Raw genomic sequence first — 54,612 nt, 5'->3', positions numbered from 1 at the left:
CGGGGTGGGCGTGAGGTAGTCCGCGTTCCAGTGACGGCCCAGCGCGGCCCGGACGAGCAGCGCGGTGACCGGGTCGCCGGCCTGACGCGCGCGGTAGGCGGGCAGGTGGAGGTCGAGCCAGGCGCGCTCGCCCGGGTGTGCGGCCGTGCCCCGCTCCAGGGTCTTCAGGCTCGCGACCGTCTCGGCGAGGGCGGAGACGACGAAGCGGCTGTCCGCGAGGGTGTCCGCGCTGATCTGCCACCAGCCCATGTTTCGCCTCCCCGCGAAAGAGTAACGGCCCGGCCGCGGGCCGCTCGACACTCCGGTTCATGCGTACCTACCGCGAGCTGTTCCGCACCCAGGAGTTCACCCCGCTCTTCCTCATGTCCGCCGGGCAGGTGGGCGCCCAGACCGTGAGCGGACTGGCCCTGGGGACCCTGATCTACTCGGCGACCGGTTCACCGCTGCTCGCCGCCCTCGCCATGTTCGGGCCCTCGCTCGCCCAGGTGCTCGGCGCGACCACCCTGCTCTCGGCGGCCGACCGGCTGCCGCCGCGCGCCACGCTGGCCGGTACGTCGCTGCTGTTCGGCGTCGGCACCGCCGCCCTGGCCATGCCCGGGCTGCCGGTGTGGGCCTCGTTCGCGGTGCTGTTCCTCCTCGGTACGGTCGCCTCGCCGGTCGGCGGGGTGCGGTACGGGCTGCTCAACGAGATCCTTGAGCGGGACGGCTATCTGCTGGGGCGTTCCGTGCTCAACATGTGCGCGGGCACCGCGCAGATCGGCGGATACGCGGTCGGCGGTGTGCTGGTGACCACCCTGTCGCCGCGCGGCACCCTGCTCGCGGGCGCTGCCCTCCATCTCGCGACGGCGGTGGTCGCCCGCCTCGGTCTCAGCGGCCGGCCGCCGCGGGCCACCGGGCGCCCCTCGGCCGCCGCGACCTGGCGGACCAACGCCCTGCTGTGGTCCTCGCGTTCGCGCCGCTCCGTCTTTCTCGCGCTCTGGGTCCCCAACGGGCTGATCGTGGGCTGTGAATCGCTGTTCGTCGCCTACGCTCCCCGGTACGCGGGGCTCCTCTTCGCCTGCGCGGCCTGCGGCATGCTCGCCGGGGATGTCGTGGTGGGCCGGTTCGTGCCGAAGCGGTGGCGGGGGCGGCTCGGGGTTCCGCTGCTCCTGCTGCTGGCCCTGCCGTATCCGCTGCTCGCCCTGCGTCCGGCGCTTCCGCTGGTGATGGCGGCCGTGGCGGTGGCCTCGGTGGGGTTCGCCGCGAGCCTGGTCCTCCAGGAGCGGCTGATGTCCCTGACCCCGGGTGAACTGAGCGGCCACGCCCTCGGGTTGCACACCTCGGGGATGCTCACGATGCAGGGGGTGGGCGCGGCTCTGGCGGGCGGCGTCGCCCAGCTCACCTCGGTGTCGGCGGCGCCGGCCGTCATGGCGCTGCTCTCCGTCACCGTCACACTGACCCTGTCGCGGCTCACTCCGCCGCGAGGCGCTGCCGCACGGCGGACCCGTGCCGTTCCTTGACGATCTCCAGTTGGGTCGGGATACGGCGGCGCAGGTCCGCGACATGGCTGACAATGCCGACGCTGCGGTCCCTTTCCCGCAGGGAGTCCAGTACGTCGAGAACCTCGTCCAGGGTCTGGTCGTCCAGGCTGCCGAAGCCCTCGTCGATGAAGAGGGTGTCCAGCCGTACACCGCCCGCCTCGTCCGTGACGACGTCAGCGAGGCCCAGCGCGAGGGCCAGGGAGGCGAAGAACGTCTCGCCGCCGGAGAGCGTCGCGGTGTCACGGGCACTGCCGGTCCAGGCGTCGACGACCTGGAGCCCGAGCCCGGACCGGCGCTGTCCGCCCGCGCGGGCGTCGGTGTGGGAGAGGGCGTAACGGCCGGAGGACATCCGCTGGAGGCGTACGGTGGCGGCCGCCGCGACCTGTTCGAGACGGGCTGCCAGGACGTACGACTCCAGGCGCATCCGGCGTTCGTTGTCGGCGGAGGTGCCCGCGGCGAGCCCGGCGAGACGGGCCACCCGGTCGTACTCCTCGCGTACGGGGCCGAGTTCGCGCACCTCGGCCTCGGCCCGCCGGGAGAGCCCGGCGAGCTGGTCCCGGCTCTCCCGTGCGGCGGCGTGCCGGGCCGAGGCGGCGCGCAGTGCGCGTTCCGCGGTGTCGTGGGCGGACTGCGCGGCGCCGGGGTCGGCGGGCGGGAGCGCGGCGGCGTCCCGGGGCGCCGGTTCCGCGAGCCGGTCGGCGACCGCGGCGGCCTCGGCCTGCCACGCGTCGATACGGTGCTGGAAAGCGCGCCGGTCGGCCGTGCCGAGCAGGGCCTCGGCGGCGGCGCCCGGGGTGTCGAACCCGGCCCGGAAGGCGGCGCCGGCGAGGTGCCCGTCGGCCTCCTTGAGGCGCAGCGCGGTGGCGTCGGCGACACGTGCGGTCTCCGCCGCCTCGGCGAACGACCGGGCGCGTCCCGACAGTTCGGCCACCCGGTCGGCGACGCTCGCGGCCTCTCCCCTGGCGCGGTTCAACTCCGCTCGCAGCCCGCTCTGTTCGCGCTCCAGCGCCTCGCGCTGCGAGGTTCGGGCGGCGGCGCGGCGTTCGGCCTGACGCTGCGCGGCGACCCGGCCCTCGTACTCGCGCTCGGCGCGGGCCAGGGCCTCGCGCGCCGCGTGCGCACCGGCCGCGACCCGGCGAGCCGCGGCGTGTTCGCGCTCCAACCGCTCGGTGAGCGCGGCGAGTTCGGCGACGGTGGGATCTGTGGCGGCGAAGTCGTGGTTGGGGTCCCCGGCTTCGGGGTCACTGTCCCGGGGCGGCTCGGCCGCCTGGGTGCGGGCCGTCGCGTACTGCTCCAGGAGCGTGGCGTGCGCACCCTCGGCCTCCGCCTGGCCGTCCTCGTACCGCTGATACTCCGTCAGTGCGGCCTCCTCGGCCGCCGGATCGACCTGGTCGTCCGTGGGGCGCGCGGGTGCGGGGTGGTCGGCGGAGCCGCAGACCTCGCAGGGGGCGCCCTCGGCGAGCCGGGCGGCGAGTTCGGCGGCGATGCCCTTCAGCCGGCGCTCCCGCAGGTCGAGCCAGTGCGCGCGGGCGGAGTTGACCCGAGCACCCGCCGTCACGAGCCGCCGTTCGGCCTCCCGTACCGTCCCTTCGAGCGTGTCGCGCCGCCGGGCCGCGGCCAGCCGTCGCACGGCCGGTTCGAGCTGTCCCGCGTACTGCTCGGCGCGGGTGGCCGCCTCCAGGGCCTCTTCCACCCGGCCGAGCAGGGCGCGGCGTTCGGGCTCCCAGCCCGCCAGCCAGCCGGCCGTCTCCTGGAGGATGTCGTCGTCGGCGCGCGCCTGCCGGTCCAGTGCGGCGCGTTCGGCGGTGATCTCGGCGCTGCGGCTCTCCGCTCGGCGGGCCGCGTCGAGTGCGCCGAGTTCCTGGCGTACGGAGCCTTCCAGTGCGGCGAGTTGTTCGGCGCCGGCGTCCGCGAGTCCGGGGGGAAGCGCCCTCCGGGTGCGCTCGTGTGCGGCGCAGGCGGCGCGGTGGGCGTCGTCCGCCTCGTCGCGCAGGGCGAGCGCCGGGGCGACCAGCTCCGCCTTGCGGTCGCGTTCCAGCAGCGTACGGGTCCGTTCGTACGCGGGGCGGCACGCTTCGAGTTCGGTGTCGCGCCGCCGGGCGTCCGCGAACCGCTCCTGGAGCCGGGCGAGTTCGCGTGCGGCTTCCCGTACGCTCCGGGCCTCCGCCAACCGGTCCTCGGCCGACGCGAGGGCCGACGCGGCGATGTCGGTCCGCTCGTGGGCGTCGCAGCGTACGAGCGCCGCCCAGGCGAGTACGGCGGGGGCGAGGCCCGCGTCACCGGGCTGCCGGTCGGGCGGCCCCGGCGTCCCCGTACCGCCTGTCGCGGGCGAACTCCCCTCCGCCGCCTGGGCGATGCGCTGTGCGATCCCGAGGAGCCGGTCGTCACCGGCGCGCACCCGGTGCTCCGCGGCGCGCCGCAGCTCGGCCAGGCGTTCCTCGACCGCGGCGAACCTGCGGGTGTCGAAGAGCGTGCCGAGGAGTCTGCCGCGCGCCTCTGCGTCGGCGCGCAGGAAGCGGGCGAAGTCGCCCTGGGGCAGGAGCACGACCTGGCAGAACTGTTCGCGGCTCATGCCGAGGAGCTGGCTGATCTCCTCCCCGATCTCCTGGTGGGAACGGCTCAGCGCCCGCCATTCGCCGCCGCCGGAACCACCGGAACCACCGTCGGGGGCGTACTCCCGCAGCCAGCTCTGCGCCTTCTCGGTGGTGAAGCCCTTGACGCGCTTCTTGGGGCGGAGCTGGGCGGGCCGCCGCGTGACCTCCAACCGGCGCCCGCCGACGGTCAGTTCGAGGACGACCTCGGTGACGGTCCCGGCGGGCGCGTGATCGCTGCGCAGCGTGGTGCCGGGGCTCTGCCGGGCGCCCGGTACGGCCCCGTACAGCGCGTAGCAGACCGCGTCCAGCACGGAGGTCTTGCCCGCGCCGGTCGGGCCGTGGAGCAGGAAGAGCCCGGCGCCGGAGAGGGCGTCGAAGTCGACCTCCTGGGTGGTGGCGAAGGGACCGAAGGCGGTGAGGGTCAGCCGGTGCAGTCTCACGGGGTCACCTCGCGCACCGTCGCGTCGACCCGTACATCGTCGAACGCGCCGCGCAGCACGGTGCGTTCGGGCCCGTCCGGCCCGGAACCACCCCGTACATGGGCCACGAAGTCCTCGGCGATCTGCTGGTCGGTACGGCCCGCTAGGCGTCTGCCGTAGGAGGCGAGCGGGTCGCCGGGCGGCCGCTCGGGGTCGAAGACGAGGCTGAGGGTGTACGGGAAACGGGCGGCCAGCCGCGCCATCGGTTCGGCCGGGCGCACCGCATCGGTGAGGGTCGCCTCCACCCAGGACTCCTCGTGCCGGTCGAAGGCGGGATCCCCGAGCAGTTCGTCGAGCGTCCCTCGGATCCGGGCGAGGGCGCGCGGCACCGGGCAGTCGATCCGACGCGCGTCGATCTCGCCCGCGGGCCCGAGGTCCACCAGCCACATCGTCTTGCGGTGCATGGCCTCGGAGAAGGAGTAGGCGAGGGGGGAGCCCGCGTAACGGACGCGTTCGGTGAGGGTCTGGGAGCCGTGGAGGTGCCCCAGCGCGACATAGTCGGCGCCGTCGAAGACTCCGGCGGGGACGGCGGCCACCCCGCCGACGGTGATGTCCCGCTCGCTGTCGCTGGGCGCGCCGCCGACGACGAAGGCGTGCGCGAGGACGACGGAGCGGGTGTCGGACGGGCGGCCGGCGAGGTCGGCCCGTACGCGCTCCATCGCTGCGCCGAGCACCGCCTCGTGTCCGGCCTTCTCCGTCTTGAACTCCGCGCGCACCAGGGCCGGTTCGAGGTACGGCAGCCCGTAGAAGGCCACCTCGCCGTGGGCGTCCGTGAGCAGGACGGGGGTGGCGCAGCCCGCCGGGTCGGTCCGCAGATGGATACCGGCGCGCTCGATGAGTCCGGCGCCGACACCGAGTCTGCGGGCCGAGTCGTGGTTGCCGGAGATCATGACGGTCGGTACCCCGGCGTCGGCGAGGCGGTGCAGCGCGCGGTCGAACAGCTCGACGGCGGCGAGCGGCGGTACGGCCCGGTCGTAGACGTCGCCGGCGACGAGGACCGCGTCGACGTCATGAGTACGGACCGTCGTCACGAGGTGGTCGAGGAACGCGGCCTGGGCGTCAAGCAGGCTGACGCGGTGGAAGGACCGTCCGAGATGCCAGTCCGACGTGTGCAGAATCCTCAAGAGAGGCTTTCCTCCCGTTCAGGCGTTTCACGCCGTTCGCGCCGTTCGTGGCGTTCGCGCCGTTCGTGGCGTTCGCGCCGTTCGTGGCGTTCGCGCAACGCGCCCGGCGCGCCCGGTTCATGGCGTGCGCGGGCTTCGTGCGGAGCGCGGCGCTCACTCCGGAGGGCCATCGCCGTACGCCTCCCCGCCCAGCTCCAGGGCGGCCGTGCCCGCCGTCGTGTCCGCGAGCCAGCCACGGAACGCGTCGACCTCCGCGTCCGGCAGCCCCAGCTCGATCGTCACCGCCTCCGCGTACCGCACCTCGCGCACCGCGTGTCCCGTGGCGCGCAGATCGTTCTCCAGCCGGCCCGCGCGCTGGTGGTCGACGGTGACGGTGACCTGCCGGAAGCGCCGTCTGGTCCGGGTACCGAGGGCGTCCAGCGCCTCGCCCACCGCTCCCCCGTACGCCCTGATCAGACCGCCGGCGCCGAGCTTGACGCCCCCGTAGTAGCGGGTGACGACCGCCACCGTGTAGCGCACCTCACGGCGCATCAGCATCTGGAGCATCGGCGCCCCGGCGGTACCGCCCGGCTCGCCGTCGTCGCTCGCCCGCTGCACGGAGGCGTCGGCGCCGATCACGTACGCGAAGCAGTGGTGCGTGGCCGTCGGGTGCTCCCTGCGGACGCCCGCGACGAACTCCTGCGCCTCCTCCTCGGTCGCCGCCGGTGCCAGCGCGCAGAGGAAGCGCGACCGGTTGGCCTCGGTCTCGTGGACGCCCGCGCGGGCGACGGTCCGGTACTGCTCCTGCATGCCCCCACCCTATGCGGGGCCCGGTCGCCGCCCGGACCTCAGCCGGATCCCACGGTGAGGTGCACGGCCGTCGCGGCCAGTGCCAGCACCAGTACCGCGCCCGAGCCGATCAGGAACCGGGGGTGGGCGAGATTGACCGTCCACCCCCGGCCCCACCCGTCTGGGCACGAGGACCGCGGGGTCACCGGCGTTCACGTACACCGTTCCCGCCGCGCGCCAGTGACGGTCGTCGTCTCGCGCCACCAGGCCGCTGTCCTTCTCCGCCGTCTCGGCCCCCGCCGCGCCGTCCGACCGGGCTGCGCGCAGGACGGCGCTGCTGCTGCGGCTGGCCGTCGCGATGGCGGTCCAGACGCTGCTGGGGGTGGCGATGGGCGCCCTGATCCGCCATCAGATCGCCGCGCTCTCGGTGGTGATCGGCTATCTCTACGTGGGTGAGCTGATCCTGATGATGATCCCGGGCGTCAATCCGCTCCACCCGCTGCTGCCGGGCGGCGCCACGGCCGCGCTGACCGGCTTCACCCAGGTCTCGGACGCCCTCGCGGACGAGCTGTCCACCCGTCCGGTCGCGCTGCTTCCCCCGGTCGGCGGCGGGCTGCTGCTGATGGGGTACGCGTGTGTCGCGGCGGCCGTGGCCGTGTTGGTGCCGATGCGCAGGGACCTGCTCTGACCTGCGGGAACGGCGGTCCCAGAGGGCACTTCGGGACCGCCGCGTCGCCCACCGCGCCGAGGCGTCAGGCGGTGATCCAGCCGTGCGTGCGGGCCAGTTCGACCACGCGCGCCCTGATCCGCTTGATCTGGTCGGCCGTCAGGGTGCCGTCCGCCTCCAGCAGCGCCTCGGTGAGTTCGCCGCGCAGAGCGGCCGCGGTCGGCTCGCCGTCCTCCGCCGTCCGGTACGTCACCGGGTCCGGCGCGAGGTCATGCCCGGGGCGGCGCTGCGCGGCCGGGTGGACGAGCCGGATCTCGGACGCCTTCGGCCCCTTGTCGCCCATCTCGACGAAGAACTCGACCTCGCGGCCCGCCTGGTAGAGGTACTTCTCGTCCAGCAGATCGTTCGCGTGCATGAACACGTCGTCACCTCCCTCGTTCGGGATGATGAACCCGTATCCGCGTGTCTCGTCGAACCGCTGGATCTTTCCCGTCCTCAGCACAACCCCACCCTCCGCCCGAACCAGGACCTCGTCATACCCCCGACAGGATGGCACGCCGTGCCGTCCGCGGTGAACCGGACCGATGGCGTGCGGAATGAGCTACGCGGTGGATCCGTTGCCCTGACATGGACGCAGAGAGAGCACAGGCGGAGCGAACACGGACCGGGCACGGCGATCCGGCGGTGATCCGGGAGATCCTTCAGCACAGTGGCGACACCTGGGCCGTCGTGGGCCTGTCCGGGAACACCTCCCGGGCGGCGTACGGCGTCGCCGCGGTCCTCCAGCGCTACGGCAAGCGTGTCGTACCGGTGCATCCCAAGGCCGAGACGGTGCACGGCGAGCGCGGGTACGCCTCGCTCGCCGACATCCCCTTCCCGGTGGACGTGGTGGACGTCTTCGTCAACAGCGAACTGGCCGGGGCGGTCGCGGACGAGGCGGTCGCCGTCGGCGCGCGGGCCGTCTGGTTCCAGCTCGGGGTGATCGACGAACAGGCGTACGAGCGGACGCGGGCGGCCGGGCTCGCGATGGTGATGGACCGCTGCCCCGCGATCGAGATCCCCCTGCTCGACCGGTAGCACGCCCGGCCGGCCTCCGCGCCGACGGCCTCGCAGACCGACCGGCTTCCGCGCCCGGCCCGCTTCCGCGACCGCGCCGCGCGGGCTGCCGCTCAGCGCATGTCCTGCGCGACCCCATCGCGCACCGGCGGGACCGAGATCGACATGATCATTTCGACTGTCTCCGCACCGTCGTTGCGGTAGGTGTGCTCCACGCCCGCCTCAAAGGTCGCCGACGCGCCCGCCGGTACGGCGTGCGGCTCACCGTCGACGAGGAGCGTCAGCTCACCGGCGGTCACATGGATCAGTTCGGTGGTGCCCGGCGGATGCGGATCGGAGGCGCTGGCGTCGCCGGGCATCAGCGTCCACGACCACAGCTCCAGCGGGCCGCGCGCCTCCGCGCCGACGAGAAGGGTGCTGCGGCTGCCCGCCGGGGTGGACCACAGCCGTACGGCCTTGCTCGCGGGGACGATCCTGACGTGGGCGCCCTGTTCGTAGTCGAGCAGGGTGGTGATGGGGACGCCGAGGGCGTCGGCGATCTTGACGGTGGTGCCGACGCTCGGATTGGTACGGGCCTGCTCGATCTGGATGATCATTCCGCGACTGACGCCCGCACGGGCCGCGAGGGCGTCGAGCGTGAAGCCCCGCTCGCCGCGCCAGCGCTTGAGATTGCGGGCGAGCGACTGGGTGAGCTGGTCGAGGTCCGACACATTCCGTCCCATGTGTTCAAAGGAGAGGTTCAGCAGATTGCACTACTTTGCGGTGCACCCGGGCATGCACCGCACTGTACTGCGAGGCCCGTCCCTCCGGCCCCACCCGGCACCGGGCCACCAGGCGCGACACGGACAGTTGGCTGAAAGTCGCCCGTCGCACAGGCGAGATGACGCCAGATGAGAAAACGTATCCGCAGCCGGAACAGGCCTACGAGGACCGCTCCGACGCAGCGCAACCGCATATGACACGGCTCGCGATGTCGGACTCCCTCTATCACGTCACCTCTGTGTGACGGGCGACTTCGGGACGAAGTCGCCCGTTCTGTGTGCTCGGGGGGCCCTGAGTGCTTCCGTACCGCGTCCCGTGGTTAGCATGAGCGCCACATGTGGTGCGGAAGATCGCCGTCCCCATCGGTGTCAGATCCCGCCCGTGCGGCCGAAGCCCGCAGGTCGGCCGGTCTGTTCCCCCCGCACTCAAGTACCGAGGGACCGCGGAATGTCAGTGCCTGTCGCCCCCAGCCCGCACCGCATACCCATGACGCGGTCGTTGTCGCTCACCGTCCCGCTGACCCTGCTGGTGGTGGCCGGCGCCGCCGGAGGGGGGGTGGTCGCGGCGGCGCCGGGACCGGCCCGTGGCTGGCTCGCCGCCACCGTCGCCGTCACCTGGGTCTGTCTGGCCACGACCGTCATCACCGCCGCGCTGCTGCTGCGCAGAGCGCGGCGCGCCGCCGGAGCCGCGCAGAGCGAGAGCGCCACCGCGCAGACCCGGCTCGCCCAGAACGGCGCGGACTCCGCCCATCTGCTGAACGTCACGCTGCCCGCGGTCGTCAAGAAGCTCCACGAGGGGCTGAGCGCCCAGGAGACCTTCGCGACCACCCCGCCGCCGTCCGACCCGCAACTCCGCCGGGTCCTGGAGACGTTCACCGGCGAGATCGCCGCCGCCGAGGCGCGCGCGGCCCGGTCGCTCGCCGACAGCGAGACCGCCGTCGCCCGGCTGGCCAAGGCCGCCGACGACCTGGACCTGCTCACCGGCAAGACACTCCCCGACGCGCTCGCCGGACTGCGCGCCGGCGGCTCCGCCGACACCGTGCTCTCCACCGTCGTACCGCCCGAAGACCCCCGGCTGCGGGTCCTGGTGGACGTGGTGGTCCGGGAGTTCGCCGTCAGCGAGCGGCGCGCGGCGGCGGCGCAGGCGGCGAGCGCCAAGGCGCTGAGCCGGGTGCAGGCCAAGGCCGTCTCCATGCTGGCCGACCTGCGCGACATGCAGGAACGATACGGCGAGGAGGTCTTCGGCGACCTCCTCAAGCTCGACCACAACACCTCGCAGCTCGGGCTCCTCACCGACCGGCTGGCCCTGCTCATGGGCGGGCGCGCGAGCCGCGCCTGGAACAAGCCGATCGGGATGGAGTCCATCCTGCGCGGCGCGGTCGGCCGTATCGCCGCCTACCAGCGGGTCAGGCTGCACTGCTCCAGCAAGGCCGCCATCGCCGGGTTCGCCGCCGAGCCCGTGATGCACCTGCTCGCCGAACTGATGGACAACGCGGCGAACTTCTCCCCGCCGATCGACGAGGTCCATGTCTACGTCGAGGAGCGCACCGCCGGCATCGTGGTGACCATCGAGGACAGCGGCCTGAAGATGGCCGCCGCCGCGATGCGCCGCGCCGAGGACTCCGTCTCGGGGCGGGTCACCGACCTCGCGACGCTCCAGGGCACCCGGCTCGGTCTGGCCGTGGTGGGCCGACTGGCCGCCAAATACCACATCAGCGTCAACTACCGGCCCTCGTCGCGCGGTGGCACGGGCGTCGTCGTCCTCTTCCCGCCGCAGCTCATGGCCCAGCAGCGCGGTATGGCGCCCGAGCAGTCGCTGCGCCGCCCGGCGCCCGAGACGACCGTGCCCCCCGTCATGGCCCCGCCGGTCGCCGCCGCCCCGACGCCCCCGCCCGTACCGACGTCCACGGCGTGGCCGGTGCTCCCCTCACCGTCCGCCCCGGCCGGCGGTCCCCGCGTCGCGACGCCCGGCGGTCTGCCGGTGCGCCCGCCCGGCCGTACGATGGCCGCCGCCGACCGCGGCCGGCCCCACCCGGAGCCGGAGTCCACCCCGGCCCGGCCGGAACGCCGCGACGTGGGCGCCCAGTTCGGCGCCTTCCACCGCGCGCGGAACGCCGCCGAGGGCGCCGACGCCCCGGCCGCCGGGACCGGCGCTCCGTCCGACGGCGCCCAGGACCCGGCCGGTCCCGCCGCCGCGCCCCAGGACCCGGCCGGCCCTCCCGACGCTCCCGGCGCTTCCGCCATCCCCGGCACTCCGGCCGGATAGGGCAGCGCCCACCCCGTACGGCGCCCGGGGTCCCGGCGCCCAACCCCCACCCGGAACGTGAGAAGGAGGCACGGGCAGGTGGCCGGACCACCGGCTGAATCCCGCCCCACGCACACCATGCAGACCACAGACAACAGCCTGACCTGGCTCCTCGAGAACCTGCTGGAGCGCACCCCCGGCACCCGGCACGCCCTCGTGCTCTCCCGCGACGGACTGAAGCTCTGCTGGAGCCGCCATCTCACCCTCGACCAGGCCGACCAGTTGTCCGCCATCTGTTCCGGCATCCAGGCGCTCGCGCAGGGCGCCTCGGTGGAGTTCGGCAACGGCAGCGGCGGCGTACGCCACTCGATGACGGAGTTCCACGGCGGACTGCTGTTCATCGTGGAGGCCGGCGACGGCGCGCATCTCGCGGTCGTGGCCGAGGACGGCGCCGACCCCGGTGTGGTGGGCCACCAGATGAGCGAGCTGGTCGAGCAGATCGGTGAGCATCTGCGGGCGGAACCCCGTACACCCGCCCACGGCAGTAGCCCCTCATGATCAGGCGGCCCGTCGACACCGGGGACCCCGACCGGCTGTACACCGTCACCGGTGGCCGCAGCCGCGTCGAGGACGACACGTTCGACCTGGTCACCCTGATCGTCAGCGAGTGCCGGCCGACCGCGGGGATGCAGTCGGAGCACGTCAGGATTCTGGAGCTGTGCGACCATCCCACGGCGGTCGTGGAGATCGCCGCCGAGCTGCGGCTGCCCGTGATGGTGGTACGGATCCTCCTCGGCGACCTCCTCGCGACGGGCCGTATCACCGCCCGCCACCCGCGCGCGGCGCGCTCCGCCGACCTTCCCGACTCCGCTCTCCTGAAGGAGGTGCTCCTTGGACTCCGTAACCTCTGAACTGCCGGCGCGTACCCCGCTGAGCGACACGGCCGAGACCGGTCTGAAGATCGTCGTCGTGGGCGGATTCGGGGTCGGCAAGACCACCCTGGTCCGATCCGTCAGCGAGATCCGCCCGCTCAACACCGAAGAGGTCATGACGCAGGCCGGCATCGGCGTCGACGAGACCGCCGGGCTGACCACGAAGTCGACCACGACCGTCGCCTTCGACTTCGGCCGGATCAGCCTCAACGAGCGCATGGTGCTCTACTTGTTCGGGGCGCCCGGCCAGGAGCGGTTCTGGTTCCTGTGGGACAGCCTCTTCTCCGGCACGCTGGGCGCGGTCGTCCTGGTCGACACCCGGCGGATGAGCGAGTCCTGGTACGCCATCGACCGGCTCGAACACCACAGAACCCCCTTCGTGGTGGCCGTGAACCGGTTCGACGACGATGTCTCGGCGTTCTCGCTCGACGAGATCCGCCAGGCCCTCTCGCTGCCGGACCATGTGCCGCTGGTCGACTGCGACGCGCGAGTACGGTCGTCCGGCAAGCACGTCCTGATCACCCTCGTGGACCACCTCTACGAACTGGCCATGGCCCGGGAGCTGACACCATGACCGACCCCGCAGGAGCTGTCGAAGGACAGGCCCCGCCACCCGGCTGCCCCGCGCACGCCGGGGGCCCCGTACGGCTGAGCGGCCTCGAATACCAGCAGACCCCGTCCCAGCTCTACCGCGCCCTGCGCACGGAGCACGGCGCCGTCGCGCCCATCCTGCTCGACGGGGACATCCCCGCCTGGCTGGTGCTGGGCTACGCCGAGGTCTCGTACGTCACCGGTCACGACGAGCTGTTCGCCCGGGACTCGCGGCGCTGGAACCAGTGGCCGAACATCCCCGCCGACTGGCCGCTGATGCCGTTCGTCGGCTACCAGCCCTCGCTGCTGTTCACCGAGGGCGCGGAGCACCAGCGGCGCGCCGGGGTGATCACGGAGGCGCTGGAGGCCGTCGACCAGTTCGAACTCGCCCACACCTGCCGGGAGATCGCCGAGGGGCTCATCGACGCGTTCGCGGGCAGCGGCCAGGCCGAGCTGATGGCCACGTACGCGCACGCGCTGCCGATGCGCGCCGTGGTCCAGCTCTGCGGGATGCCGGTCGGCGGCGTGGACACCGAGGATCTCGTACGGGATCTGCGGATCTCGCTGGACGCCCCGGAGGACGACGACCCGGTCGCCGCCTATCTGCGCGTACAGGCGCGCATCGAACAGCTCGTCAAGGAGAAACGGAGCACCCCGGGTACCGATGTCACCTCGCGGATGCTGGCCCATCCCGCCGGTCTGACGGACGAGGAGGTCGTCCAGGACCTCATCACCCTGATCGCCGCCGCGCAGCAGCCGACGGCCAACTGGATCTGCAACTCGCTGCGGCTGCTGCTCACCGACGACCGGTTCGCGCTGAATGTCTCGGGCGGGCGGCTCAGCGTCGGGCAGGCCCTCAACGAGGTGCTGTGGCTGGACACCCCGACGCAGAACTTCGTCGGCCGGTGGGCGGTGCGCGACACCCAGCTCGCCGGGCGCCACATCAAGGCGGGCGACTGTCTGGTCCTCGGCTTCGCTGCGGCCAACACCGACCCGCAGATCTGGCCCGAGGGCCATGTCGGGGCGGAGAACTCGGCGCATCTCTCGTTCAGCAACGGGGAGCACCGTTGTCTCTACCCGGGTCCGCTGCTCGCGGACGTCATCGCCCGTACGGCGGTCGAGACGCTGCTGGAGCGGCTGCCGGACGTGGTGCTGGGGGTGGAGCCGCACGAGCTGACCTGGCGGCCGTCGATCTGGATGCGCGGGCTGACCGCGCTGCCGGTGAGCTTCACGCCCGTCGTGCAGTAGGAGAGTTACCGGCATACGGACGTACGCGGGTGAGCAGTGCCGGCCGCCGGGCCCGGGAGTCTCCGGGCCCGGCGGACTCCGTTACCCGCGTACCGGCGTGAACTCCACCGGCAGGGACTGCGGTCCCCGGGTGAACACGCCCTGCTCGACCGGGTCGAAGCCGTCGGCCAGCCGGATGTCCGGCATCGCGTCCAGCAGATGGTTGATCCCGGTCTCGACCTCCGCTTTGGCCAGCAGCGCCCCCACGCAGAAGTGGCGGCCGAGGGCGAAGGCGAGATGGTCGGCCGCCGCGGAGAACGCGGTCGTTGCGGTCAGGTCGTCGCGGAAGATGTCGAAGGAGTCCGGCTCCCGGTAGTGCGTGTCATCGCGGTTGGCCGCGCCGATCAGGCAGGTGACCGTGGCGCCGGCCGGTACGGTGCCCCCGCTCAGCTCCACGTCGGCGGCCGTCTGACGCATGATCATGTGCACCGGCGGGGTGAACCGGAGCGTCTCGGCGAAGGCCCGGTCGATCAGCGTACGGTCCCGCTGTACGGCGGCGAGCTGCTCGGGGTGGAGCAGGAGGTTGGCGAAGATGCTGGCGATCGCCTTGTCGGTGGTCTCCCCTCCGGCGGCGAGCAGCAGGCTGCAGAAGGCCTTGATGTCCTCGTCGCTCATCCGTACGCCGTCGACCTCGGCGGCGCAGAGGGTGGAGAGCAGGTCGTCCCCGAGGTGGTCACGCCGCTCCCGGATGATCGGCAGCATGTACTCGGCGAACTCGATCCGGGTCCGCTCACCGGCCGCCGTCACCTCGGGATCGCCCGAGAGGTTGCCCAGGAAGGCGATGACGGCCGTGTACCAGCCGTGGAAGCGGCCGTGGTCGGCCTTGTCGAGACCCAGCATGTCCGCTATGACGTTGACGGGGAAGCGGGTGGCGTACGCCTCCACCAGATCGACGGATCCGGTGTGCCGGAACGTGTCGATCAGTTCGCGGGAGTTGCGCTCGATGACGGGCTGGAACTTCTCCCGCAGGTCGCTGCCGCGGAAGGCCGGCGCGACCAGGGCCCGGCGTACGGCGTGCTCCCGCCCGCTGAGCTGGAGGATCGTCTTGCCGTGCACGGGCTCGATCTGCCAGTCGTAGTTGTCGGTGGTGAACACCGACTCCTTGTCCTTGAAGGCCCGTTCGACGTCGTCGTACCGCGAGATGATGTAACTCTTCGTGGCTTCGTGCCAGATGAGCGGGGCGCTCTCCCGCATCGCCCGGTAGGCCGGATAGGGGTTCTCCGCGAATTCCGGCGACAGAATGTCCGGGATCTGCTGTGCGGTGGCCATGGCGCTCCCTCTGTAGGTGCCGTTCCGATCGGTAACGGACGGCACCGTCAAGGGTATTGATCATCGGCCGTCAGAAACAGGCCACGTCCTGACCGCTCGGGTGTGCGCAGGCGGCCGGGGAGCGGGCGCGCGGCACGGGTCAGTCGGCGGCGGGTACGGTCTCGGGCCCGGCCGGCTCCGCGGCCGCGGCCTGCCGCGCCTGCTCCCCGGCCTTCTTGGCGCGGCTCTTCAGAACGAGCATGGAGGTGATCCCGATGAGCACGGCGAGCAGCAGTCCCAGCCACGAGAAGCGCTTGAGCCAGGCCTCGGCGACAACGCCCACCGAGTAGATGACGGCGGTCGTGCCGCCCGCCCAGACGATGCCGCCCAGCACGTTGGCGATCAGGAACTTCCAGTACGGCATGCGCAGGACGCCCGCGAGCGGTCCGGCGAAGATACGGAGCAGGGCGACGAAGCGGCCGAAGAAGACCGCCCACATGCCCCACTTCTCGAACGACCGCTCCGCCATCGCGATCTGGTCGGCGCCGAAGTGCTTGGGGAACCTCGCGCCGAGCCAGGCGAGCAGGGGCCTGCCGCCCTTGCGTCCGATGGCGTAGCCGATCGAGTCGCCGATGATCGCACCGGCCGTGGCGCAGGCGCCGAGGATGTACGGGTTGATGTCACCGTGCTGGGAGGCGAGCAGCGCGGAGCTGACGAGGACGATCTCGCCGGGCAGCGGGATACCGAGGCTCTCCACTCCGATGACCACCCCGACCAGGATGTAAATACTGACCGCGGGGACGGTCTCAAGCCACTCCTGCACGTGCAACGGCGGTTCCTCCTGTGCGTCCCTGTTCGGTGTGCCGGCGTGCCCGGCGCGCGCCACGCGGGCGCACGCCGGGCAGCCTACCCGGTGAGCGGGCGGGGTCAGGAATCCGCGATCGGGCCCGCGGACGGCTCAGGAGTGCGGGCGGGCTCAGGGATCAGCGGTGCGAACGGCTCAGGAGTGCGGGCGGAGGATCCAGACCACGGTCATCTCGCCGGTGACCGCCCCGTCCTCCCGGGTGAGGGTGACGGCGACGGGGAATTCGGGGCGGCCCCCGGCGTCCAGTTCCGCGACGACGTCCGCGGCCGGGCGGCCGAGGACGGCGGTGGCCGTGACCGGGCCCATCGCGAGCTTCTTGTAGCTGATCTCCGCCTTGACGGCGAGGGGGACGACCCGGTCGAGGAGGTGTCCGAAGGCGGCGATCACGATCGCGCCGCTGGCGGACTCGGCGAGGGTGAACATCGCTCCGGCGTGCGGTCCACCGACATGGTTGTGGTAGTCGGGCTGGTCGGGGAGGCGGACGACGGCCCGCTCCGTGGTGATCTCCAGGTAGGCGAGGCCGAGGGTCCTGGCCATGGGAACGGTGGCGGCGAGCATCTCGCCGACGGACATCTGATCAGCGCTCATGGACGATTATGTTACCCACGAGTAGGAGGCTTCACCATCCCCTGACGGGGCGGACGTCAGGGCCCCACGGGGCCCCTCTATCGTTACTGGCCATGTGGCCAGGACAGCAGCCGCCCGGGGGCGAGCAGAACCCGCAGGACCAGAATCCCAATCCGTACCAGCAGCCGGGGTACCAGCAGCCGAACCCGTACCAGCAGCCGGGATACCCGCAGCAGCCCGGTTACGGCTATCCGCAGCAGCAGCCGGTGAGCGGGCAGCAGCCCGGCTACCAGCAGCCCAACCCGTACCAGCAGCCGACGGTGCCGTTGCAGTACTCCGCACCGGGACCGCCGGACGGGGCGGGTCCGCCGGGGGACGACAAGAAGAGGACGACGGTCGTGGCGGTGATCGCGGCCGCGGTGGTCGTGCTCACCGCTGCGGGGACGGCCTTCTTCGTCCTGGGCAAGGACGACGGTTCGAGCGACCAGGCGGACGGCTCGAAGGTGTCCGCGCCGGCGTCCGGCTCCGAGGAGCCGAGCACGGAGGCGTCCCAGGACAACCCGCGCAACGGCGCGGCGGCCAAGCCGCAGATCGAGGGCTGGAAGGTCGTGACCAACCCCAAGTACGGGACGCGGTTCGACGTCCCCGCCGACTGGGAGGTCGCGAAGACCGGCCTCATATCCGGTTTCGAGGACATGGAGAAGGGTGACGGCTCGGTCGCGCTCTCCTTCTCCGCCCCGGCCTTCCTCAAGTCTCAGTGGTGCTCGCAGGACACGGACAAGGACGGCAAGCTGGAGTACAGCAGCCTCGCCGGTACCGGTACGAAGGGCGCCGAGGGCGCCACGGACACGGCGACGGCCTCGAAGAACGAAGCGGGGAGCTGGGTGTGGGCCGCGTACGGCCAGCCCGAGCCGATGGCCGTACTGAAGAAGAAGATCACGGTCAGCAAGCCCGAGGAATTCACCACCACGGCGGGGCTCAAGGGGCACTTCGCGACGGCCGAGTCCGCGGGCCTCGACAAGAAGGAAAAGTGCGACACCGACGGCAAGTCGATCGCCTTCACCTTCACCACCGCCACGGGCGACTACTCGACGTGGGTGCTGTACGCGAACAAGGGCGTGCCGGACGAGGTGTCCGATGCGACGATGAAGAAGATCATGGGCACGGTCCGGCTCGCGGGGACACCCTCGGAGTCCTGACCGGCCACCGCGTACCTCACGAGCACCACCGCCGCGAACGCCGCTGATCCCCGCGGCGTTCGCGGCGCCGGAGCCGGGCGCCGGGCTCGTCTAGACGAGCCGGTGGGCCAGGAGGTACGCCTGCGGAACCTTCTCGTCACCGCTGGGCTCGCGCACCAGTCGGGCCTCCATCACGAAGCCGGCCTTCTCCAGCCCGTCGGTGACCCGGTCGGGCGAGAGCCGGTGGAAGTCGAGGGAGACCGTGTGGCCCCACGCCTCGGTGAAGCTCAGCGGTTCGTCGCCGACCTGGAAGGCGACCAGGAGCCGGCCGCCCGGGGCCAGCACGCGGTGGAACTCCGCGAGCACCCCGGGATGCAGCTCCGGCGGGACATGGATGAGGGAGTACCAGGCGAGCAGGCCCGCGAGGGAGCCGTCCTGGAGGTCCAGCGCGGTCATCGACCCCTCGTCGAAGCGCAGCCCCGGGTGGCTGCGCCGGGCCAGGGCCACCATCGCCGGGGACAGATCGATACCGGAGACGCGCACGCCGAGGGAGTGCAGGAACGCGGTCACCCGGCCCGCCCCGCTCCCCACCTCGACGACAGGGCCGCCCTCGGCGCCCTGGAACGGTTCGGCGAAGGCGGTGAGCATGGCGCGGCCCAGTGGCCCGTCCACCCGCATGGTGGGGAAACGCTCGGCGTAGTCGGCGGAGATCTTGTCGTAGCCGTCGCGGGTGTCGCGCAGATAGGTGGGTTCGGTCATGGCGAGGACAGTAGCGCCGGCCCGCACCTCAGTCGACGGAGAATGCCCCGTCCGGAGGCCGGGGCGAGGGGACCGCTCCGCTGTCCCGTACGGGTGCCGCGTCCCCCGTGAACCGCCTGAGCGACGCGCCGTGTTCGACCCGCGCGGGGAAGGCGTCCGAGGCGGTACGCCGGGCCAGGGAGGCCGTGTCGAGCGGGCGGTGCGCGGCGACCAGGACGGCGTTTCCGAACCGGCGCCCGCGCAGTACGGGAGGCTCCGCGATCAGCGCCAGCTCCTCGAAGGCCGTGGCGAACGTGGCCAGTTGTGATCGGAGAAAGGCGAACGGAGCACCGTCCGCGAGGTTCGCGGCGTAGATCCCCTCGGGGCGCAGCACCCGGGCGGCCTCCCGCGCGTACTCGACGGAGGTGAGGTGGGCGGGGATGCGTGAGCCGCCGAAGACATCGGCGATGAGGATGTCCACGGAGCGGTCCGGCGCCGTTTCGAGGAAGCGGCGGGCGTCCGCCGTGTGGGCGGTGATCCCCGCGCCGGCCGGTATCGGCAGCTCCTGCTCGACCAGCGCCAGCAGCGCCGCGTCGGCCTCCACCACGGACTGCGCGGAGCCGGGCCGGGTCGCGGCGATGTAGCGGGGCAGGGTGAAGGCGCCGCCGCCGAGATGGAGCACGGTGAGCGGCGCGGGGGCCGTCGCCCACGGGGCGGACGCCGCGCAGTCGACGACATGGGCGAGGCGCCGTACGTACTCGAACTCCAGGTGCGCCGGTTCGTCCAGGTCGACGTAGGACTGGGGCGCGCCGTCGACCGTCAGCAGCCAGGCCCGCTCCCGGTCCACGTCGGGCAGGAGCTTGGCGGTGCCTCGGTCGACGGCGCGGATGACGGGGATCGGCTCGTTCACCGTTCCATTGTGCGCCGCCCCCGGAACCCGGTCTCCCGGGCCCGGGGGCGGCCCGGTCACAGCAGCGAGGTGACCGTACCGGCGCCGACCGTACGGCCGCCCTCGCGGATCGCGAAGCCGAGTCCCGGCTCCAGCGGGATGTCACGGCCCAGCTCCACGGTCAGGGTGACCGTGTCCCCGGGGCGCGCCACGCCCGTCGCGCCGAGGTCGATGTCGCCGACGACGTCCGCCGTGCGGATGTAGAACTGCGGGCGGTAGCCGCTGCTGACCGGTGTGGTCCTGCCGCCCTCCTTGGTGGACAGGACGTACACCCGCGCGGTGAAGCGCCGGCTCGGGACGACGCTGTCCGGCGCCGTGACGACATGGCCGCGGCGGACCGCGTCACGTGGCACGCCGCGCAGCAGCAGCGCGACATTGTCGCCGGCCTCGGCGGACTCCATCGGCTTGCCGAAGGTCTCCAGGCCGGTGACGGTGGTGGCCTGCGCTCCCGTGTCGGCGCCCAGCACCTCCACCCGGTCCCCGACCCGCACCGTGCCGCGCTCGACGGCGCCGGTGACGACCGTGCCGCGCCCGGTGATGGTGAGGACGTTCTCCACCGGGAGCAGGAACGGCGCGTCCGTGTACCTGACCGGCATCGGCACATACGTGTCGACCGCGTCGAGCAGCGCCTCCACGGCGGCGGTCCACCGTGGCTCGCCCGCCAGCGCGCCGGTCGCGGAGACCCGTACGACGGGTGCGGCGTCGCCGCCGTAGCCGTTGTCGGTGAGCAGTTCGCGGACCTCCAGCTCGACCAGGTCGGACAGTTCGTCGTCCCCCAGGTCCGCTTTGGTGAGGGCGACGACGATGTGGTTGACGCCGACCTGGCGGGCGAGCAGGACGTGCTCGGCGGTCTGCGGCATGATTCCTTCGAGCGCGGACACGACGAGGATCGCCCCGTCGAGCTGGGCCGCGCCCGTGACCATGTTCTTGATGTAGTCGGCGTGGCCGGGCATGTCGACATGCGCGTAGTGCCGGGTGTCGGTCTCGTACTCGACGTGCGCGATGTTGATGGTGATCCCCCGGGCGGCCTCCTCCGGGGCCCGGTCGATCCGGTCGAAGGGCACGAAGGTGCCGGTCCCCCGGTCGCTGAGGACCTTGGTGATGGCGGCGGTCAGGGTGGTCTTGCCGTGGTCGACGTGGCCCATGGTGCCGATGTTGACGTGCGGCTTGGTGCGCACGTATGCCGTCTTGGGCATGGTTCCTGCCTGAATTCGAAGCGTGAGCGGGACCCCTGGGCCTCTCCGACCCTCCCCCTGTGGGGTCCGCCGGACGTTCCGGGAAGGGTCAGCTTCGGGCGCCGCCGAGGGGCGCCTGCGCGGCCGCTGCCGCTGCGAGCGGCGCCGCCGTCAGGAGCGCGGCAGCCTTCGGCGCGTCCGCGACTGCGGACGGCGCTGCGAGGAAGGCGTACCGGAACATGGGGGTGATCCTGTCCGAAGTCCGGCGCCGCGTCGAATGGTTTTCCGCGGCCCGGCAGTTGGCGGGCCGGGCGGCCTGGTGGCGGGCGGGGTGCGGTACGACGTGCGGTACGAGGTGCGCCACCCTTTACGTCGCTCCTCCCTCGGGTCGGCTAGTCTCCCCGGATGCTCGACACCGTCCCCCGGTCCTCCCCGGACCAAGGCCCTGTTGTCGCTGACCACCGTTCCGGAGCGCCGCTCTCGCCCTGGTTCCGTTTCGCCGTGCTGATCGTCGTGCTGGGCGCGGCGGCCACCGTGGTGGTGCTGTACGAGCCGCAGCGGCTGCTCGCGGACGGCTGGCCGGCCCAGCTCGGCGGGGGACCGGCCGTGGCGCTGTTCGCCGTGGCGTACGGGCTGTGTGCCACCGCGTTCGTCCCGCGTCCGCTGCTCAATCTCGCCGCCGGCGCGCTCTTCGGCTCGGTGTTCGGGCTGGCGGCGGCGCTCGGGGGGACGGTGCTGGCGGCCGGGGCGTCGTTCGCTCTCGGCCGGTGTCTGGGGCAGCAGGCGCTGCGGCCGCTGCTGCGGGGCCGCTGGCTGAAGGCGGCGGACGGCCAGCTCAGCGGCCACGGTTTCCGGTCGATGCTGGCGATCCGGCTCTTCCCCGGGGTGCCGTTCGCCGCGGCGAACTACTGCGCGGCGGTCTCCCGGATGCGGGCGGCGCCGTTTCTGCTGGCGACGGCGATCGGATCGGTCCCGAACACCGCGGCCTACGTGATCGCGGGCAGCCGGGCGACCTCCCCGACCTCCCCGGCGTTCCTGGTGGCGACGGGGTTCATCGTGGTCACGGCGATCGCCGCGGGTGTCCTCGCCTGGCGGGAGCGGCACCGTCTCCCGGGACGCCGCCCGTAGCCTCGTACTGCCTCAGGGGGCGAGGTGCGCCGTGCCTTCCGCGAGTCCGAGGTCGCCGCCGGGCGGCGGGGCCGCGAACCGTGCCACGTCCGCCTCCGTGACCCGCGCCAGCTCCTTCGGGGACCAGCGCGGGGCGCGGTCCTTGTCGATGACCCGGGCGCGGATCCCCTCGACCAGATCGGGGTGGGTGAGCGCGGCGCACGAGGCGCGGTAGGCCCGGTCGAGCACCTCCTCCAGGGTGCTGGGCGGCCCGTCCGCGCGCATCGCGGCGAGTGTCGCCTTCAGGGCCGTCGGTGAGCGGGAGAGCAGGGTCTGCGCGGTGTCCTTGGCGGCGGGCAGCCCGCTGTCCAGCAGCCGGTCCACGATCTCCGGTACCGAACCGGCCGCGTAGCAGGCGTCGATCCACGGACGGTCCTCGGCGAGCCGGCCCTCGGAGGGTGTGGCCGCGTACCGCAGGACCGTCTCCCGTACGTCCGCGGCGTCCCGCACCCCGGGCGCGGCCAGCGCCTCGCTGAGCGCGGTCAGCCGCCCGGAGGGGACGAAGTGGTCGGCGAGCCCGCACAGCAGCGCGTCCGCCGGGCCCACCGTGTTCCCGGTGAGGGCGAGGTGGGTGCCGAGTGCGCCGGGCGCCCGGGCCAGCAGGTAGGTGCCGCCGACGTCGGGGACGAGGCCGATGGCGGTCTCGGGCATGGCGACGGCGGACCGCTCGGTGACGATCCGTACCCCCGCGTGGCCGGAGAGGCCGACGCCGCCGCCCATCACGATGCCGTCCATCAGCGCGACGAAGGGCTTACGGAAGCGGGCGATACGGGCGTTGAGCCGGTACTCGTCGCGCCAGAAGGCGGGCGAGGCGTTCCCGCCGGTACGGGCGTCCTCGTAAATGGCGCGGATGTCGCCGCCCGCGCAGAGCCCGCGCTCCCCGGCGCCGGAGAGGATCACGGCCGTGACGTCCGGGTCGTGCTCCCACCGGTCCAGGGCGGCGGCGATGGCCATCACCATGGGGTGGGTCAGGGCGTTGAGGGCGCGCGGGCGGTTCAGCGTGATACGGGCCGTACCGCCCGCCCGGCCGAACAGTACGGGTTCGTCGTCATGGACCATGGCGCCCAGTATCGGGTACGGCGCACGCGTCCCCGCCGGACGGTCCCGGTGCGCCCGGCGGGCGGGGTCACGGCAGGGCCAGCGCCGCGATGATCCGTTCGGCGGCGAGCGTCGCGGTGAGCGTGCCCTCCCGTACCTCCCGTTCCAGGGCGGGCGCCACCTCCCGTACCCCCGGGTGCTCGCGCAGCCGGTCCAGGAGGTGGTCACGGACCATCGCCCAGGCCCAGTCGACCTGTTGGTCGCTGCGCTTGCGCGCGAGACGGCCGTCGGCTTCCAGGACCTGGCGGTGCTGTTCGAGCCGTTCCCAGACCGCTTCGAGCCCGGTCCCCTCGCGGGCGCTGCAACTGAGCACCGGGGGTGTCCAGGCCGCGTCCACCGGGTGCATCAGGCGCAGTGCGCCCGCGAGTTCCCTGGCGGCGGAGCGGGCGTCGCGTTCGTGCGGGCCGTCGGCCTTGTTGACGGTGATGACGTCGGCCAGTTCCAGGACGCCCTTCTTGATGCCCTGGAGCTGGTCGCCGGTGCGCGCGAGGGTGAGCAGCAGGAACGAGTCGACCATGTGGGCGACGGCGGTCTCCGACTGTCCCACGCCCACGGTCTCGACGAGCACGACGTCATATCCCGCCGCCTCCATCACGATGACGGTCTCGCGGGTGGCCTTGGCGACACCGCCCAGAGTGCCCGCCGTGGGCGAGGGGCGGACGAACGCGGCCGGGTCCACGGCCAGCCGCTCCATGCGGGTCTTGTCGCCCAGGATGGAGCCGCCGGTCCGGCTGGAGGACGGGTCGACGGCGAGGACGGCGACCCGGTGGCCGAGGCCGGTGAGCAGGGTGCCGAGCGCGTCGATGAAGGTCGACTTGCCGACACCGGGCACGCCGCTGATGCCGACGCGGCGGGCCCGTCCCGAGTGCGGCAGCAGCTCGGTCAGCAGCCGCTGGGCGAGGGCGCGGTGGTCGGCCCTGGTGGACTCCACCAGGGTGATGGCGCGGGCGATGTACGAACGGGAGCCGTCCAGAACGCCCTTGGCGTAGGTGTCGATGTCGATCCGGGGCGCCACGCGCTCACCGCTCGTCGGCGGCGGGCTCGGGCCCGGCGGCCCCGGTGACGGGTTTTGGCCCCGGGCTCCCGTGGCCGAGCGAGGCCGCCAGCGAGACCAGCAGTTCGTGCGCGGCGTCGGGGATCACCGTGCCCGGCGGGAAGACCGCGGCGGCGCCCGCCCGGCGCAGCTCCTCGATGTCCTGGGGCGGGATCACCCCGCCGACGACGATCATGATGTCCTCCCGGCCCTCGGCGGCCAGTTCCTCGCGCAGCGCCGGTACGAGGGTGAGGTGCCCGGCGGCCAGCGAGGAGACACCGACGATGTGCGCGTCGGCCTCGACCGCCTGCCGGGCCACCTCGCCCGGCGTCTGGAACAGCGGGCCGACATCCACGTCGAAGCCCAGGTCGGCGAAGGCGGTCGCGATCACCTTCTGGCCGCGGTCGTGGCCGTCCTGCCCCATCTTGGCCACCAGGATGCGGGGGCGGCGCCCCTCCGCCTGCTCGAAGTCCTCGACCGCGGCGCGGGTGCGCTCGACGGCCGGGGAGCTGCCTGCCTCGTTGCGGTACACACCGGCGATGGTACGGATCTGGCCCGCGTGGCGCCCGTACACCTTCTCCAGGGCGTCGGAGATCTCGCCGACGGTCGCCTTGGCGCGGGCGGCGTCCACCGCGAGGGCGAGCAGGTTGCCGTCGAGCCCGGGGCCGGGACCGGCCTCGGCGGCGGCGGTGAGGGCGCGCAGCGCGTCCTGGCAGGCGGTTTCGGAGCGCTCGGCGCGCAGCCGGCGCAGTTTCTCGATCTGCTGGGCGCGTACGGAGGAGTTGTCGACCTTGAGGACGTCGATCTTCTCGTCGGTCTCGACGCGGTACTTGTTGACGCCGATGACGGGCTGCCGCCCGGAGTCGATCCGCGCCTGGGTGCGGGCGGCGGCCTCCTCCACCCGGAGCTTGGGGATGCCCGCGTCGATGGCCCGCGCCATGCCGCCGGCCGCCTCGACCTCCTCGATGTGCTGCCAGGCGCGGCGCGCGAGGTCGTAGGTGAGCTTCTCCACGTACGCGCTGCCGCCCCACGGGTCGGTGACGCGGCAGGTGCCGGACTCCTGCTGGATGAGGAGCTGGGTGTTGCGGGCGATCCGGGCGGAGAAGTCGGTGGGCAGGGCCAGCGCCTCGTCCAGCGCGTTGGTGTGCAGCGACTGGGTGTGGCCCTGGGTGGCGGCCATCGCCTCGACGCAGGTGCGGGTGACGTTGTTGAAGACGTCCTGTGCGGTGAGCGACCAGCCGGAGGTCTGTGAATGGGTGCGCAGGGAGAGCGACTTGGCGTTCCGCGGGTCGAACTTCCTGACCAGCTTGGCCCACAGGAGCCGGGCCGCCCGCAACTTGGCGATCTCCATGAAGAAGTTCATGCCGATGGCCCAGAAGAAGGAGAGCCGGGGCGCGAACGCGTCCACGTCGAGTCCGGCGCCGAGTCCGGCGCGCAGGTACTCCACACCGTCGGCGAGGGTGTAGGCCAGCTCCAGGTCGGCCGTCGCGCCCGCTTCCTGGATGTGGTAACCGGAGATGGAGATGGAGTTGTAGCGCGGCATCTTCCGTGAGGTGTACGCGAAGATGTCGGAGATGATCCGCATCGAGGGTTCCGGCGGATAGATGTAGGTGTTGCGGACCATGAACTCCTTGAGGATGTCGTTCTGGATGGTCCCGGCCAGCTTCTCGGGCGGTACGCCCTGTTCCTCGGCGGCGACGATGTACAGGGCGAGTACGGGCAGTACGGCGCCGTTCATCGTCATCGACACGCTCATCCGGTCGAGCGGGATGCCGTCGAAGAGCCGGCGCATGTCGTAGATCGAGTCGATGGCGACCCCTGCCATGCCGACATCGCCGGTGACCCGGGGGTGGTCGCTGTCGTAGCCGCGGTGGGTCGGCAGGTCGAAGGCGACCGAGAGGCCCTTCTGCCCGGCGGCGAGGTTGCGCCGGTAGAAGGCGTTGGACTCCTCGGCGGTGGAGAACCCGGCGTACTGTCGGATGGTCCAGGGCTGGTTGACGTACATCGTCGGGTAGGGGCCACGCAGGTACGGCGCGATCCCGGGGTACGTGCCGAGGAAGTCGAGCCCGGTCAGGTCCTCGGCCGTGTAGAGCGGTTTGACGGCGATGCCCTCCGGGGTGTCCCAGCGCAGGTCGTCGTCGCCCTTCCCGGTCTGTTCCTTGACGGCGGCGCGCCACTGGTCCGCGGTGACCCCGGCGCTGTCAGCGCTGTCATCGGGATCCAGCTCGATCTCGGAGAAGTCGGGGATCCCCATCACGCCACTCCCATACGGTCGAGGACCGAGGTGAGTACGGCGATCGCGTCGCCGCCCGCGACGACGAAGTCGTCGACCCCGGCCCGTACATAGGTCTCACGGTGTTCGCCGGGGCGGCCGGCGAGGAACACCCTTTGCGCGCCCGCCGACTTGAGCGCCTCGGCGACGGGTGCCGCGCCCTCGGCGCAGAGCGCGTCGCTGGAGCAGATGCAGGCGACGCCCGCCCCGCTGCGGGTGAAAGCCGCGGCGGCGGTCGCCGCGTTGACCGTCACCGGGTCGTGGACGGCCTCGATGCCGCCGGCCTGGAAGAGGCTGGTGGCGAAGGTGGCCCGGGCGGTGTGCGCGGCGGCGGGGCCGAGCGCGGCGAGGAAGACACGGGGCCGGGCGCCGGTGGCGGCGAGATGCGCGTCGGAGCGGGCCCGCAGTTCCTCGTACGCCTCGTCGCGGTGGACGACGGGCAGTCCGCCGGTGGGCGGCGCGGGCGGCGCCTCGCGCTCCACCGGGTCCTGGGCGAGCTGCGGGAACTCGCTGACGCCGGTGATGGGTTCGCGCCGCCGGGCGAGCCTTGTGGAGCGCTCGGCCCAGGTGGCGGCGAGCCGTTCGCCGACGAGCCCGGAGCGCAGTGCGGCGCGCTGGCCGCCGGCGCGCTCGATCTCCTGGAACCAGGCCCAGGCGGCGTGGGCGAGTTCGTCGGTCAGCCGCTCGACGTACCAGGAGCCGCCCGCCGGGTCGATGACGCGGCCGAGATGCGACTCCTCCATGAGGATCGCCGAGGTGTTGCGGGCGATCCGGCGGGCGAAGGCGTCGGGGAGTCCGAGGGCGTGGTCGAAGGGCAGTACGGTCACGGAGTCGGCGCCGCCCACCCCGGCCGCGAGGGCGGCGACCGTGGTGCGCAGCATGTTCACCCACGGGTCGCGACGGGTCATCATCACCGCCGAGGTGACGGCGTGCTGACGCTGCGCCGAGGCGGCCGGGCCCGCGCCGCTGACCTGCGCGACGCGGGCCCACAGCCGCCGGGCGGCGCGGAGTTTGGCGATGGTCAGGAACTGGTCGGCGGTGGCCGCGTACCGGAATTCGAGCTGGCGGCAGGCGGCGTCCACGGAGAGCCCGCTCGCGGTGAGGTCGCGCAGCCAGCCGACTCCGGTGGCGAGCGAACAGCCCAGCTCCTGCGCGTCGGAGGCGCCGGCCTCGTGGTACGGCAGGGCGTCCACGGCGATGGCGCGCAGGCCGGGGTAGTCGCGGTCACAGAGGGCGGCGAGCACGGTGGCCTCGGCCGTACGGTCCGTCATCTCCCGTCCGGTACGGGCGAACCGGCCGACGGGGTCTGCGCCGAGGGTGCCGCGCGCCGCGTCGCGGGGCACTGCGCGCTCGTCGTAGATCCTCAGCAACGCCTGTGCGGCGGAGGTGAATTCGTCGCCCGCGTCGAGCGCGACGGGCGCCAGGTCGAGATGGACACCGTCGAGCGCGGCGGCCAGCGCGGGCACGGGGACGCCGTCGGCGCCGACGGCCAGCCACAGGGAGGTGACCCCGTTCTCCAGGTCGGAGAGGACCGCCTCGTTGGTCAGGGCCGGATCGGGGCGCGTATGCCGCTGGCGTACATCCCAGCCGGCGACGGCCCCGCCCAGCGGTCTGCCGCCTCGGGTGAACGGCGCGAAGCCGGGGAAGCCGCCGGCGGCTCCGTCCGGGCCGCCGGCGGGGGCGTCCTCCGCCGTGTAGAGCGGACGGGTGGACAACCCGTCCTGGAGCGGGGTGGAAAGCGCCTCCTCGGCCGCTGCCCCCGCGACGTCGCGGCCCGACTTGCGCAGCACACCTGACACCAGGTCCTGCCACTGCTCGCGGGTCGCGTCGGGGAACTCGGCTGCCAGGGAGAGCCCGTCGTCATTGAGGACCGTCATGGCGTGATCGTAGGACAGCGCTCTCACCGCGCAGCAGAGCGCGCGACTGTGAGGTTGCCCTCCCCCTGTTTTCACCGGTGTGGGGGTTTCCCGGGACAACACGCGGTAGACGGCACGCGGTACCAGGCGCGGCGCGTGGAACGGCGCGCGCCGCGCGGCGGACCCCGTGGCGTCAGATCCCTGCCGCTGTCCGTTCACCCACAGGCGCTACGCTGCCCACGCCCGGGACGATGAGATCGCCATAGTTTGTGCCTGAACGGGGTCATTCGACGTGCCATGAATCCACCTCCACGGCACCCCGCCGGAGGAGGAGCCGGCGTGGACAGGCCCTTCCCCTCCTTCGTATGAGCGACTTGGCGTCCGGCCTGTCAGCCCGCACCGTCCGCCCGCGACCCTCGCCCGTTCCCTGCCGCACACCGCCGCTCATCGCGCCGCCCTCGCGCCGGCCGGTGCCTGATCATCTTTTGGATGGCGTCGTACTCCCATGTCTTGGTTCGAATCATTCATCCTGGGGCTCGTCCAGGGGCTGACCGAGTTCCTGCCCGTATCGTCCAGCGCCCATCTGCGGCTGACCGCCGTGTTCGCGGGCTGGCACGACCCGGGCGCGGCGTTCACCGCGATCACCCAGATCGGTACGGAGGCGGCCGTCCTGATCTATTTCCGGAAGGACATCGCCCGCATCCTCTCCGCGTGGTTCCGCTCGCTGACCGACAAGGCGATGCGCTCCGACCACGACGCGCAGATGGGGTGGCTGGTCATCGTCGGCTCGATCCCGATCGGAGTCCTCGGGGTCACGCTGAAGGACCAGATCAACGGCCCGTTCCGGGATCTGCGGCTGATCGCCGTCACGCTGATCGTGATGGGAATCGTCCTCGGTGTCGCCGACCGGCTGGCGGCACGTGACGAGACGGGCGCCAAGCACCGCGCCATCAAGGAGCGCAAGTCCCTCAGGGACCTGAGCGTCAGGGACGGTCTGATCTTCGGCTTCTGCCAGGCGATGGCGCTGGTGCCGGGCGTCTCCCGTTCGGGCGCGACCATCAGCGGCGGTCTGCTGATGGGCTACACCCGTGAGGCGGCGGCGCGTTACTCGTTCCTGCTCGCGATCCCGGCCGTGCTGGCCTCGGGCGCGTACGAGCTGAAGGACGCGGGCGAGGGGCATGTCTCCTGGGGGCCCACGATCTTCGCGACCTTTGTCGCTTTCGCTGTGGGATACGCCGTTATCGCATGGTTCATGAAGTTCATCACCACCAAGAGCTTCATGCCGTTCGTGATCTACCGGATCCTGCTGGGCATCGCCATCTTCATCCTGGTCGGCACGGACACCCTGAGCCCGCACGCCGGCGAGTCGGCCGGCTGACCGGGGTCGGACGGATCAGGGGCATCAGGGGAACAGCACGATCCCGACAGCGACCACCAGGACGATGATCGCCACGATGGCCATGAGGCTCCAGGCACCGGGGTGGACCAGGGGCTCCTTCGGGCCCCCGCCGCGCGGCCGGTCCTCCGGCAGCTTCGGGTGGGGCGGCCGGTCACTCGCGTAGAACTCCGCTTCGGTCTTCATCCGAACCTCCTCACAGAGGTCATGACTCACCGGTCTTATACCCATAAAGACATCACATGCACATAAAACGACGTCCCGATGTGTAAGGGGTTGCCTACCACGAGTGTGAGCAAGGACGCTCCCGGATCGGCACCGTGCGCCCCCTGGATGCGCCTAGGCTTGGGCCATGTCCTCTTCTTCCGCATCCGCAGTCCCGGCCTCCGGCGCCGTCGCGGCCAATGAGCGGATCCGCGCCCTCGTCGACGCGGCCGATGGAACGTGGCCCTCGGAGGCGTACGAAGTCCTCCTGCTGGAGTGGGCCGCGGCCCTGCACGACGAGGTCGACCAGGCCGCTTAGCACCTCCGGCCGGCCTCCGTCCGCCGTCGCACCGAACAGCCCCCGGACCATCCGGGGGCTGTTCCTTTCGCCCCCGCCGTGCGCGCCTCTTGGCCTGCGGGGTTCCCTGCCGGAGACTGAACCGATGACACAGCGTGTGGACCTCGCGACCGTGATGGACCGGCTCGCCATCGATGAGGTGATCACCGGCTTCGCGGTCGCCGTGGACGAGGCGGACTGGCCGGGGTTCCGGGCGCTGTTCGCCCCGGACGGCCGCGCCGACTACACCGCGGCGGGCGGGATCGAAGGACCGGCAGCCGAGATCGCCGACTGGCTGGCCGGCACATTGCGGCCGTATCCGGTACGGCAGCATCTGATCGTCAACCGGCGGCTGCGCCTCCAGGACCTGGGCGGCTACACCGGCGACCGCGCCGAGGTGCGCGCCGACTATCTGAACCCGCTGCGCCACACCTCCGGCGCGGACCTGCTGCGCGGCGGCACCCTCGCGTTCGGGTTGCTCCGCGACGATGCGCGGTGGTGGCTGCGTACGGTCACGGTCCACGAGAAGTGGCGGCGCGGCGCGGACCCCGCCACCCCCTGATCCCGCTTCGCCGCCGTCCCGCGGGGAAGAGTCAGCGGGACGGACTCGGCGAGGAGGCACGGTGACGGGGACCACGGTCGGCCGGCGGGAGCGAGCAGGGCACGGCCCCGGCCTGGCGTCGCCGTGGTGGCGCGGGACGGCGGCGGTGGCGGCGGGCGCGCTCTCCGCGCTCGCGTTCCCCGCGCCGTCGCTGTGGTGGCTCGCGTATGTCTCGCTGGTGCCCTGGATGCTGCTGGTACGGAGCGCCCCCACGCCCCGCCGGGCCGCGTTCGACGGCTGGCTGGGCGGTCTCGGGTTCATGGTCGCCGTGCACCACTGGCTGGTGCCGAGCCTGCATGTCTTCATCGTGCTGCTGGCGGGGCTGCTCGGGCTGCTCTGGGCGCCCTGGGGGTGGCTGGTGCGCTCCGTGCTGGGCGGCGCCACGCCGTCCGCGGGGCGCGCGGCCGGTGCGCTCGCCGTGGTGCCCTCGGGATGGCTGGTGATCGAACTGGTCCGGTCCTGGGAGGGGCTGGGCGGGCCCTGGGGCCTGCTCGGCGCCAGCCAGTGGGAGGTCTCCCCCGCCCTGCGGCTCGCCTCCGTGGGCGGGGTGTGGCTGGTGAGTCTGCTGGTGGTCGCGGTCAACACCGCGCTGACGCTGCTGATCGCGGTGGCCGCCGCGCGGAGGGCCGCCGCGGCGGCCCTGGTGGTGTGCGGGCTCACCGTCGGATCGGTGGCGGTATGGGCGCCGCGGCCGGAACCCTCGGGCCACACCCGGATCGCGGTCGTCCAGCCGGGCGTCATCGGCGGCGAGGGCTCCGTCGAGCGGCGTTTCGCACGCGGCGAGGCGCTGACCCGCACCCTGGCCGGGCAGGGCGTCGGACTGGTGGTGTGGGGCGAGAGCAGCGTCGGGGCGGATCTGGCGGGGCGGCCCGATCTCGCGGGCCGGCTCGCCACGCTGTCGCGCACGGTCGGGGCGGAGATCCTGGTCAACGTGGACGCGCGCAGCACGGACGCCTCGGGTCGCCCGGGCATCTTCAAGCGGAGCGTCCTCGTCGGACCCGACGGGCCGACCGGTGATACGTACGACAAGATGCGCCTGGTCCCCTTCGGGGAGTACATACCGGCGCGCGCCGCTCTCGGCTGGGCGACCTCGGTGGGCAAGGCGGCGGGCGAGGACCGGGCGCGCGGCACCCGCCAGACGGTGATGGCGGCCCCGGGACCGGAGGGCGAGCTGCGGTTCGGGCCGCTGATCTGCTTCGAGACGGCCTTCCCCGATCTGAGCCGGCGGCTGGTCGCGTCGGGTGCGCGGGTACTGGTCGCGCAGTCGTCCACCTCGTCGTTCCAGGGGAGCTGGGCGCCCGGGCAGCACGCGTCGCTGGCGGCGCTGCGGGCGGCGGAGAACGGCCGTCCGATGGTCCACGCCACGCTCACCGGTGTCAGCGCGGTCTTCGGCCCGGACGGGCGGCGGGTCGGAAGCGCCGTCGGTACGGACCGCTCCACCGCCGCCGTCTTCGACGTACCGCTGGCGACGGGCACGACCCCGTACGCCAGGCTGGGTGACTGGGCGGTGTACGCGGCGCTCGCCGTGCTGGCGGTCGCGCTCGCGGTGGAGGGCGTACGGTCGCTCAGGCCGCCTGGTCCAGGGCCGCGTGTACCACCCGCTCGCACAGCTCATGCGTCCGCAGGGCGTCCTGTGCGCTGAGCCGGGTGCCCGCCCGTACGGCGTCCAGGAAGCTGAGCACGCACTGCTCGATGCCCCGCTGGCGGGCGACGGGCACCCAGTCGCCGCGCCGCCGTACGCTCGGCTGCCCCTTGTGGTCGATCACCGTCGCGAGATCGTGGACGGCCCGCTTGGTGTCCTGCCCCGACACTTCGAGGATCTCCTCGGCGGAGCCGTTCAGCCGGTTCATCATGCCGATCGCGGTGAAGCCGTCACCGGAGAGCTGCAGGACGACGTGGTGCAGCAGGCCGTCCCTGATCCTCGCCCGTACATCGGTGTGTTCGACCGGTCCCGGCAGCAGGAAGCGCAGGGTGTCGGCGACATGGATGAAGTCGTCCAGGACGAAGGTACGCGGATCCTCCGGAAGCCCGACCCGGTTCTTCTGGAGCAGGATCAGCTCGCGCGGGTGCTCCAGGCACTGGGCGTAGCCGGGCGCGAAGCGGCGGTTGAAGCCGACGGCGAGACTGACGCCGCGCTCCTCGGACAGCTCCACCAGGCTCCGCGCGTCGGCCAGTTCGTACGCCAGGGGCTTGTCGACGTACGTGGGCACACCCGCCGTCAGCAGCCGCCGGACGATCCCGGCGTGCGCGGCGGTCGGGGCGTGCACGAACGCGGCGTCGAGCCCCTGGGCGAGCAGCGCGTCCAGATCGGTGTGGCAGTGCCCGGCGGGGATGCGGAAGGTCTCGGCGGTGCGCGCGAGGGTGGCAGGGGTGCGGGTCTGGAGGTGCGGCTCGACCCCGGGCAGAGTGGTGAGCACCGGCAGATACGCCTTGTGCGCGATGTCGCCGAGCCCGATGCAGCCGACCTTCACGTGGGTCTCCCTGGCGTGGGTGGAGTGCGGTGCTCCACGGTGGGGTTCCGTGCTCCGCGCGGTGCGGGGATTGTGGTCCCGGGACGTGTGCGGGCGCGTGGTGCGGGCGCGTCGCCCCCGCCGTCCGTGGGTCGCCCCCGCCGTCCGTGCGTCAGCCCCGTTGCCCGTGCGGTGTCCCGGAAGCATACGTGCGCGCCGGAGGGGACCAGCCGGCGATGGAGTCGAAGTTCCGCAGCACGAGGCCGGGGACGAGCCGGGAGGCCCCGGCGACAAGGTGGTCGCGCAGGGCCGCGGTGGCCCTGCCGTCGGCGCCGGCCAGCCGGCCCGTGCGGTGGGCCCGGCGGACGATCGCGGTGGTCCTGGGCAGCCGGTCCGCGGTGTACGCGGCGAGGTCGGGGCCGGTCCCGGCGGGCGCGCCCACGCCCGGCCCCGCGTGGTGGGCGAGGACGACGGCGTCCTCGATCGCCTGGTTGCCGCCCTGCGCCAGGGTGGGCTGCATGGCGTAGGCGGCGTCCCCGAGCAGCGCGACCCGGCCGCGGTGGTACGCGGGCAGCGGCACGCGCATCTCGTGGACGTCGTGGCGCAGCACGCCCTCGGGCGCGGCGGCCTCGATGATCCGCGGTACGGGGTCGTGCCAGTCGCCGAAGAGCCGCCGCAGCTCCGCCCGTTCGTCGTCGGGGGTGTGGCCGCCGGCGGGCCCCACGGCCATGGCGTACGCGTACACCCGGCCGTCCTTGAGCGGCTGGGTGCCCCAGACGCGGCCCCGGCCCCAGGTCTCATGGGGCGCGAAGGGCGCTCCGGGCGGCGGGACGACCATGCGCCAGGTGGTGTACCCGGCGTGCGCGGGCCCGGGGTGACCGGGGAAGACTGCTGCGCGGCATGCTGGGCGACGCGGCGCCGCCGGCGGGCGGCGATTCGACGGCCGCCGGACAGCAGGCGGGACCAGGGGACCGCGCCGGATAACCCGTGGCCGCGGGCGGCGGCCGTACGTGAGGATGGCCGCCATGACGACTTCCGAGACCGCTTCGGCGACCGCCGCCCCGACCGCCCCCGACCGCGCCGCGCCCTCCACCGTCGCGGGCGAACGCGAGATGCTGGAGGGCTGGCTCGCGTTCCACCGGCAGACCCTCGCCCTGAAATGTGCCGGACTGAACGAGGAACAGCTCAGGGAGAGGGCCGTACCACCCTCGGACCTCACCCTGCTCGGTCTCGTCCGGCACATGGCCGAGGTCGAGCATTCCTGGTTCCGCAACCGGCTCAGCGACGAGAAGGCCCCGTCGCTCTACTGCACCGGCGCCGACCCGGACGGGGACCTCCACCCCGGCGAGGACGCCACCTGGAACGAGGCGTACGCCACCTGGCAGGCCGAGATCGCCCATGCGCGGGAGGTGGCCGCGCCGCTCCCGCTCGATCATCGAGGCACGGGCGAGCGCAGCCGGACCGGCGAGCCGTTCAACCTCCGCTGGATCTACACGCACATGATCGAGGAGTACGCCCGGCACAACGGCCACGCCGACCTCCTGCGCGAGCGCCTGGACGGCACGACGGGCGACTGACGCTCCGCGCGGCGCCACGCGGCCGGTGGCATCGATCCGTCAACACGATTCCGGCCGCACCCCCGATCGGCTTCACCCGTACGGGCCATGGCGCGCGCTTCCGCTCGCCAACGGCGCCCCTCGCCCAGCAGAGTTGCGCGCGTGCAGCGAACGAGAAACCTGGTGATGGCCCTGGTGGGCGTGGCGGTCACGGCCGCCTCCGGATGTGTGGCCGTGGGGCCGCGGCCCGCGCAGGAGCTACGGCCCGCTCCCTCGGCGGCCGCCCCTTCCACCGGCCCCGGCGGCGCGGAACCACAGGTCGTCCAGGCCCCGGCCGACGAGGCCCTGGAGCGGATCGTCCCCACCCGGGCCCCGGCGCCCGATGCCTCCCCGGGGCCGCGTCCGGCCCCCGACCACCGGACCGGCGCCCGGACGGCGGGCACGGAACGCTCCCCGGCCCCACCGGCCTCCGGGTACGGCCGGGGAGGGTCCCGGGAGGGGGCTCACGAGCAGCCGGTGCGGCGGCTGCCGGCGTCGCTGCCGTCCGTACCGACCCTCACCGAGGTCTGCGCCCTGGGCGAGGGCTACGGACGCTGGCCGGTCGGCAGCCCCCAGGCCCGCATCTGCCAGAGAGCGCAGACAGATTGAGCCGCACGCTCACCACGCTCCTCCACTCACCGCCCCCACCCACTCCCCACCACTCATCCCCCACCACTCGCTACTCCCCCCACGCACCGCTCCCCAGCCGCCGCTCCAGCCGGTCGATGCCCGTCCTGATCCCGTTCCCGTATCCGGCGGCCCCGAGCGCGTCCGCCGCGTCCCGCGCCCGGTCGAGATGGAGCCGCGCCGCCTCCGGCCGCTGGAGCTTGAGGTAGTCGGCCGCGAGGTTGAGATGGAGGGACGGGAAGAAGGCGCGGGCGGCGGGCGAAAGCTCCCCCGCACCGCCGTCCGGTCCCTCCACGGCGGTCAGCGCCCGCAGGTCCCAGGCCAGTTCGTCCCCCGGGTCGTCCTGGGTGTCGGCCATGTAGTGCGCCAGCGTGCAGCGGTGGAACGCCTCCCCCGCCTCACCGATCTCCGCCCACAGCTCGCCGAAGCGGTTGCGTGCCTCCTCGCGGTCGCCGCCGTGGAGCAGCATGACCGCCTGTCCGATCCTGGTCAGGACGGCATCCGCCGACATCTGCCGCTGCTCCGCCACTGCCGCCTCCGCTTGCCCGTCACATCACTCCGACGAACCTCACGCTAACCGCCGTAACGGGCATCCGCTCTCAGCCGAGGTCGGGGATGCGCCAGTCGATGGGCGTGTGGCCCTGGGCGGCGACCGCCTCGTTGATCTGGGTGAACGGACGCGAACCGAAGAACTTCTTCGCCGAGAGCGGCGAGGGGTGCGCGCCCTTCACCACCACATGGCGCTCCTCGTCGATCAGGGGGAGCTTCTTCTGCGCGTAGGCGCCCCAGAGCACGAAGACAGCCGGGTCGGGCCGCTCGGCCACGGCGCGGATCACCGCGTCCGTCACCTTCTCCCAGCCCTTGCCCTTGTGGGAGTTGGCCTCGCCCTCGCGGACCGTCAGCACCGCGTTGAGCAGCAGGACACCCTGCCGGGCCCAGGGCATCAGATAGCCGTTGTCCGGCACCGGAAGGCCCAGCTCCTCCTTCATCTCCTTGTAGATGTTGCGCAGGGAGGGAGGCGTCCTCACCCCGGGACGGACCGAGAAGCACAGCCCGTGCCCCTGCCCCGCGCCGTGGTACGGGTCCTGGCCCAGGATCAGGACCTTCACCTGGTCGTACGGCGTGGCGTCGAGCGCGGCGAAGACCTCCTCGCGCGGCGGGTAGACCGGCCCCTTGGCCCGCTCCTCCTCGACGAAGTCGGTCAGCTCCTTGAAATAGGGCTTGTCCAGCTCCTCGCCGAGGACCCCACGCCAGGACGCGGGCAGCATGTCGGTGTCGGTCACGTCAACAACCTCCGGTAGGCAATCACTTGTAGCCCTGAACCTACCGGTGGCCACTGACAACGGCTCCTGCCAGCACGTTTCCCCTCCTCGGACCCACGGACCCGCCATCGTCCGCGGGGCCCCGGCCGCGCTCAGCCGACTCCGGCGTTGAGGAAGATCCCTCCGTCGACCACGAGCGTCTGCCCGGTGATCCAGTCCGACTGGTCGGAGGTGAGGAAGGCCGCGGCGCCGCCGATGTCCTCGGGCACCCCGAGCCGGCCCAGCGGGTACGCGCCGGCGGCCTCGGCCTCCCGGCCCTCGTACAGCGCCTGGGCGAACCTGGTCTTGACCACGGCGGGTGCGATGGCGTTGACCCGGACGGACGGCGCGAACTCGTGTGCGAGCTGGAGGGTCAGATTGACCATGGCCGCCTTGCTCATCCCGTACGCGCCGATGAACGGCGACGCGGAGATCCCGGCGACGGACGCGATGTTCACGATCGCGCCGCCGTTCTCCTTCTGCCAGGCGCGCCAGGTGAGCTGGGCGAAGCCGAGGGCGGAGATGACGTTGGTCTCGAACACCTTGCGGGCCACATTGAGGTCCAGCTCGGCCATCGGGCCGAAGACCGGGTTCGTTCCCGCGTTGTTGACCAGGAAGTCGACCCGTCCGAACGCCTCCATGGCGCGCTCGACGGCGACGGCCTGGTGCGCCTCGTCGTGCGCCTTGCCCGCCACACCGATCACCCGGTCGGTGCCGAGCCGCTCCACGGCCTCCTTGAGCGCGTCCTCGTTCCTGCCGGTGATGCACACCCGGTCACCCCGCGCGACGAACGCCTCGGCCACGCCGTATCCGATCCCCCGGCTCGCGCCGGTGACCAGCGCGGTCCTCCCGCTCTCCGGGGCCCGCGCGCCCGGCTCCGTACGCTCCGTCTGCTCCGTCTGCTCCGTCATGTCGGCAGCCTCCCCTCTTAGTTGAGCGGTCCGCCGGCCACGTACATGACCTGCCCCGAGACGAATCCGGCCGCGTCACCCGCGAAAAAGGCGATCGCGTTCGCGACGTCCTCGGGGCGCCCGACCCGCTGTACGGGGATCTGGGTGGCGGCGGCGGCCTGGAACTCCTCGAAGCCCATGCCGACCCGGGCCGCGGTCTGGGCGGTCATCTCGGTGACGATGAAGCCGGGGGCCACCGCGTTGGCGGTGATGCCGAACTTGCCCAGCTCCTTGGCGAGCGTCTTCGTGAAGCCCTGGAGGCCCGCCTTGACGGCGGCGTAGTTGGCCTGGCCGCGGTTGCCCAGCGCGGAGCTGGAGGAGAGGCTGACGATACGGCCGAAACCGGCGTCCACCATGTGCTTCTGACATGCCTTCGCCATCAGGAAGGCGCCCTTGAGGTGGACGTTCATCACAGTGTCCCAGTCGGACTCGCTCATCTTGAAGAGGAGGTTGTCCCGGAGCACGCCCGCGTTGTTGACGAGGACGGTCGGCGCGCCCAGTTCGGCGGCGACCCGCGCGACGGCCGCCTCCACCCGCGCGCCGTCCGAGACGTCACAGCCGACGGCGAGGGCGGTGCCGCCCGCGGCGGTGATCTTCTCCACGGTGTCCTCGCAGGCCGCCTCGTCCAGGTCGAGTACGGCCACGGCGCGGCCGTCCGCGGCCAGCCGTACGGCGGTGGCGGCGCCAATGCCGCGCGCCGCCCCGGTCACGACCGCTACGCGCTGCTCGGTGGTGGACATCCCTGATCTCCTCGCCCTAGGTCCTGCGGCCCTGATGCTGAGCAACCGCTTAGTAGGTTCAGCAGACAGACGCTAGAAGCCACAGCACGCCGTGTCAACGGCCGACGACGCCGGTGACGGATCGGCCGCCGGAAAAGAGAGGGAAAGACGGGAGCGGGGAGAGGCGAGCGGAACTCAGAGGACGAGAAGGCGCAGCAGCCGTTCCGCCTCGGCCCGCGGATCGGCCGTCAGTCCTGTGTGGACGGGCCCCGGCTGTACGACGGTGGAGCGCGGCGCGATCAGCCACCGGAAGCGCCGGCCCGCGTCGTCCACGGCGGCCTGTCCGGCCGCCGCGCCGCCCTCGCAGATGCCCTCGACCGCGCGCAGCGCCGCCCGTACCCCCACGAGGTCGGCCCGCGGGTCCAGGGCGGACAGCTTGGCCTCGTCGAGATGGGTGAGGGCGCCGACGTAGGACCGCGCACGGCAGTAGACCAGCACCCCGGCGTTGAAACACTCGCCCCGCTCGACGCGCGGCACGACCCTCAGCAGCGCGTACTCGTACGTGTCCTTCTCGCCCTTGACGTTCTTGACGTACGTGGGCCCGGTGAAGTCCTTCGTGCTCACTGGGCATCCCCCTGCCGGCTCCGCGTACCCTGCGCCTGCCGCGGCCGGGGGGCCAGCCGGTCGGCCAGCCATCCCGGCGCGCGCGAGGACCGCTCGGCGCTCGGCGCGTCGAGGGTGATGCGCCGGTGGATCGTCGCGGCGCGCTCCAGCAGCGGCGCCACATACGCGCGGCGCAGCGCGTCGGTGGAGTCGAAGCCGGGCTCGTCGGCCAGCCACTCCTCCGGCACCTCGGCGGCGACCTCGGTCAGCAGCTCCTCGGTGACCAGCGGGGCGAGCCGCTCGGCGGCGGCCGCGACATCGGGCGCGAAGGGCGCGAGGGCGTGGTCGGACGCGTTGTACGGCTTGGCTGCGGACGCCTGGGCACCCGGCCAGTTGTGGTGCCAGATCATGGTGGCCCCGTGGTCGATGAGCCACAGATCCCCGTGCCAGACCAGCAGGTTGGGGTTGCGCCAGGAGCGGTCGACGTTGTTGATGACGGCATCGAACCAGACGATCCGGCCCGCCTCCTCGGAACTCACCTCGTACGCCAGCGGATCGAAGCCGATCGACCCCGGCAGATAGTCCATCCCGAGGTTCAGCCCACCGCTGGCCTTCAGTAGCTCCTGCACCTCCTGATCGGGCTCCGAGAGCCCGATGACCGGGTCGAGTTCCATCCGCACCAGCTCAGGAACCGGCAGCCCGAGCCTGCGCGCGAGCTGCCCGCAGATGACCTCGGCGACGAGCGTCTTGCGGCCCTGCCCGGCACCGGTGAACTTCATGACATACGTACCGAGATCATCGGCCTCGACGAGCCCCGGCAACGATCCACCCTCCCGCAGGGGCGTGATGTAGCGGGTCGCAGTGACTTCTGTCAGCATTTTCCCAGGCCACTCATTTCTTCAGCCTTGCAATCCACAGTCAACTCGGGAAGGGCGTAACAGCGGGAATCACCCGCCAACGAGCCTGGGGAGAATCTGGGGAGTTTCGACCGGCATGCCGATCCCCCCTCGCCCCGAGCAGTCCGTCAATGGCGGTGCGCCCCTTGCTTCCGGCCTCCGGCATGAGGTGAGCATAGTAACCGAGGGTGATCGCGGGCGAGGAGTGCCCGAGCCACCGGTACATACGTGGAACACCTGCACCTGGATGCCCGCGCCGGCCGAGGCCGGCCTCCTCCCGAGTCCGTCGTGACCTTGGCACGCTCGGCGACCACCGGCCGGACAAACGTGTCGGCCTGGCCGACGCCAGACCCACCATGGCGTGTCCGCGGGCAGCGTCGCGCCGTGCACGTACCCGACGATTCCACCGTCCCGCCGGGCGGTCACGGTCTCGAAGCCCTCGGTTTCACAAGCGGCCTCCAGGCGGGTTCGGAACGAGTCGGCGGAGAAGAACGGGTCACCGACGCACGGGCTCGGCCGGCTCCAGGCGGGGCCCGGCGCAGGTGATCACGGAAGGTCAGCCCCTCCGTGGTAATTGACAGGGTACGAACGTACCTCTTAACGTACCCATATGACGGGGCGACGTCGCCAGCTCAACGAGGAGCATCGATGCAGCACGTATACGACATAGATGTCCGGATTCCGATGCGCGACCGTGTGGCACTGGCCGCCAACGTGTGGCATCCGGCCGAGGGGCAGGCTCCGACGCTGCTGGTGCGCATGCCGTACGGCAAGGACGGGATGGTCATAACCCTGGGAGGGGTCATGCCTGACCTCCTGGCTTTGCTGGAGGCCGGCTACGCGCTGGTGGTGCAGGACTGCCGGGGCACCTACCGTTCGGAAGGCGAGTTCGTTCCGCATATGGCCGACCGGGCCGACGGCGAGGACACCGTCGCCTGGATCGCCGAGCAGCCGTGGTCGGATGGCACGGTGGGCATGTACGGGGCGTCCTATCTCGGCATGACCCAGTGGGAGACCGCCGTGACCGGTGCCCCTGCCCTCAAGGCGATCGCACCGGCCTTCACGTCGATCGACAACTACGAGGCGCCCTGGTACGGCGCGGGCGGTGCGCTCTCACTGAGCCTGGTCACGTGGTGGAACGCCATGATGTACGCGGCCGACGCCCAGCGGTCCCTGGCGGCCGGCGAGGGCACTGTGTCGCAGCTGCGGCAGCTCGGTCAGGCGGCGCTGTTCCCGGAGCCTCTCAACGATGTGCTGCCGACGGCGGAGGTTCCGGTCCTGGCGGCGTACGGGAAGTGGTGGGACGACTGGATGGCCCACCCCTCCCACGACGCGTACTGGGACGCCATGGAGCTCACGCCCGAGCTCAGGAACGTCACGGCCCCGGCGCTCAACATCGGCGGCTGGTACGACCTCTACATCGGCCAGACCGTACGCGCCTACACCACCGCTCGCCGGAAGGCAGGCAGCGCGCAGGCGCGTGAGGGGCAGCGGTTGATCATCGGCCCGTGGGACCACACGGCCACGACCGGCGCCTATCCCGACCGCTCCTTCGGCCCGCTGGCCAGTGCCCAGGTGTTGGGATTGACCGGGCTGCAGGTGAAGTTCTTCGACCGCTGGCTCCGGGGCGACACCACCGCTCTGGACGACGTGGCACCGGTGAAGATCTTCGTGATGGGCATCGACCAGTGGCGCGACGAGCAGGAGTGGCCGCTGCCCGACACGAGGTGGACCGACTTCCACCTCACCAGCGCCGGCCATGCCAACACCGCGGACGGCGACGGCGTGCTGAGCACCGAACCACCCACTGGCACCGGGCACGACACCTATCTCTACGACCCGCGCCGCCCGGTTCCCACAGCCGGCGGGGCATGCCTGCCGATGACGCTGGGATTCGGCGGCCCGGTCGACCAGCGGACCGTCGCCGGCCGCGAGGACGTCCTGTGTTTCGCCGGCCCCGTGCTGGAGGAGGCTGTCGAGGTCACCGGTCCGGTCAGCCTGACTCTGTTCGTCTCCTCGTCGGCGGTGGACACCGACTTCACCGCCAAGCTCGTCGACGTCTTCCCCGACGGCAGGGCGATCAACCTGTGCGACGGGATCCTGCGCGCCCGCTACCGGGGCGGCCTCGCCACCGAAGAACTGATGGAGCCCGGCGCGGTCTACGAGATCACCGTCGACATGACCGCCACGTCGAATGTGTTCCTTCCCGGTCACCGCATCCGCGTGGACGTCTCCAGCAGCAACTTCCCCCGCTACGACCGTAACACCAACACCGGAGGCGTCATCGCCCGCGAGAGCGAGGAGCAGATGATCCCCGCGGTCAACCACATCCACCACGGGCCGAACCACCCCAGCCGCCTGATCCTGCCGATCATCGAGGACCGGGCGTGAGCGCCACCGACCGGGTCGCCGAACTGACCACGACATTCTCCGCACCCTCCCTGAATGCGGCCTGGCTGCTGTGCGACCGGCATCCCGCCGACCGTGTCGCGTTCACCGTCGTCGACAGCGCCGGCGAGTCTTCCACGCTGTCCTACGGAGAGCTCGCCGTGGACTCGCACCGCTGTGCGCGGGCGCTGCAAGGGCTCGGGGTCGGTCCGGGTGACCGGGTGGCGACCCTGATGGGCAAGAGCGCCGACCTGGTCACCGTCATCCTGGCGATCTGGCGGCTGGGCGCGGTCTACGTCCCGCTGTTCACCGCGTTCGCTCCCCAGGCCATCGCCCCGCGCCTGGAAGGCTCCGGTGCGCACGTGGTGGTCGTCGACCCGGACCAGCGCCACAAACTCGACCCGGGTCCCGACATGCCGGACGACCCCCAGCGCCGGATCGTCGTCACCGGAACCGCCGCCTCCCCCGGTGACGTGTCGATGGCCGACCTCGTCGCCGCCGCGTCGCCGGAGCCGGTGCCCGCCGTCACCACCAGCGGGGACGGACCTCTGGTGCACATGTTCACCTCCGGCACCACCGGCAAGCCCAAGGGGGTCATCCACCCCGTCTCCTACATCGCCGGATGGCAGATCTACCTGGAGTACGGCCTCGGCGTCACCCAGGACAGCAGTTACTGGTGCGCCGCCGACCCCGGCTGGGCCTACGGGCTCTACGCGGCCATCGTCGCCCCGATGGCCGCCGGCATCCCCAGCCTGCTGCTGTCCGGCGGGTTCTCCCCGGAGACGACCTGGCGCACCCTCCTCGACCACCAGGTCACCGACTTCACCGCCGCCCCGACCGTGTACCGGGGCCTGCGCTCCTCGCCGGTGCCGGTGCCGCCCGGGCTGCGCCTGGAACGGGCGTCCAGCGCGGGAGAGCCCCTGACCCCCGAGGTCAATGAGTGGACCGGGGCCACCCTGGGCCTGGCCGTGCACGATCACTTCGGGCAGACCGAGGTCGGCATGCCCCTGGCCAACCACCACCATCCCGAACTCGCCCGCCCCCTCAAGACCGGATCGATGGGCCGGCCGCTGCCCGGCTGGAGCCTCACCGTCCTGGCCGACGACAAGGACGAACCCACCGAACCAGGCGTGCTCGGCCGGGTCGCGATCGACGTCACGGCAAGCCCGCTGATGACCTTCCGTGACTACCAGACAGCAGGCCAGAGTTACGGCAAGTTCACCGCCGACGGCCGCTACTACCTCACCGGCGACGCCGGGCGCATCGACGCCGACGGCGACTTCTTCTTCTCCTCCCGCGACGACGACGTCATCATCATGGCCGGCTACCGGATCGGGCCGTTCGAGATCGAGAGCGTCCTCGCCCAGCACCCCGCCGTCGGCGAGTGCAGCGTCATCGGCGCACCCGACGAGGTCCGCGGCGAGGTCATCGAGGCATACGTCGTCCTCCGCGACGGCACCGACGCCTCACCGGAACTGGCCACCGAGCTCCAGCAGTTGGTCAAGACCCGCTACGCCGCCCACGCCTACCCGCACACGATCCACTTCATCGACGCCCTGCCCAAGACCCCCAGCGGCAAGACCCAGCGCTACCTGCTGCGCAAACGCCGACGCACCGAACTCACCACCCGAGAGACACAGTGACCGACACCGAACCCCTCCTCGTCGAACAACGCGGCACCGTCCGATGGCTCCTGCTCAACCGCCCCAAGCGGCGCAACGCCCTCGACGTTTCCCTCATCGAAGCCCTCGACAAGCAGATCACCAGCGCCGAGGCCGACCCCGGCACCGCCGTCATCGCCGTGGCGGGCAACGGGCCGAGCTTCTGCGCCGGCGGGGACTTCCACCAGTTCCTGGAGCTGCACGACCGCGGCGAGAACCCGGTCAACTTCCTGACCGACATCTCGGCTTGCTTCAGCCGCATCGCGGCCAGCCCGAAACCCTGGGTCGCCGTTCTGCACGGTCACGCCGTCGCCGGCGGCCTCGAACTCGCCCTGGCCTGCGATGTCGTCGTCGCCGCCGACACCACCCTCATCGGCGACGGCCACCTCACCCGGCGGCTCGTACCGGCCGCCGGATCAAGCGTCCGGCTGCCCGCCGCGGTCGGACGGGGCATGTCACGCTGGCTCCTGCTCACCGGCGAACTGCTGCCCGCCACCGCTTTCGCCGGCACCGGCTGGATCCGGGCGATCGTGCCCGAGCCGGACCTCAACACCACGGCCACCCGCATCTGCCACCAACTGGCCGACCGCAACAGCCCCGCCCAGCACCGCCTCAAAACGCTGCTGCACCGCATCGACGGCATCGCCCCCGAACACGCCCTGCGCGAGGAGCTGGCCACCTTCGCCGACAACTGGGAGGCGAGCTCGGTGGCCGACGCCCTGCGGGACTTCCTCGCTCCCCACACCACGAAAGCAGACACCACGTGAACCGCTACCACGGCCGCGTCGTCGCCATCACCGGCGCCGCCCAAGGTCTCGGCCTCGCCATGGCGACCCGGTTCGCCGCGGAAGGCGCCACCGTGGCACTGGCCGACGTCAACGAACAGGCCCTCACCAACGCCGCCGGGACCATCACCCACGCCCACGACGCGAAACTCCGCACCAGCCTGGTGGACGTGACCGACTCCGCCCAGGTCGATGCCTGGATCGACGGTGTCACCGCTGATCTCGGCCGCCTCGACGTGCTGGTCAACAACGCCGGCATCATCCGCGACAACCGCGTCGAGGACATCACCGACGACGACTGGCACGCGGTCATCGACGTCAGCCTCACCGGCGGATTCCACTGCGCCCGCGCCGCGTTCGCCCCCATGAAACGCCAGGGCTACGGACGTATCGTCAGCTTCGCCTCCATGTCATGGCGCGGGAACTTCGGCCAGACCAACTACGTGGCCGCCAAGGCCGGCATCGTCGGCATGACCCGCACCCTCGCGCTCGAAGGCGCCCGCCACGGCATCACCGCCAACGCCATCGCCCCCGGCCTCATCGACACACCCATGCTCGCCTCCATGAACGGCCCCGCACGCGACAAGCTCACCAACAAGATCCCGATGCGCCACACCGGCAGGCCCGAGGACATCGCCGAAGCCGCCGCCTTCCTCGCCAGCGAAGCCGCCGGCTACATCACCGGCATAGTCCTCGACGTCGACGGCGGCATCTCCATCGGATCCTCCATCCGGTAACGCGAGCCTGGCGGTCGAGCAAGTGCTCATCTCTTGCATCGGCCTTCGTCGTCCGGCCCATCACGCCGACCGGGCCGTAGTGACTGTGCGGCGATCGTGGAGGACAGTGACACCGCCAACGCGGTGAGCAAACCCATGCCTGAACGTCACCCTGGACATCCTCCGTAGGTACGTTAACCGGTACGCTGGTACCCATGCACAAGGGTGGGCCTTCCGGCCCGGACGATCGACCCCGCTTCGGCGGGGACCCTCATGGGAGACTGCTGCGGTGACGGCCCAAACCGACTCGCGTGACCGACGCCCGCGCCGAACAGCGCGCAGGCGGGTCGTCGACACCCGCCGACGGGACGAACTGCTGATCCAGGCCGAAGCGATCATCCTGGCCGAAGGCTTCACCGCGGTGACCATGGATGAACTCGCCCAGCGGCTGGGATGCTCCAAGGCGACGCTGTACAGCCTCGCCTCCACGAAGGAACAGCTGGTGCTGGCGGTCACCCGCACCTTCTTCCGGGAGGCGACAGCCGAGATCGAGCAGGCTGTACAGGCCGAGCCCGACCCCAGGCAGCGGATCCGCGTCTACCTCACCGGCGTCGGCACGGCCATGCGCCGTCATTCCCACGCCTTCTACGACGACATGGTCGGCTACGAACCGACGGCGCAGATCTACCGCAAGAACTCCGCCGCCGCGGCGCACCGAGTCCACGAACTGATCGAAGAGGGCGTGCAGACCGGCGTCTTCCGCGCGCTCAACGGGCATTTCGCCGCCCAGGTCGTGGCAGTCACCATCGACGCGGTCCAGTCGGGGGTCCTCCTGGAGAGGACCGGCCTGACCGCCGGCGACGCCTTCTCCGAGCTCGGGGACCTCCTGCTGGACGGGCTCAGCTCGGGGCAGGACACATTCGAGCCTGGCGCCACAGCTGTCCGCTCGCCCGGGGACCAGGCCTCGGTACCCAGGTAGAGCCCGTAGGGGCGCACCTCTCGGCTCCCTGACAGGGAGCCCCCCCACATGCGCAACAACGTGCATCGTCATTGCTTCACGATCCGATGCCGGACCGTGGAGCCGCTTTCGACGGCAGGTGCGCGCCCGGGCCGCTGTACTCCGGCTCCAAGCTCGGGATCGAGGACCCCGCGCAGCAGAAGGCGGTTCTGGAGGCGATCAGCTCCACCATCCCGCTGGGGCGCATGGGCATGCCCGAGGAGGTCGCGGAAGCCGTCGTGTACCTGGCCTCCGATGCCGCCGCCTTCACCGTGGGCCAGGACCTTATCCTGGACGGCGGCCAGACCATCCTCTGACATGCGAGGATGCGGCTGAGAATCGGGAGAAGGGGTGTGGGTATGACGGCGGCGGACCGTGACCGAGCGGAAACCGGTGACGGTACGGGCCAGGCGGGGTATCACGCGCAGATCAAGGCGGAGAACCGCGCGCGCATCATCCGCGCCGCCCGCGACCTCTTCCTCGCCCGGGGATACGACAAGACCTCCCTGGCCCAGATCGCCAAGGAGGCCAGCGTCTCCACCGGCACCCTCTTCAAGCGGTACCCCTCCAAGGCCGCGCTGTTCGCGGCCGTCACCTCCGAACAGTGGCAGCTGGACGTGGAGTACGCCGAACCGCCCCCGCCCGGTGATCCTCGATACGGTCTGGACCACATCGGCCGCGACTACGCCTGCCTGGTCGCGCGGCCCGGAACGGCCGCGCTGTGCCGCCTCATCATCACCGAACTTCCCCAGATGCCGGAACTCGCCGACATCGTCGGCACCGGCTTCGCCATCGACCGCGGACCCTTCTTCGAACGGCTCCGCGACTACCTGGACGCCGAAGCACAGGCCGGCACACTCGACTTCCGCTCGGCCGACGGACAGCCACAACCGACATCAGCCGTCGCCGAACAGTTCCTCGGCATGATCTGCGGCCAGCTCCTGTGGCCCCAACTCGTACGGACGGACTTCGTCCCACCCGACCCCACCGATACCACAATCGTGGACGAAGCCGTCGCCCTCATACTCACCCGCCACCGCGCCGGATCCTGAACCCCGCACCACCAGTTCACGCTGCCAGGGCGCCGATGCCTCGCCCTACCAGGACAGGTGCAGGTATGGGTGGACTCGACCGACAACGAATACGGACGAGCGCGACCGGTCCTCCCAGTAACCAACAGCGGCCGACGGCTGAGCCCGGACCGTGTCCTGCCTGTACTACCGGCTGCGGCGTCGGCCACCCCGGCTACACCGGCCACTCGGCGCCACCCTCATAAGAGAACGACTTCATTTCGCGACCTCCTTGATCGCCGAGACGGTGCCGTTGTAGGCGCCGCAGCGGCACAGGTCGCCGCTCATCCGCTCCGGTGGTTTCCGGCTGGGTCTCAGTCGACGGCCTCGATGGTGACGTCGACCGCGCCGTCGTACTTCTTGAAGGCATCGGCCCCCGAGTTGATTTCGGCGAGGATGACGATGCCGGGGGCGGGGATGGACTGGCCGTCGTGGTCGTAGAAGATGGCGATGTCGGGACCGGGCGACCAATAGGCGATGCTGCCGATCTCGTAGCTGGACCGCGACTCGCCTCCTGCGCTGAGAGACCGGGGCAGGTGAGCGTACTTCTCGCGCTTGAACAGGTCGTTCATCTGCAGCGTCAACGGAAGCAGCGAGGCGAAGTCGCGTGCCGTCGCGTTGTCGTCGAGGGTTGCGTTGAGGACGGCTTCTCCGGCGGTCAGTCGGATTCTCATATGGGTTCTGCCCTCTGGAGTGTTGTTGGAGTGATCGTCGGCGGCCGACGCGTACGCCGTGTTCATCGGGGTACGACAGTTCGGCACGGGCCCCGTGAGGCTAACTCCCACACCACCGCGATGGCAAGTCGACCCACTTACCATCGGGGCTTGGGGTTGGTCGGCCATTTGCCCGACACGGGCGGCGCCGATAGGTACGGACGCTTCCTGGACGCCCTGGAGCCGCACTTTCGCGAGCCGCACCAAGCGGCGGACCACGCCGAGCTGCCCGGCCGCTCGGTCCGCACCCTGAGCCGTGCCGCCCGGGACGCCACCGGCAAGGACGTACGTGAGGTCATCGACGCGCAGCGCCTCCTGGATGCCCGGCGCCTGTGGGGAGGTGCCCCGTGGGACGCCCGAGCTGTGGCCGTCCACCTCGGCTTCGCCGATCCCGCGAACTTCGGTCGCTTCTTCCGCGACCGCGCCGGTCCTCACCCCGGCCGCCTACGCGGCCCCCGAGGCGAGGACCGTGACGGAAACGCGGCGGAGGCCCCTTTGACCGTCAGGAGGCGACGGCTGTCTTCGCGGTCTGCGGGAACGCCCAGTGCGAGTGCACAATGCGCCACTCGCCCTCGATCAGCCGGTACGCCTCGGTGGCGTTCCAGGCCCGCAGTAGCCGTTCGTTGCCGTTGTCGTCGAGGACGTAGGTGTTCAGGTTGTAGGCCAGGAGCGCGAAGTCGCCGCTGTCGGCGACGCTCACCGCCGGGTTGAGGTACTCACTGCGCACGATGTGCGGGTTCGAGTAGATCGGGTCGATGTGTGCGATGACGTTGTCGCGTCCCACGACCAGTTCCTTGACGATCGGGTCGAAGTAGCTGACCTCCTCGGCGTAGTTGTCGAAGTAGCCGCGGTTGTCGCCGACGCTCCACCGTTCGTTGAAGGACTTCTCCATCTCCAGGATGGTCGCGCTGATCTCCGCCTTGTCGACGCTCATATCTGTTCCTGTGCCTTTTCACTTACGGATGCTGTGACCGGCCGTTGTCGAACGGCGCGCATCAAGGGGGTCGGTGGTCGTTTCTCGGTTGCCCGGGCCTCAGGGGCCCGGGTCTCAGTCGTCCCGGGTCTCAGTCGTCCCGGGTCTCAGTCGTCCAGGACGACGACGTGCTTGCCCGGCGTGGTGCCGGATTCGAGGTCGGCCTGGGCGTCACGGATCTGTTCCAGGCCGTGGTAGACCTTCGCGACCGGGACGTTGAGACGTCCTTCGGCGATGGCCTGGAGCTGGTGGGCGAAGACGTCGGCCGGGAGGTCGGCGGCCTGACCGCCGTAGGACGTCAGCCGCACCCCACCCGGGATCATGAACGGGCTGAAGTCGGGGATCGTCCACTGGCCCGCCAGGGCCCCGGTGAAGCAGACCGTGCCGTGCCGGCGGACGGTGCGCAGGGTGTCGGCGAGGACCGAGCAGCCCACCAGCTCCAGTACGGCGTCGACACCGTCCGGCGCCAGCTCGCGCACCTGTCCGGCGATCGTCCCGTCGTCGACGAGGGGATGGTCGACGCCCGCGGCCCGCAGTTCCCCCGCCCTTGCCGGGCTGCGGGTGGTGGACAGCACGGTGGCTCCGAGGTCCTTCGCGATCGTGGCCGCGCTCAGCCCGACCGTGGAGGTGCCGCCGCGGATCAGCAGCGTCTGCCCGGCCCTGAGGTCCAGGCCGCGGGTCAGCGATCCGTAGGCGGTCTGGAACATCTCCGGCAGCGCGCCGACGACCTCCCACGGCAGGCCGGTCCCGAACGGGATGACCTGCGCCACGGGGACCGTCACGTACTGGGCGTACGCGCCGTCGTACGAGCGGCCCATGCCGCCCATCATCGTGGCCACCTGCTGCCCCGGCCGCAGCCCGCTGCCCTCGTCGGCCTCGTCGACCACGCCGACGCCCTCGATGCCGGGCACCCGCGGGTAGGTGACCACCGCGTCCGACTCACCCTTTCGGGTGGTGACCTCGGACTCGTTGACACCGAACGCCTTCACCCTGATCCGCACCCAGCCAGGCTTGCGGACGGGCACCGGGACATCCTTGATCTCCAGTGCGTCGAGGCCGCCGGGCCGGGTGACGACGACGGCCCGCATCGTCGCCGGTGCGGCGCCGCCGGCTGCTGTCGATTGGCTCATGCCGTGCTCCCTACTCTGTTCGTCCCCCGGGGATGTGAAGGCGGAGCCGGGGCTCCGGGCGCAGGTACCCGGGTGATCAGTCAGTGGTGACCCTGCGCCGTTGCGCATCTCGGTATCGCCCGGTGACCGTCAGGGGCGGTCGATGCTCTCCCAGAGATCGAGCGCCGCCTGGTAGTGGGCATCGGCCTCGTAGGGCGGGTTGCCGACGCTTCCCGAGGTGGGCCGGTCCGTGACGGCGGGCCACAGACGGGTGTGCTCGCCGGTGGCGAAGTCGAGCACGATGTCGCGGATACGTGTGTCGCGCTCGGCCTGTTCGGGGCTGCGGTCCGGCCGTTCCTGGCCGACCAGGGCGTACATCTCTGTGCCGTGCACGGCGGGCGCGCCCTCGGCGGGCCCGATCATGAGGAGATGGGCGTTGCCGCCCGCCGCGGCGTGGGCCAGGGCGGCGCGGGCCGCGGGGAGCGCGAAGATGTAGTCCGACAGGAGTGCGCCGCGAACCTCGGCCGGGGTGCGGCCGCCCCGGTCGTAGGCCTCGACGATCTTCTTGGCGCGGGAGCGGGGAATGCGCCATCCCGCGAGCTGGTCGGTGATGCGGTCGACGGTGCCCGGGTCGAACCGGTCGAGGTCGTTCGCCACCCACCAGCCCATGTCGTCACTGGCCATGCTCAGCAGCACGTCGACATCGCGGTGTGCGCCCGAGGCCAGGACGTTCAGGGGGTTGTCCTGGACGACGCCGATGACCTGGTTGTCCATCCCGCCTCGGACTCCGAGGTCCGTCGGGGTGACCTTGCTCAGGGCGGCCACCAGGGAGGCTGTGTCGAGGTCGAGCAGCTTCTCCGGATTGTCCGCGACGCCGAGTTCGGTGACGAACCGGTGCGCGAGTTCCTCGGCCCACCAGGGCTGGATGCCACGAGAGGGCCCGCCGGAGAACCCTGCCAGTCTCCGGTACAGGCCGTCCGCGGCGGAGGCGCCGAGCAGCCCGAAGGTGGCGAAGGCGCCGGCGCTGTGGCCGTAGACCGTGACGTTGTCTGGGTCGCCGCCGAAGTGGGCGATGTTCTGCCTGACCCAGGTCAGCGCGGCGATGACATCGTGCAGACAGAGGTTGCCGGCCTCGGCGAGAGCGCCGCCGTACTGCGAGAGCGAGAGCGCGCCCAGGGCACCGAGCCGGTAGTTGACCGACACGCTCACCACACGTCCCGACGCGGCGAGACCGGAGGCGTTCGAGGTGATCTGCGTGTTCGCGCCATACTCGAATCCGCCGCCGTGGATGTACACGGTCACCGGGAGCGCCTTGCCGGCCGGCTGTTCGGGGGCCCACACGTTCAGGTTCAGACAGTCCTCGCCCATCCCGCTGTCCGCTTCGAGCCAGTCGCCGCTGTCGGGCTGGACAGAGACGACGCCCTTGCGGTCATAGGGGCGGTCCGGATCGAAGTCGGCGACCACGGGGCGGCGGTACCGCTCGGCGGTGGCGTACGGGATTCCCCACCAGGACCGCACCCCTGGTGCGGTCGGGGCCTTGGGAGCGGTGGCGGTCATGACAGGTCCTTCCAGCGCGGTTCGGGTGTTCGCGCGGTGCTTCGGCGGCTGGTTGCTCGCGGTGATGTCTCCCATCGTTTCCTGGGATCCGACAAAGCGCCCGGCGGCTAGCAGTCACCTGGTGGTCAGCAGGTGACACTTTCTTGCTTCTCTTCTTCTCGTAGCCCAGGCGCCGGGAGGAGGCCCGCGCAGCGCGCGGAGTGAGGCGACGGTGGCTGGAGGGGTGAGGCGATGACGACGACGGTCACCGGGCGGGTGAGCCTCAGCCGCTTGACGGCGTCGCAGCGGTCGCTTTCGGGGGCGTCGGGGTCGCAGGCGATCCGCACCGCGGCGTCGGCGGAGCGATCGGCGATGGCTCCCGTGAGCGTCTGGATCGCTTTGGCCGAGCGTTCCAGGATGAGGGCGTCCAGCGGCCTCGTCTCGCCGGTCCGCTCCGGTCCTTCGGATGCCGAGCGCAGCCGCAAGGCGCAGGAGGGAAGCGACGCGGGAGCGTCGGTTCCCCCGACATCGCCGTCAACGCCGCGGATGTGCGTGCATGGCACCTCCCCGCAGACGGGACTCCGGAATGACTCGTCCAGATCACCGCTGCCCGCCACAACGGCATCACCTACCACCCACCCGCAGCCGACCTGGGCTTCGTCGGCCTGGACGGCCACCCCGGCGCCCCGCTCGCCATTGCCGGTTTCACAGTCGCCCGCACCAGGCGCTCACCGGGCGAAGAGGCAGGCCGATGAAGCGAGGCACCGCTTCGAGGGCTCGGGGCACCTGTCAGTTCGCAGCCGCGGGAAACAGGCGCTCGACGGCAGCGACGATGGCGGCTCGGCGCGCCGTCAGGAACGTGGCGCGATCCGCGTCGGACGGGGGCAGCAGCTCAGGCTGTGCGGCCCAGGCCGTGGCGATCTGGTGGACGAGGACCAGGATGTCGACCGGGTCCCAGTGGTCGTCCAGTTGGCCGGCTTCCTGGGCGTCGCGGAGTTGCTCGACCTTGCCGGCCACCGATTCCCGGAAGGTGTCGTGGGGGAGGGAGTCGCCGGCGTCGAGCTCCAGCTGCCCCCAGCTCATGAGCCGGAAGCGCTCGGGGTGGTCGGTGAAGTAGTCATGGACGCGGCCGGCGTAACCGGGCAGGTCGGTGGGGTCCATGCGGGTCGCTTCGCCCACGGTCGCCAGCTCCTGCGCGGAGACGAACCGGTAAAGGGCCACCTTGCTGGAGAAGTAGGCGTAGACACGTTCCTTGCTCGTCCTGGCGGCCTTGGCGATCCGGTCGATCCGCGCCCCGGCGATCCCGCGCTGGGAGAACTCGGCCTTGGCGGCACTCACGATGCGGTCGCGGACCGAGTCTGCGCGGGTTGCGGGGCTCATGCCGCCACGCTACCGGACTGAACCGTTTGGTTTGCCGCTGAGCTGCGGTCGGAGTACGCTTAAAACCGAACCGTTTGGTTTGATATGAGGAGATTCGCATGCGGCACAGGACACTCGGCACCCAGGGCCTGACCGTCTCGGCGATCGGCTACGGCTCGATGGGCCTGACCCAGGGCTACGGCCCCAGTGACGAAGAGGCGGGCCTTGCCGCCATCCGCCGCGCCCACGACCTGGGCGTCACCTTCTTCGACACCGCCGAGGTCTACGGCTGGGGCACGAGCAACAACGAGGTTCTGCTCGGCAAGGCGGTGAGGGGCTTCCGCGACGAGGTCGTGCTGGCCACCAAGTTCGGCTTCGCGCAGACCGAGCAGGGCCTGGGCCTCAACAGCCGCCCGGACAACATTCGCACGGTCACCGACAACAGCCTGCGCTACCTGGGCGTCGACCAGATCGACGTCCTCTATCAGCACCGCGTCGACCCGGACGTGCCGATCGAGGAGGTCGCGGGCACCGTCAAGGAGCTCATCGGCGCGGGCAAGGTCAAGTACTTCGGCCTCAGTGAGGCCGGCCCGCAGACCATCCGCAAGGCGCACGCCGTCCAGCCGGTCTCGGTCCTGCAGACCGAGTACTCGCTCTTCGAACGCGACGTCGAGCAGCTCTTCCCGGTCCTCCAGGAGCTCGGCATCGGCTTCGTACCCTATTCGCCCCTCGGCCGCGGCTTCATCACCGGTACCGCCAAGCCCGCGGCGGAGTACGACGCCACCGACTTCCGCAGGACCAACCCGCGCTGGCAGCCCGGCAACTTCGAGAAGAACGTCGAAGCCGTGGACCGACTTGGCCGGCTGGCCATCGCCAAGGGCATCGCCGTCTCCCAACTCGCCCTGGCCTGGCTGCTCGCCCAGGGCGAGCACATCGTCCCGATCCCGGGCACCCGCAGTGCCGCCCGCATGGAGGAGAACGCCCACGCGGCCGACGTCACCCTCACCGAGGCCGATCTCGCCGCGATCCACGAGATCCTCCCGACCGGCGGATTCGGCGCCCGCTACGCCGAAGAGCATCTCCCCAACTGGGTCTGACCCAGCCCGAGCGGACCTCCGAATCGATCGGGAGTCCCGCAGCACGAGCGCCCGTTGCCCGGACGGTCAGGGATCCGCGCGCCGCCGCCGCACTCCGCTCACTGGTGGGCCGTGGTGTCGCGGGCGGCGAAGGCGGCCGGGGTGAGACCGGTGCGGTCGCGGAAGAAGCGGCCGAAGTTCGCAGGATCGGTGAAACCGAGATGGACGGCCACAGCCCGGGCTTCCCACCCCGCGTCCCCCAGCAGGCGCCGGGCTTCGAGCAGGCGCCGCTCGTCGATGAGCTCGCGCACCCCTTTGCCGGTGGCGTCCTGGGCGGCGCGGCTGAGGGTGCGGACCGAGCGGCCGAGCAGCTCGGCGTA

Annotated in this window: 56 protein-coding genes and 3 pseudogenes (1 of these 59 only partly in view); 25 read left to right on the top strand and 34 right to left on the bottom strand. The window is 71.7% G+C overall.

Translation table 11 applies throughout. The features are described from left to right. Window positions 1-249: pseudogene (locus ACIQ7D_RS24995) on the bottom strand (transcriptional regulator) (it extends 722 nt beyond the left edge of the window). Window positions 250-308: 59 nt separating this feature from the next. Here ACIQ7D_RS24995 and ACIQ7D_RS24990 point away from each other — a divergent pair. Continuing rightward, complete coding sequence (locus ACIQ7D_RS24990) at window positions 309-1,499, top strand: MFS transporter (RefSeq protein ID WP_403941007.1); 1,191 nt, start codon at window positions 309-311, stop codon at window positions 1,497-1,499. Here the strand turns inward: ACIQ7D_RS24990 and ACIQ7D_RS24985 are convergent. The 4 genes from ACIQ7D_RS24985 to ACIQ7D_RS24970 all read right to left on the bottom strand — a co-directional run bounded on the left by ACIQ7D_RS24985 (window position 1,450) and on the right by ACIQ7D_RS24970 (window position 6,691). Then, complete coding sequence (locus ACIQ7D_RS24985) at window positions 1,450-4,554, bottom strand: AAA family ATPase (RefSeq protein WP_403941006.1); 3,105 nt, start codon at window positions 4,552-4,554, stop codon at window positions 1,450-1,452. The genes ACIQ7D_RS24990 and ACIQ7D_RS24985 overlap by 50 nt on opposite strands. After that, complete coding sequence (locus ACIQ7D_RS24980) at window positions 4,551-5,717, bottom strand: exonuclease SbcCD subunit D (RefSeq protein ID WP_403941004.1); 1,167 nt, start codon at window positions 5,715-5,717, stop codon at window positions 4,551-4,553. Before ACIQ7D_RS24980 ends, ACIQ7D_RS24985 begins: the two co-directional genes overlap by 4 nt. Window positions 5,718-5,870: 153 nt before the next feature. After that, window positions 5,871-6,506: a YigZ family protein gene (locus ACIQ7D_RS24975; protein ID WP_403941003.1), complete on the bottom strand. Its 636-nt coding sequence runs from the start codon at window positions 6,504-6,506 to the stop codon at window positions 5,871-5,873. 38 nt (window positions 6,507-6,544) lie between these two features. Then, window positions 6,545-6,691, bottom strand: a complete 147-nt coding sequence (locus tag ACIQ7D_RS24970; RefSeq protein WP_403941001.1) for a hypothetical protein — start codon at window positions 6,689-6,691, stop codon at window positions 6,545-6,547. A gap of 152 nt (window positions 6,692-6,843) precedes the next feature. On the opposite strand from ACIQ7D_RS24970, the gene ACIQ7D_RS24965 reads away from it, so the two are divergent. Then, complete coding sequence (locus tag ACIQ7D_RS24965; protein ID WP_403940999.1) at window positions 6,844-7,173, top strand: hypothetical protein; 330 nt, start codon at window positions 6,844-6,846, stop codon at window positions 7,171-7,173. 64 nt (window positions 7,174-7,237) lie between these two features. On the opposite strand, the gene ACIQ7D_RS24960 is transcribed toward ACIQ7D_RS24965, so the two are convergent. Next, complete coding sequence (locus tag ACIQ7D_RS24960; protein WP_403940998.1) at window positions 7,238-7,654, bottom strand: cold-shock protein; 417 nt, start codon at window positions 7,652-7,654, stop codon at window positions 7,238-7,240. A 125-nt stretch (window positions 7,655-7,779) separates the two neighbouring features. Here ACIQ7D_RS24960 and ACIQ7D_RS24955 point away from each other — a divergent pair, with 125 nt between their 5' ends. Beyond that, complete coding sequence (locus ACIQ7D_RS24955; protein ID WP_403940996.1) at window positions 7,780-8,229, top strand: CoA-binding protein; 450 nt, start codon at window positions 7,780-7,782, stop codon at window positions 8,227-8,229. Between the two features lie 92 nt (window positions 8,230-8,321). Here ACIQ7D_RS24955 and ACIQ7D_RS24950 read toward each other — a convergent pair whose 3' ends face one another. Next, on the bottom strand, window positions 8,322-8,918 hold the full coding sequence (locus tag ACIQ7D_RS24950) for a helix-turn-helix domain-containing protein (protein WP_403941182.1): 597 nt from the start codon (window positions 8,916-8,918) through the stop codon (window positions 8,322-8,324). A 538-nt stretch (window positions 8,919-9,456) separates the two neighbouring features. On the opposite strand from ACIQ7D_RS24950, the gene ACIQ7D_RS24945 reads away from it, so the two are divergent. The 5 genes from ACIQ7D_RS24945 (at window position 9,457) to ACIQ7D_RS24925 (ending at window position 13,985) form a co-directional block, all read left to right on the top strand. Next, window positions 9,457-11,235: an ATP-binding protein gene (locus ACIQ7D_RS24945; protein ID WP_403940994.1), complete on the top strand. Its 1,779-nt coding sequence runs from the start codon at window positions 9,457-9,459 to the stop codon at window positions 11,233-11,235. 117 nt (window positions 11,236-11,352) lie between these two features. Further along, entirely contained in the window at window positions 11,353-11,772 is a 420-nt protein-coding gene (locus ACIQ7D_RS24940) for a roadblock/LC7 domain-containing protein (RefSeq protein ID WP_403941180.1), read from the top strand. Beyond that, on the top strand, window positions 11,769-12,125 hold the full coding sequence (locus tag ACIQ7D_RS24935; protein WP_385006634.1) for a DUF742 domain-containing protein: 357 nt from the start codon (window positions 11,769-11,771) through the stop codon (window positions 12,123-12,125). Before ACIQ7D_RS24940 ends, ACIQ7D_RS24935 begins: the two co-directional genes overlap by 4 nt. Then, a complete protein-coding gene (locus ACIQ7D_RS24930; RefSeq protein ID WP_403940992.1) occupies window positions 12,106-12,720 on the top strand; it encodes a GTP-binding protein in 615 nt (204 codons plus the stop codon). The genes ACIQ7D_RS24935 and ACIQ7D_RS24930 overlap by 20 nt, the downstream gene beginning before the upstream one ends. Then, on the top strand, window positions 12,717-13,985 hold the full coding sequence (locus ACIQ7D_RS24925) for a cytochrome P450 (RefSeq protein ID WP_403940990.1): 1,269 nt from the start codon (window positions 12,717-12,719) through the stop codon (window positions 13,983-13,985). The genes ACIQ7D_RS24930 and ACIQ7D_RS24925 overlap by 4 nt, the downstream gene beginning before the upstream one ends. Window positions 13,986-14,066: 81 nt before the next feature. On the opposite strand, the gene ACIQ7D_RS24920 is transcribed toward ACIQ7D_RS24925, so the two are convergent. From ACIQ7D_RS24920 to ACIQ7D_RS24910, 3 genes are all read right to left on the bottom strand, one after another. Next, the gene (locus ACIQ7D_RS24920) at window positions 14,067-15,293 is read right to left on the bottom strand and encodes a cytochrome P450 (protein ID WP_403940988.1); all 1,227 of its coding nucleotides are present in this window, start codon (window positions 15,291-15,293) and stop codon (window positions 14,067-14,069) included. A 139-nt stretch (window positions 15,294-15,432) separates the two neighbouring features. Next, window positions 15,433-16,101 (bottom strand): DedA family protein, encoded by a 669-nt coding sequence (locus ACIQ7D_RS24915; protein WP_403940986.1) that lies wholly within the window; start codon window positions 16,099-16,101, stop codon window positions 15,433-15,435. A 171-nt stretch (window positions 16,102-16,272) separates the two neighbouring features. After that, a complete protein-coding gene (locus ACIQ7D_RS24910; RefSeq protein WP_403940984.1) occupies window positions 16,273-16,725 on the bottom strand; it encodes a DUF4442 domain-containing protein in 453 nt (150 codons plus the stop codon). 92 nt (window positions 16,726-16,817) lie between these two features. Here ACIQ7D_RS24910 and ACIQ7D_RS24905 point away from each other — a divergent pair, with 92 nt between their 5' ends. Next, a complete protein-coding gene (locus ACIQ7D_RS24905) occupies window positions 16,818-17,903 on the top strand; it encodes a hypothetical protein (protein ID WP_403940983.1) in 1,086 nt (361 codons plus the stop codon). 90 nt (window positions 17,904-17,993) lie between these two features. Here ACIQ7D_RS24905 and ACIQ7D_RS24900 read toward each other — a convergent pair whose 3' ends face one another. The 4 genes from ACIQ7D_RS24900 to ACIQ7D_RS24885 all read right to left on the bottom strand — a co-directional run bounded on the left by ACIQ7D_RS24900 (window position 17,994) and on the right by ACIQ7D_RS24885 (window position 21,108). Continuing rightward, entirely contained in the window at window positions 17,994-18,641 is a 648-nt protein-coding gene (locus tag ACIQ7D_RS24900; protein ID WP_403940981.1) for a class I SAM-dependent methyltransferase, read from the bottom strand. 28 nt (window positions 18,642-18,669) lie between these two features. Continuing rightward, complete coding sequence (locus tag ACIQ7D_RS24895; RefSeq protein ID WP_403940979.1) at window positions 18,670-19,530, bottom strand: spermidine synthase; 861 nt, start codon at window positions 19,528-19,530, stop codon at window positions 18,670-18,672. Window positions 19,531-19,586: 56 nt separating this feature from the next. Further along, on the bottom strand, window positions 19,587-20,765 hold the full coding sequence (tuf, locus tag ACIQ7D_RS24890; protein ID WP_403940978.1) for an elongation factor Tu: 1,179 nt from the start codon (window positions 20,763-20,765) through the stop codon (window positions 19,587-19,589). 88 nt (window positions 20,766-20,853) lie between these two features. Then, window positions 20,854-21,108, bottom strand: a complete 255-nt coding sequence (locus ACIQ7D_RS24885) for a hypothetical protein (protein WP_403940977.1) — start codon at window positions 21,106-21,108, stop codon at window positions 20,854-20,856. A gap of 41 nt (window positions 21,109-21,149) precedes the next feature. On the opposite strand from ACIQ7D_RS24885, the gene ACIQ7D_RS24880 reads away from it, so the two are divergent. Beyond that, complete coding sequence (locus ACIQ7D_RS24880) at window positions 21,150-21,872, top strand: TVP38/TMEM64 family protein (RefSeq protein ID WP_403940975.1); 723 nt, start codon at window positions 21,150-21,152, stop codon at window positions 21,870-21,872. A gap of 12 nt (window positions 21,873-21,884) precedes the next feature. Here ACIQ7D_RS24880 and ACIQ7D_RS24875 read toward each other — a convergent pair whose 3' ends face one another. The 4 genes from ACIQ7D_RS24875 to ACIQ7D_RS24860 form a co-directional block, all read right to left on the bottom strand. Then, window positions 21,885-22,970, bottom strand: a complete 1,086-nt coding sequence (locus tag ACIQ7D_RS24875) for an enoyl-CoA hydratase/isomerase family protein (RefSeq protein WP_403940973.1) — start codon at window positions 22,968-22,970, stop codon at window positions 21,885-21,887. 67 nt (window positions 22,971-23,037) lie between these two features. Next, window positions 23,038-24,024 (bottom strand): methylmalonyl Co-A mutase-associated GTPase MeaB, encoded by a 987-nt coding sequence (gene meaB, locus ACIQ7D_RS24870; protein WP_403940971.1) that lies wholly within the window; start codon window positions 24,022-24,024, stop codon window positions 23,038-23,040. A 4-nt stretch (window positions 24,025-24,028) separates the two neighbouring features. After that, on the bottom strand, window positions 24,029-26,296 hold the full coding sequence (gene scpA, locus ACIQ7D_RS24865; RefSeq protein WP_403940969.1) for a methylmalonyl-CoA mutase: 2,268 nt from the start codon (window positions 26,294-26,296) through the stop codon (window positions 24,029-24,031). Further along, window positions 26,296-28,191 carry a methylmalonyl-CoA mutase family protein gene (locus ACIQ7D_RS24860; protein WP_403940968.1) on the bottom strand — a complete coding sequence of 632 codons (1,896 nt, stop codon included), beginning with the start codon at window positions 28,189-28,191 and terminating at the stop codon, window positions 26,296-26,298. Before ACIQ7D_RS24860 ends, scpA begins: the two co-directional genes overlap by 1 nt. 484 nt (window positions 28,192-28,675) lie before the next feature. Here ACIQ7D_RS24860 and ACIQ7D_RS24855 point away from each other — a divergent pair, with 484 nt between their 5' ends. After that, entirely contained in the window at window positions 28,676-29,548 is an 873-nt protein-coding gene (locus ACIQ7D_RS24855; RefSeq protein WP_403940966.1) for an undecaprenyl-diphosphate phosphatase, read from the top strand. Window positions 29,549-29,572: 24 nt separating this feature from the next. On the opposite strand, the gene ACIQ7D_RS24850 is transcribed toward ACIQ7D_RS24855, so the two are convergent. Beyond that, a complete protein-coding gene (locus ACIQ7D_RS24850; protein WP_403940964.1) occupies window positions 29,573-29,752 on the bottom strand; it encodes a hypothetical protein in 180 nt (59 codons plus the stop codon). Between the two features lie 166 nt (window positions 29,753-29,918). On the opposite strand from ACIQ7D_RS24850, the gene ACIQ7D_RS24845 reads away from it, so the two are divergent. The 3 genes from ACIQ7D_RS24845 (at window position 29,919) to lnt (ending at window position 32,350) form a co-directional block, all read left to right on the top strand. Beyond that, window positions 29,919-30,089, top strand: a complete 171-nt coding sequence (locus ACIQ7D_RS24845; RefSeq protein WP_329823175.1) for a hypothetical protein — start codon at window positions 29,919-29,921, stop codon at window positions 30,087-30,089. A gap of 124 nt (window positions 30,090-30,213) precedes the next feature. After that, the gene (locus ACIQ7D_RS24840) at window positions 30,214-30,669 is read left to right on the top strand and encodes a nuclear transport factor 2 family protein (RefSeq protein WP_403940962.1); all 456 of its coding nucleotides are present in this window, start codon (window positions 30,214-30,216) and stop codon (window positions 30,667-30,669) included. After that, window positions 30,596-32,350 (top strand): apolipoprotein N-acyltransferase, encoded by a 1,755-nt coding sequence (gene lnt, locus ACIQ7D_RS24835; RefSeq protein ID WP_403940960.1) that lies wholly within the window; start codon window positions 30,596-30,598, stop codon window positions 32,348-32,350. Before ACIQ7D_RS24840 ends, lnt begins: the two co-directional genes overlap by 74 nt. On the opposite strand, the gene ACIQ7D_RS24830 is transcribed toward lnt, so the two are convergent. Together ACIQ7D_RS24830 and ACIQ7D_RS24825 are read right to left on the bottom strand one after the other, a co-directional pair. After that, on the bottom strand, window positions 32,274-33,179 hold the full coding sequence (locus ACIQ7D_RS24830; RefSeq protein WP_403940958.1) for a Gfo/Idh/MocA family protein: 906 nt from the start codon (window positions 33,177-33,179) through the stop codon (window positions 32,274-32,276). The two genes, lnt and ACIQ7D_RS24830, sit on opposite strands and share 77 nt — an antisense overlap. Before the next feature lie 151 nt (window positions 33,180-33,330). Further along, a pseudogene (locus ACIQ7D_RS24825) lies at window positions 33,331-34,056 on the bottom strand (FAD-dependent monooxygenase); the annotation flags it as partial. Window positions 34,057-34,174: 118 nt separating this feature from the next. On the opposite strand from ACIQ7D_RS24825, the gene ACIQ7D_RS24820 reads away from it, so the two are divergent. Together ACIQ7D_RS24820 and ACIQ7D_RS24815 are read left to right on the top strand one after the other, a co-directional pair. After that, window positions 34,175-34,735, top strand: a complete 561-nt coding sequence (locus ACIQ7D_RS24820) for a DinB family protein (protein ID WP_403940956.1) — start codon at window positions 34,175-34,177, stop codon at window positions 34,733-34,735. Window positions 34,736-34,876: 141 nt separating this feature from the next. Continuing rightward, window positions 34,877-35,362, top strand: a complete 486-nt coding sequence (locus ACIQ7D_RS24815; RefSeq protein ID WP_403940954.1) for a hypothetical protein — start codon at window positions 34,877-34,879, stop codon at window positions 35,360-35,362. A gap of 70 nt (window positions 35,363-35,432) precedes the next feature. Here the strand turns inward: ACIQ7D_RS24815 and ACIQ7D_RS24810 are convergent, their stop codons facing one another. From ACIQ7D_RS24810 to ACIQ7D_RS24785, 6 genes are all read right to left on the bottom strand, one after another. Continuing rightward, window positions 35,433-35,909 carry a hypothetical protein gene (locus ACIQ7D_RS24810; RefSeq protein ID WP_403940952.1) on the bottom strand — a complete coding sequence of 159 codons (477 nt, stop codon included), beginning with the start codon at window positions 35,907-35,909 and terminating at the stop codon, window positions 35,433-35,435. 70 nt (window positions 35,910-35,979) lie between these two features. After that, window positions 35,980-36,663, bottom strand: a complete 684-nt coding sequence (locus tag ACIQ7D_RS24805) for a uracil-DNA glycosylase (RefSeq protein ID WP_403940950.1) — start codon at window positions 36,661-36,663, stop codon at window positions 35,980-35,982. A gap of 131 nt (window positions 36,664-36,794) precedes the next feature. Then, window positions 36,795-37,592 (bottom strand): SDR family oxidoreductase, encoded by a 798-nt coding sequence (locus ACIQ7D_RS24800; protein WP_403940948.1) that lies wholly within the window; start codon window positions 37,590-37,592, stop codon window positions 36,795-36,797. Window positions 37,593-37,609: 17 nt separating this feature from the next. After that, on the bottom strand, window positions 37,610-38,371 hold the full coding sequence (fabG, locus tag ACIQ7D_RS24795) for a 3-oxoacyl-ACP reductase FabG (protein WP_403940946.1): 762 nt from the start codon (window positions 38,369-38,371) through the stop codon (window positions 37,610-37,612). Window positions 38,372-38,545: 174 nt separating this feature from the next. Continuing rightward, on the bottom strand, window positions 38,546-38,974 hold the full coding sequence (locus tag ACIQ7D_RS24790; RefSeq protein WP_403940944.1) for a DUF3037 domain-containing protein: 429 nt from the start codon (window positions 38,972-38,974) through the stop codon (window positions 38,546-38,548). Continuing rightward, complete coding sequence (locus ACIQ7D_RS24785) at window positions 38,971-39,831, bottom strand: HipA family kinase (RefSeq protein ID WP_403940942.1); 861 nt, start codon at window positions 39,829-39,831, stop codon at window positions 38,971-38,973. The genes ACIQ7D_RS24790 and ACIQ7D_RS24785 overlap by 4 nt, the downstream gene beginning before the upstream one ends. Before the next feature lie 666 nt (window positions 39,832-40,497). Between ACIQ7D_RS24785 and ACIQ7D_RS24780 the strand changes: the two genes are divergently transcribed. From ACIQ7D_RS24780 to ACIQ7D_RS24750, 7 genes are all read left to right on the top strand, one after another. Further along, window positions 40,498-42,240, top strand: a complete 1,743-nt coding sequence (locus tag ACIQ7D_RS24780; protein ID WP_403940940.1) for a CocE/NonD family hydrolase — start codon at window positions 40,498-40,500, stop codon at window positions 42,238-42,240. Beyond that, window positions 42,237-43,880, top strand: coding sequence for an AMP-binding protein (locus tag ACIQ7D_RS24775; RefSeq protein ID WP_403940939.1), 1,644 nt, complete (start codon window positions 42,237-42,239; stop codon window positions 43,878-43,880). The genes ACIQ7D_RS24780 and ACIQ7D_RS24775 overlap by 4 nt, the downstream gene beginning before the upstream one ends. After that, the gene (locus ACIQ7D_RS24770; RefSeq protein ID WP_403940937.1) at window positions 43,877-44,665 is read left to right on the top strand and encodes an enoyl-CoA hydratase/isomerase family protein; all 789 of its coding nucleotides are present in this window, start codon (window positions 43,877-43,879) and stop codon (window positions 44,663-44,665) included. Before ACIQ7D_RS24775 ends, ACIQ7D_RS24770 begins: the two co-directional genes overlap by 4 nt. Continuing rightward, entirely contained in the window at window positions 44,662-45,420 is a 759-nt protein-coding gene (locus ACIQ7D_RS24765) for an SDR family oxidoreductase (protein WP_403940935.1), read from the top strand. Before ACIQ7D_RS24770 ends, ACIQ7D_RS24765 begins: the two co-directional genes overlap by 4 nt. A 268-nt stretch (window positions 45,421-45,688) precedes the next feature. Then, window positions 45,689-46,378, top strand: a complete 690-nt coding sequence (locus tag ACIQ7D_RS24760) for a TetR/AcrR family transcriptional regulator (protein WP_403940933.1) — start codon at window positions 45,689-45,691, stop codon at window positions 46,376-46,378. 86 nt (window positions 46,379-46,464) lie between these two features. Continuing rightward, on the top strand, window positions 46,465-46,713 hold the full coding sequence (locus ACIQ7D_RS24755) for an SDR family oxidoreductase (protein WP_403940932.1): 249 nt from the start codon (window positions 46,465-46,467) through the stop codon (window positions 46,711-46,713). A gap of 42 nt (window positions 46,714-46,755) precedes the next feature. After that, window positions 46,756-47,448, top strand: a complete 693-nt coding sequence (locus tag ACIQ7D_RS24750; RefSeq protein ID WP_403940930.1) for a TetR/AcrR family transcriptional regulator — start codon at window positions 46,756-46,758, stop codon at window positions 47,446-47,448. 332 nt (window positions 47,449-47,780) lie between these two features. Here ACIQ7D_RS24750 and ACIQ7D_RS24745 read toward each other — a convergent pair whose 3' ends face one another. Next, window positions 47,781-48,140, bottom strand: coding sequence for a cyclophilin-like fold protein (locus ACIQ7D_RS24745; RefSeq protein WP_403941178.1), 360 nt, complete (start codon window positions 48,138-48,140; stop codon window positions 47,781-47,783). Between the two features lie 177 nt (window positions 48,141-48,317). Here ACIQ7D_RS24745 and ACIQ7D_RS24740 point away from each other — a divergent pair. Next, a pseudogene (locus ACIQ7D_RS24740) lies at window positions 48,318-48,678 on the top strand (helix-turn-helix domain-containing protein); the annotation flags it as partial. Window positions 48,679-48,681: 3 nt separating this feature from the next. Here the strand turns inward: ACIQ7D_RS24740 and ACIQ7D_RS24735 are convergent. The 5 genes from ACIQ7D_RS24735 to ACIQ7D_RS24715 form a co-directional block, all read right to left on the bottom strand. Then, a complete protein-coding gene (locus ACIQ7D_RS24735) occupies window positions 48,682-49,113 on the bottom strand; it encodes a YybH family protein (protein ID WP_403940928.1) in 432 nt (143 codons plus the stop codon). A 146-nt stretch (window positions 49,114-49,259) separates the two neighbouring features. Then, a complete protein-coding gene (locus tag ACIQ7D_RS24730) occupies window positions 49,260-50,282 on the bottom strand; it encodes an alcohol dehydrogenase catalytic domain-containing protein (protein ID WP_403940926.1) in 1,023 nt (340 codons plus the stop codon). A gap of 129 nt (window positions 50,283-50,411) precedes the next feature. Continuing rightward, on the bottom strand, window positions 50,412-51,818 hold the full coding sequence (locus ACIQ7D_RS24725; RefSeq protein WP_403940924.1) for a carboxylesterase family protein: 1,407 nt from the start codon (window positions 51,816-51,818) through the stop codon (window positions 50,412-50,414). 125 nt (window positions 51,819-51,943) lie between these two features. Beyond that, window positions 51,944-52,474: a hypothetical protein gene (locus tag ACIQ7D_RS24720; protein WP_403940922.1), complete on the bottom strand. Its 531-nt coding sequence runs from the start codon at window positions 52,472-52,474 to the stop codon at window positions 51,944-51,946. Window positions 52,475-52,586: 112 nt separating this feature from the next. Continuing rightward, window positions 52,587-53,177, bottom strand: coding sequence for a TetR family transcriptional regulator (locus ACIQ7D_RS24715; RefSeq protein WP_403940920.1), 591 nt, complete (start codon window positions 53,175-53,177; stop codon window positions 52,587-52,589). Window positions 53,178-53,275: 98 nt separating this feature from the next. Here ACIQ7D_RS24715 and ACIQ7D_RS24710 point away from each other — a divergent pair, with 98 nt between their 5' ends. Continuing rightward, window positions 53,276-54,253 carry an aldo/keto reductase gene (locus ACIQ7D_RS24710; RefSeq protein ID WP_403940918.1) on the top strand — a complete coding sequence of 326 codons (978 nt, stop codon included), beginning with the start codon at window positions 53,276-53,278 and terminating at the stop codon, window positions 54,251-54,253. A gap of 98 nt (window positions 54,254-54,351) precedes the next feature. Here the strand turns inward: ACIQ7D_RS24710 and ACIQ7D_RS24705 are convergent. After that, the coding region (locus ACIQ7D_RS24705; RefSeq protein ID WP_403940916.1) for a helix-turn-helix domain-containing protein at window positions 54,352-54,612 on the bottom strand (261 nt) is incomplete at its 5' end.

The organism is Streptomyces sp. NPDC096310 (assembly GCF_044763125.1).
Lineage (GTDB): Bacteria > Actinomycetota > Actinomycetes > Streptomycetales > Streptomycetaceae > Streptomyces.
Note: the sequence above shows the minus strand (reverse complement) of the source record. Positions and strands in the feature narration are given on the sequence as shown.

Bases quoted from the DNA above. Each gene is read 5' to 3' on its own strand.
- ACIQ7D_RS24990 (WP_403941007.1), top strand. From the start codon at position 309: ATGCGTACCTACCGCGAGCTGTTCCGCACCCAGGAGTTCACCCCGCTC.
- ACIQ7D_RS24975 (WP_403941003.1), bottom strand. From the start codon at position 6,506: ATGCAGGAGCAGTACCGGACCGTCGCCCGCGCGGGCGTCCACGAGACC.
- ACIQ7D_RS24965 (WP_403940999.1), top strand. From the start codon at position 6,844: ATGGCGGTCCAGACGCTGCTGGGGGTGGCGATGGGCGCCCTGATCCGC.
- ACIQ7D_RS24955 (WP_403940996.1), top strand. From the start codon at position 7,780: ATGGACGCAGAGAGAGCACAGGCGGAGCGAACACGGACCGGGCACGGC.
- ACIQ7D_RS24945 (WP_403940994.1), top strand. From the start codon at position 9,457: ATGACGCGGTCGTTGTCGCTCACCGTCCCGCTGACCCTGCTGGTGGTG.
- ACIQ7D_RS24940 (WP_403941180.1), top strand. From the start codon at position 11,353: ATGCAGACCACAGACAACAGCCTGACCTGGCTCCTCGAGAACCTGCTG.
- ACIQ7D_RS24935 (WP_385006634.1), top strand. From the start codon at position 11,769: ATGATCAGGCGGCCCGTCGACACCGGGGACCCCGACCGGCTGTACACC.
- ACIQ7D_RS24925 (WP_403940990.1), top strand. From the start codon at position 12,717: ATGACCGACCCCGCAGGAGCTGTCGAAGGACAGGCCCCGCCACCCGGC.
- ACIQ7D_RS24920 (WP_403940988.1), bottom strand. From the start codon at position 15,293: ATGGCCACCGCACAGCAGATCCCGGACATTCTGTCGCCGGAATTCGCG.
- ACIQ7D_RS24910 (WP_403940984.1), bottom strand. From the start codon at position 16,725: ATGAGCGCTGATCAGATGTCCGTCGGCGAGATGCTCGCCGCCACCGTT.
- ACIQ7D_RS24905 (WP_403940983.1), top strand. From the start codon at position 16,818: ATGTGGCCAGGACAGCAGCCGCCCGGGGGCGAGCAGAACCCGCAGGAC.
- ACIQ7D_RS24900 (WP_403940981.1), bottom strand. From the start codon at position 18,641: ATGACCGAACCCACCTATCTGCGCGACACCCGCGACGGCTACGACAAG.
- tuf (WP_403940978.1), bottom strand. From the start codon at position 20,765: ATGCCCAAGACGGCATACGTGCGCACCAAGCCGCACGTCAACATCGGC.
- ACIQ7D_RS24880 (WP_403940975.1), top strand. From the start codon at position 21,150: ATGCTCGACACCGTCCCCCGGTCCTCCCCGGACCAAGGCCCTGTTGTC.
- ACIQ7D_RS24875 (WP_403940973.1), bottom strand. From the start codon at position 22,970: ATGGTCCATGACGACGAACCCGTACTGTTCGGCCGGGCGGGCGGTACG.
- scpA (WP_403940969.1), bottom strand. From the start codon at position 26,296: ATGGGGATCCCCGACTTCTCCGAGATCGAGCTGGATCCCGATGACAGC.
- ACIQ7D_RS24860 (WP_403940968.1), bottom strand. From the start codon at position 28,191: ATGACGGTCCTCAATGACGACGGGCTCTCCCTGGCAGCCGAGTTCCCC.
- ACIQ7D_RS24855 (WP_403940966.1), top strand. From the start codon at position 28,676: ATGTCTTGGTTCGAATCATTCATCCTGGGGCTCGTCCAGGGGCTGACC.
- ACIQ7D_RS24850 (WP_403940964.1), bottom strand. From the start codon at position 29,752: ATGAAGACCGAAGCGGAGTTCTACGCGAGTGACCGGCCGCCCCACCCG.
- ACIQ7D_RS24845 (WP_329823175.1), top strand. From the start codon at position 29,919: ATGTCCTCTTCTTCCGCATCCGCAGTCCCGGCCTCCGGCGCCGTCGCG.
- ACIQ7D_RS24840 (WP_403940962.1), top strand. From the start codon at position 30,214: ATGACACAGCGTGTGGACCTCGCGACCGTGATGGACCGGCTCGCCATC.
- lnt (WP_403940960.1), top strand. From the start codon at position 30,596: ATGCGCGGTGGTGGCTGCGTACGGTCACGGTCCACGAGAAGTGGCGGC.
- ACIQ7D_RS24820 (WP_403940956.1), top strand. From the start codon at position 34,175: ATGGCCGCCATGACGACTTCCGAGACCGCTTCGGCGACCGCCGCCCCG.
- ACIQ7D_RS24800 (WP_403940948.1), bottom strand. From the start codon at position 37,592: ATGACGGAGCAGACGGAGCAGACGGAGCGTACGGAGCCGGGCGCGCGG.
- fabG (WP_403940946.1), bottom strand. From the start codon at position 38,371: ATGTCCACCACCGAGCAGCGCGTAGCGGTCGTGACCGGGGCGGCGCGC.
- ACIQ7D_RS24785 (WP_403940942.1), bottom strand. From the start codon at position 39,831: ATGCTGACAGAAGTCACTGCGACCCGCTACATCACGCCCCTGCGGGAG.
- ACIQ7D_RS24780 (WP_403940940.1), top strand. From the start codon at position 40,498: ATGCAGCACGTATACGACATAGATGTCCGGATTCCGATGCGCGACCGT.
- ACIQ7D_RS24755 (WP_403940932.1), top strand. From the start codon at position 46,465: ATGCCGGACCGTGGAGCCGCTTTCGACGGCAGGTGCGCGCCCGGGCCG.
- ACIQ7D_RS24750 (WP_403940930.1), top strand. From the start codon at position 46,756: ATGACGGCGGCGGACCGTGACCGAGCGGAAACCGGTGACGGTACGGGC.
- ACIQ7D_RS24745 (WP_403941178.1), bottom strand. From the start codon at position 48,140: ATGAGAATCCGACTGACCGCCGGAGAAGCCGTCCTCAACGCAACCCTC.
- ACIQ7D_RS24735 (WP_403940928.1), bottom strand. From the start codon at position 49,113: ATGAGCGTCGACAAGGCGGAGATCAGCGCGACCATCCTGGAGATGGAG.
- ACIQ7D_RS24730 (WP_403940926.1), bottom strand. From the start codon at position 50,282: ATGAGCCAATCGACAGCAGCCGGCGGCGCCGCACCGGCGACGATGCGG.
- ACIQ7D_RS24725 (WP_403940924.1), bottom strand. From the start codon at position 51,818: ATGACCGCCACCGCTCCCAAGGCCCCGACCGCACCAGGGGTGCGGTCC.
- ACIQ7D_RS24715 (WP_403940920.1), bottom strand. From the start codon at position 53,177: ATGAGCCCCGCAACCCGCGCAGACTCGGTCCGCGACCGCATCGTGAGT.
- ACIQ7D_RS24710 (WP_403940918.1), top strand. From the start codon at position 53,276: ATGCGGCACAGGACACTCGGCACCCAGGGCCTGACCGTCTCGGCGATC.